The following is a 57,671-nucleotide window of genomic DNA, read 5'->3' as shown; positions in this document are numbered from 1 at the left end:
TAGTGTTAAGTCTTTTAACATTAATATTAAATAATTTTTATTTTCTGATTTAATTAAATTAAATACTATTTCAATTGGAGTCATTTTATTATTTTTATTTAATACAACATATTCTAAATCTTTAACTTTCTTATCTGTTAAAAGTTTTTTTATAGCACTTTCAAAAGAGGCTTTTATATCTATTTGAGTATCTTTGTGAAAGACTTCAAGATAATGCGTTTCATTGAAGTTTGTATTGTTTAAATTTAATAGTTTCTTTGCTTTTTCATTGATTTCAACTATTTTATTTGTATCAATATCAATAACTAAAATACTTACTTGTAGCTTTTCAAATAACTGTTTATAAAAAGTTATATTATTTATAGTTTCCATCAATAATCCCATTATTTATGATTTTATAAGCATTAATAATAATCATATCTATTTTAGTATAAAGCTTTGGTAAATATTTGTATTATTTTAACTAATAACTTTTAAATAAATATTTTTTAGGTAAAATACAAAAAAATTTTCAAAGAGATATAATGACTAAAAATGAATATGATTTAAATATTGAAAAACTTATAAAATGGGCTTATGCTTATTATGTAGAAGATAATCCAATCGCAACAGATGAAGAATATGATAAGTTATCAAGACTTTGTCTAGCTTTTGAACAAGAAAACCCTAAATTATCCCATCCAAATTCACCAAATAAAAGAGTTGGAGGTATGGTTTTAGAAGGTTTTGAAAAAGCAAAACATTTGACAAGAATGTGGTCACAAGAAGACGTATTTAACACAAAAGAGTTAGAAGACTGGATAAATAGAGCAAAAAAAGTAAATACGAATTTAGAGTTTTATTGTGAGCCAAAATTTGATGGGGCTAGTTTAAACCTTATTTATGAAAATGGATTTTTAAAACAAGCTATTACAAGAGGTGATGGAAGTATTGGAGAAGATGTTACTAATAATGTTAAAACAATTCACTCTATTCCACTTCAAATAGAAGAAAAATCACTTCTTGAAGTAAGAGGTGAGATTGTAATTAAAAAAGCAGACTTTGAAAAAATAAATGAATTAAGACTTAAAAATCAAGAAGCCCCTTTTGCTAATCCAAGAAACGCTGCTTCTGGAAGCTTAAGACAATTAGACCCAAGTATTACTGCCCAAAGAAAACTATTTTTTAATGTATGGGGTGTTGGAGAGAACTCTTTAGGTTTTACTAAAAGTAGTGAACTTATGAATTATATTTATTCTCTTGGTTTTGTAAAACCTCCTTTACAAACTATAACTTCTACGGTTGAAGGGATAGAAGAGATTTATCATGAAATAATTAAACAAAGAGATAGTATTGAAATGATGCTTGATGGAATGGTTGTAAAAATAAATGATATAGAAACACAACAAGAGCTTGGATATACAGTAAAATTCCCTAGATGGTCTTGTGCTTATAAATTTCCAGCTGTTGAAAAAACTACAAAAATAAAAGATATTATTCAGCAAGTAGGAAGAACAGGAGTTATAACACCTGTAGCAGTTGTAAAACCAACTCATATTGATGGTAGTATGGTTGAAAGGGCTAGTTTACATAACTATGATGAAATACAAAGACTTGATTTAAGAATTAATGATGAAGTTATTATTATCAAAAGTGGTGATATTATCCCAAAAATCACTAAAGTATTTCATGATAGAAGAGATGGAACACAAGAAGAGATAAAAAGACCTACAAACTGTCCTAAATGTAATAGTGAACTTTTAGATGAAGGTACGCTAATTAAGTGTCAAAACTTAGATTGTCCTAGTATAGTTACAAACTCAATTATTTATTTTGCTTCAAAAAATTGTATGAATATTGATGGCCTAGGAATCAAAATAGTTGAGCAACTTGTAAGGGAAAAGAAAATATATGATATTTTAGATTTATACTCATTAAAGTATGAAAATTTAGCTGATTTAGAAGGATTTAAAGAGAAAAAAATCAACAATCTTTTAAATTCAATTAAAAACACTAAGGGGGTAGCACTTCATAGAGTTATCAATGCTTTAGGTATTGAACATATAGGAGAAGTTGCTTCTAAACAAATTTGTTTAGAATTTGGATTAAATGTAGTAAATATTGATGTTGATTCTTTAATTGCACTTGATGGTATTGGTGAGCAAATGGCAAAATCTTTTGTAGAGTTTATGCATATAAATAAAGAATTGGTTTTAAAACTTCTTGATATTATAGAACCAAAGGTAGAAGAGAAAGTAGAAATTGCTGAAAATCACTTCAAAGGAAAAACTGTAGTTCTTACAGGAACAATGAGTAGATCAAGAGGAGTTATCAAAAAAGAATTAGAAGCTTTAGGTGCAAAAGTGAGTTCTTCTGTATCTAAAAAAACTGATTATTTAATCTATGGTGAAGATGCAGGAAGTAAATACGATAAAGCTATTGATTTAAAAGTAGCAACTATCACAGAAGAACAAATGCAAGAAATGATTTAATGATTCTTCTTTAATAATTACTTAAATTGTGTTACATAAATTCACACTTCAAGTGATTAGATATAAGAAAATTTAAAGTTTCAATAGCAAAATGTTACTTTTTTCTATAGTTTTAAAAACTATAGAAAGAATTAACGAAATTGCTATGTTTATACTACGCTTTTGTTTTATAATAAATCAAAATTTAACAATAATAAATTATACAATGAGGTTACAATATGAGTGATGAAGTAAAAAGAGAAAAATCATTAACAATGACAATGTTAATGACTCCTGATAAAGCAAACTTTTCAGGGAAAAATGTACATGGTGGTGAGATTTTAAAAATGTTAGACCATGTAGCTTATGCTTGTGCAGCAAGATATACAGGAATGTATGCTGTAACATTATCGGTTGATATGGTTTTATTTAAAAATCCAATTAAAATAGGTTCTCTAGTTACTTTCCATGCATCAGTAAACTATACAGGTAGAACTTCTATGGAAATAGGAATTAAAGTTATTTCAGAAGATATTAAAGATCATACAATCAAAAACACAAATGTATGTTACTTTACAATGATTTCAGTTGATGAAAATGGTAAACCAACACCAGTACCAAAATTAGATTTACAAACAGAAGATGATAAAAGAAGATATAATGACGCTATAAAAAGAAGAGAAATTAGAATGGACTCAAGACACGCAAAATAAATATTTATTTTCTGTAAATAAAAAAGGGGATAGATTTAAAATCTATCCCCTTTTTTTATCTAATAACATATAATTTAAAATCAAAAAAGACTATTTTTTAGCCTCTTTTGATTCAATATATTCTTCATAAGTTCCTTTAAAATCTACAATTGATCCATCTTCTTGAATTTCAATAATTCTATTTGCATAAGCATCTAATAACTCTCTATCGTGAGATACACAAATTACAGAACCAGGATACTCAAGTAAACCCTCTCCTAATGCAATAATAGCTTCTAGGTCTAAGTGGTTTGTAGGTTCATCTAAAACCATAAAGTTTGGTTGCTCTAACATAATTTTAGATAACCACATTCTATGTTTTTCTCCCCCTGAACAAGACTCAACTTTTTTCTCTTGTTCTTGACCATTAAATAGCATTCTACCTAAACAGTTTCTAATTTCATTAATATCAGCATCTCTATCAAATGATCTTAACCAATCATATAATGTAATATCACCAGAAATTAAATCTGTTGCATTTTGTGGGAAATAACCATTTTGAATAGTAGCTCCCCAGTGAATTTCTCCACTATTAGCTTCAATATTTTTAACAATAATTTCACATAATGTAGTTTTACCAATACCATTTGGTCCAATAAGAGCAATTTTGTCACCCTTCTCTACAGTAAATGATACATTATTTAATACTGTATGTCCATCATAAGACTTACAAATATCTTTAACACTTAATAACTCTTTACCAACTTCTCTTTTTTGTTTGAAGATAATTGATGGATCTCTTCTTGAAGAAATTTCAATAGCTCCCATATCTAACTTATCTAATTGTTTTTGTCTTGAAGTTGCTTGTTTTGCTTTAGAAGCATTTGCAGAGAATCTAGCGATGAATTTTTCTAATTCTTCTTTCTCTTTTTGTTTTTTATTCATATCTGTTTGAGCTTGTTTTGCTAAAACTGTAGAAGCAATATACCAATCATCGTAATTCCCAGTAAATTCTCTAATCTTTTTAAAATCAACATCTAAGATGTGAGTACAAACTGCATTTAAGAAGTGTCTATCGTGAGATATAACTACCATTGTACCATCATGGTGTTGTAACTGATTCTCTAACCAACCAATTGTTTCAATATCAAGGTTATTTGTAGGCTCATCAAGGAATAAAACATCAGGTTTTGGGTATAAAACTTGTGCTAATAAAACTTTAAATTTATCTCCCCCAGTTAAAGTACTCATTAAATCATTGTGTTGTGATGCAGGGAAACCTAAATCTTCTAAAATTTTTGTAATTTTTACATCATATTCATAAGTTGGATCTTCTTCAACACATACAATTTCTAATTCTGCTAGTCTATTGTTTACTTCATCTGTAAACTCAGGACTCATATATAACTCTTCTTTTTCTTTAATTGCGTTATATAATCTTTTATTTCCTAATAAAACTGTGTCAAATAATGAATACTCTTCATAAGCAAATTGGTTTTGTTCTAAAGTTCCAACTTTTTTACCATTTTGAACTTGTACTTCACCTTCTGTTGCATCTTCAATACCAGATAAAATTTTTAGAAAAGTAGTTTTACCAGCACCATTTGCACCAATAAGTCCATATCTTTTCCCCGTATCTAACTTAAGATTAATATCTTGAAAAAGTACTCTTGGTCCGAATGCTTTTTTTAAATTTACTATTTGTACCATATAAAATTAACTCCAAATCTTTAATATGTGGCGATTATATCTAATTAAAGCTGATGTATAATTTATACCACTTTATCTTTGCTATAAAATAAAAAATAATTTTTATTTTCATCATTAGTTTATTATAAAACTTTTGTTACAATGGTAATAATAACAAAATAAAAGAGCTAATTTATGAAAAATGTTTCTATCAAACTTAAACTAATAATTTTAATTAGTTTATCTCTGTTAATTTTAACTTCAACCCTAGGTATTATTTCAATCAAACAAATGAAAGACACACTAATTGAATCAAAATATGTTCAATTAACTGCTACGCGAGATTCTAAAATTAAACAACTTGAAGACGTATTTTCTTTGTACAAAAAACAAATATATCTTCTTGCTAATACTAGCTATACAAAAAGTATTACTAATAATTTTATTAGTATTCATGAAAAAATTGGTATAGATGAACATAGTAAGCTTTCAGTAAATAATGAGGAAGTATATAAACTTCTTCCTAGATGGGATAGTTTTTTTAAGAATTATACTGATACATACCCTTTTGATGACATTTATGTAATATCAGCTGATTTAGGACATGTACTATATACATTTGAAAAGAAAAATGATTATGGAACTAATTTAGAAAATGGTCAATACAGAAACTCTCCTTTAGCAAAAATATGGAACAAAGTTAAAAAATATAAAAGAGTCGTTTTTTATGATATGGAGAAATACGAACCAAATAATAATAAACCTACTATGTTTATAGCTGCTCCTGTATATATAAATAAAGTATTTAAATCTGTATTAGTATTTAAAATTGATACAAATAGTATTCAAAATATTATGAAATATAGAAGTGGATATGAACAATCCCATGAAGATTATTTAGTTGGTTCAGATTATTTAATGAGAAGTGATAGTTTTTTATCTCCTAAAACACACTCACTAGAAAACTCTTTTAGATTTCCTCAAAGTGGTAAAATAGATATAGAAGTTTCAAAAAAAGCTTTAAGAGGTGAAAGTGGAACAGAAATAGCTATAGATTATTTAGATAATGAAGTATTATCCTCTTATACTTATTTTGATATAGATGATGAGCTTAGATGGGCTGTTATTTCAGAAGTTAAACTATCTGATATTTTAAAAAAACCAAATGAATTAAGAAATACAGTAATTATTATTTCAATAATTTCAGTTTTAGTTGTTTTAACTTTACTTTACTTTGTAATTCAAAAGTATATTATAAGTTCATTAGATGAATTCCAAAATGGACTTTTAAACTTTTTTAAATTTTTAAATAGAGAATCATCAGAAGTAACACTGTTAAAAAGAGATTCAAATGATGAAATTGGAATTATGAGTGAAGCAGTAAATAAAGGTATAGAAAGAACAAAATTAAATATTGAAAAAAATGATATTGAAGTTTGGATAAAAGATGGTGTAACTCAATTAAATCAAATTCTTATGAACTTAAAATCAGTTAATGAAGTAAGTGATGAATCAATTAAATTTATAAGTAAATATATAAATGCAGGTGTTGGTGTATTTTATTTCTATGAAGAAGACAAAAATAAGCTTCAACAATATGCAAGTTATGCTCATGTTGTAAGAGATGAACTTTCAACCTCTTTTGCTTTAAAAGAAGGTGTAGTAGGTCAAGTAGCATTCCAAAAAGAGCCAATACTACTTAAAAATATTAAAAAAGATACAAATTTAATTACAACAGGTACCATAACACAAGCTTCTTATAATACATATACATTTCCTTTAATTTATAACAATGAATTATTTGGAGTTATTGAACTAGGCTCTTTTAATGAATTTAATAAACAAACTTTACAATTTCTTGAAAATATCACGAAAGCAATTTGTATTTCACTTTCAACATCTATTCAGGCTAATAAGGTTCAAAAATTATTAGAGAACACTAGAATAGCAAATGATAGACTTGAAAAACAACAATTAGAACTTCAAGAAGCAAATGCTCAAATGGAAGAACAACAAGTTCAACTTGAAGAAGCAAACGCAAATATGGAAGAACAGCAACAGCAACTTGAAGAAGCAAATGCAAATATGGAAGAGCAACAACAACAGCTTAAGATATCTGAACAAAATCTTAAACTTCAAAATCAGCAACTTGAAGAAACAAAAAAAGAGATTGAAAAAAAAGCTGATGAATTATCAAAGTCAGGAAAGTATAAATCTGAATTTTTAGCAAATATGAGCCATGAATTAAGAACACCACTTAATTCAATAATTCTTCTATCATCACTTTTACAAAAAAATAGTAAAAAAACTTTAACAAATGATGATATAAAAAAAGCAAAAACAATTTTTGAATCAGGAAATGAACTATTAAGACTTATTAATGATATTTTAGATTTATCAAAAGTAGAATCTGGAAAAATGGAAGTTATTGTAGATAACTTTTCAAGTAAAGATTTATTAAGTCATTTAAAAGATACTTTTGATTTCACGGCAAAAGATAAAGGTTTAGATTTTAATATAGTAGATGAATATCAAAGTAGCATACAAAATGATAAAGATCGAATACTTCAAATCTTAAGAAATTTAATTTCAAATGCCTTCAAATTTACAAGTGAAGGTTCAATTACTGTAAAAATACAAGAACCTGAAGATAAATCAAAAGACTTTAAAATAAGTGTAATAGATACAGGAATTGGTATTGCTAAAAATAAACAAGAAGATATTTTTAAAGCCTTTACACAAGCAGATGGTGGTACAAGTAGACAATACGGAGGTACAGGGCTTGGATTATCTATTTCAAGAGAATTAGCAAAACTATTAGGTGGGAAAATATCTCTTAGCTCAAAAGAAGGTAAAGGAAGTACGTTTAGTATTGAATTACCAAACTTAACATCTTCAAATGCAAATATTAATTTTGAAAGTGAAATAAAAGTTGAGTCTACGACTAAAACAAAAGCACTTAAATCTTCTTCTACATCAACAAAAATAGCAAATGATGATAGAGATATTATGACTGAAAAAGATTTTGCATATTTAATCATTGATGATGATATGGCATTTGCAGATATAGTTTATGATGAGATTAAAAAAGATAATAATTTTGCTTTAGTTGCTTATGATGGAACAAGTGGATTAGAACTTGTTAAAAAATATAATATTAAAGGTGTATTACTTGATTTAACACTTCCAGATATAGATGGGATTGATGTACTTAAAGAATTAAAATCTAAACCAGAAACGAAAAATATTCCAGTACATATAATCTCATCTAAAGATAAAAATAAAGAAACTTTAGAATTAGGAGCTATTGGTTATTTACAAAAACCTGTTTATGATGGAGATATTAATAATATTATTTCATCAATTGATTCTTTTCAAGAGAAAAAAATAAAAGACTTACTTATAGTAGAAGATGATAAAGTTCAAAGAGAAGCTTTGATAGAGCTTGTTGGAGAAGGTGTAAATATTAAAGGAGTTAAAACAGCTGCTGCTGCAATAGAAGAAGTAAAAAAAGAGCTTTATGATACAGTTGTTGTTGATTTAGGATTAATTGATGGAAGTGGTTATGAAGTTTGTGAATATATTAAAAATGCTCACCCTAATCTACCTATTATTATATATACAGGAAAAGATATTTCAAAAGAAGATAAGCTAAAACTTCAAGAATATAGCAATAGCATTATAATAAAAACTGCAAACTCAAATGAGAGAATATTAAATGAAATAAATCTATTTTTACATAGAAAAGAAGAGCCAGAAGAAAAAAATGATGAAATTTTTGATGCTATTAACTTAAAAGATACAAATATTTTAATTGTAGATGATGATATTAAAAATATTTTTGTTTTAGATGCAGCATTAAAAGAGTTTGATGCTAATACTTTTACAGCTTTTAATGGTCAAGAAGCTTTAGACTTTTTACATGAAAATCATAATATTGATTTGATTTTAATGGACATCATGATGCCAATAATGGATGGTTATGAAGCAATGGAAAAAATTAGAGAAGATGAAACTTTAAAACATATTCCAATTATAGCAGTAACAGCAAAAGCGATGAAAGAAGATAGAGAAAAGTGTATTAATCTTGGAGCTGATGATTATATGTCAAAACCTATTGATTTAAATGTTTTAGGGAATTTAATAAAAGTTTGGAGTACGAAAAAACATAAATGAATATAATAGCACATGAGCAAGATGATATTTTAAAAATAATTGTACAAAAAATTGAAAAAAAAGATTTAAAAGAGTTAGAAAACTATATAAAAAAAGATTATATCAAAATAGAAATTAGCTTTTTAAATATTCAGATTATTCCAAAAAATTTAGTACTTTTATTAAAAGAAAATATTCATAAGATTGATATTTTTACAAATGAATTAACTTTAAAAACATATTTAATAAATCTTGGATTTACTTTGACCTTTAAAGATAATTATAACAATAAACCAAAAAAATTAAATCTTCAATATATTGCTATTGGTGGAAGTGCTGGAAGTTTATCAAAGTTTATTGAAATAATAAAAAATCTTCCAAAATCTGAAGTTTCTATATTTATTATTATGCATCAAAAAGCTGATAATAAAAGCATTTTAAGTAATATTTTACAAAAATATACAAGTAATTATAAAGTAGTTGAAGCAAAATCAGATATGAGAATTGAAGGAAATACAATTTATACAGCCCCTGCTGGAAAACATCTAATTGTTACAGGAAACTTTATTTTCTTAACTGATGAAGTAAAAAGAAATTTCTCAAGGCCTTCTATTAGTACTACTTTTGAAGCTTTATCAAATGAATATAAAAATAGTTTTTTAGCTATCTTAGTTTGTGGATATGGTGCAGATGGAACAGATAGTTTAAAACTTTTAAATCAAAATGGTTCAACTATTTTAATAGAAGACCCTAATGAATGTGAAGCAAAAGCAATGCTAGAAAATGCTATTTCAACAAAACTTTATGATGAAGTATTATCACTAGATGAAATAATAAAATATATTAAATTTAATTTGGATGATGATTTTTTTGAAAAAAAAGATATAGAAAGTTTCTTGGAAAAAATATATATAAAGTATGGTTATGATTATACAGGATATAATTATAATCATATAAAAAGAAGAATACATCTTTTTTATTCAAATTTAAAACCTAAAAACTTTAAAGAGTTTGAAAAAATAGTTTTAAATAATAAAAGTATTTTTAAAGATTTATTTTTAAATATTTCTGTTAATATTACAACTTTCTATAGAAACCCTGAAGTTTTTAAAATACTTAGGAATGAAATTTTACCAAAACTAGATAGTTATTTAGATATTAAAATTTGGTGTGCTGGCTGTAGTAGTGGAGAAGAGCCCTACTCTATTGCTATATTTTTAAAAGAGTTAGGATTATTAGATAGAAGTTTAATTTATGCAACAGATTTAAATGAAATAATATTAGAAAATGCAAAAAATGGCTTATTTTCTAAAGAGAACTATAATAGTTTTTTAAAAAATTACTATAAAGCAGGTGGAAATCAAAGTTTTAGTAAATATTTCAATGATTATAGTAACTTTGTAGAGATTAAAGAAGAGATTAAAGATAAAATACTATTTTTTAAACATAATTTAGTATTAGATTCAAAATTAAATGAATTTCAATTAATTTTTTGTCGTAATGTGATTATTTATTTTGATACCAAACTAAAAAATAAAATATTTGATTTATTTAAAGAATCTTTAGATTCTTATGGTTTTTTAGTTTTGGGAGAGAGTGAATCTTTAAATAATAATGATAAATACATAACAATAGATGAAAAATATAAGATATATAAGAGGAAAATATGAAAGAAGAAATAACAGTATTAGTAGTAGATGATGTAGAAGCAAATAGAGTATCTTTACAATACTTAATTGATGAATATTTAAAAAATATTAATTTGCTTTTAGCTCCAAGTGGAGAAGATGCTTTAAAAATCACGTATAAAACGAACGTTGATATTATAATACTAGATATCCAAATGCCAGGTTTAGATGGTTTTGATACAGCTAAATATCTTAAATCTAATCCAAAAACGCAAAATATTCCTATTATATTTCTAACTGCTGCTTTTAAAGAAGAAGAGTTCAAGCAAAAAGGCTTTGAAATAGGTGCTATTGATTATTTAACTAAACCTATCGATAATCATCAATTTGTAAATAAGTTAAAATTATATTTAGAAATTATAATCAAAAATAAACAACTTCAAGCAGTAAATGATAATTTATATCAAGCTTTACAAAAAGAAATTGAATTAAATGAAAAAATTGAAAAACAACAATTAGAATTAGTTGAACAAAGTAAAATGGCTGCTTTAGGTGAAATGATTGGAAATATAGCTCATCAATGGAGACAACCTTTATCAGTGATTTCTACGTGTGCTTCTGGCATGCATTTAAATCTTGATTTAAAAATTCTTAAAGAAGAGGATTTCAAAAAAAATATCAATATGATAATAAAAACAACACAAGATTTATCAAATACTATTGAAACTTTTAGAGATTATACAAATAAAGAAAAACTTATGAATTTTAATTTATCAAATACTATAAAAAAATGTATTGATTCAGAAGACTATATCCTAGCAAAAAATAATATTTCTGTAATATGTGATTTAGATGATAATATTGTTATAGAAAATTTACCTAATAGTTTATTTCAAGCTATAGTAAATATTATTAGAAATGCAAATGAAGCTTTATTAAAAACAGATAAGCAAAAGTATATTTTTATTGAGACAAAAGAAATTGAAAATCAAAGAGTTCAAATTTGTATTAAAGATAATGCAGGTGGAATTAAAACAGAATTTATAAATAAAATTTTTGAGCCATATTTCACAACAAAACATAAAGCTCATGGAATTGGATTAGGATTAAATGTTGTATATAAAATTATTAATGACTCAATGGGTGGAAAAATAAGAGTAAAAAATACTAGATTTAAATATCTTGAAAATGAGTATGAAGGAGCTATGTTTACAATAAATTTACCTAAATCATTTTAATTATTTAATTTGACATCTTTGTAATACTATTTAATATTATAATATAAATAAAACAAAGAGGTTTAATGCACAAAATAAATTATAAAAGAACATATTTAATAATATACTTTTTAACTGTAATTGTTTTAATATTCGCTGTTACATATATTTTTGAAATAAAAGACAAAATGAATGTTAATAAAATATCTTCTGATAAATTTGAAGAAAAGTTTAAAAGTCATGAAACATCTATTTATAATTTTTTTGAAACCTACAAAGATACCTTAAATGCTTTAGCAAGAAATAAAACTCTTCAAGATTATATAAACTATTCTAAAAGTAAAAAAGAAGTACAAGAGCTTTTTTTAACATTAAATGATTCTTTAAAATATAGCTTTCAATTAAGATATATAAACAAAAATGGTTTAGAAAAAATAAAAGTTGATAAAGATATTAATTCAAGCCTAAAAGCTACTTCAAAAATTATAACTGATGATCTTTTACAAGATAAGTCTAAAAGAAAATATGTTCAAAAATTTCTGAATATACAAAATAATGATATAGTTATGTCAGATATAAATTTACAAAAAGAGTTTGGGAAAATTATAGAGCCTAAAATACCTACAATAAGACTAGCAACATCTGTTTATACTAAAGATGGCAAAAAAAGTGGTTTTATAGTATTAAATATCCAATTAAGTAGTTTTTTTCAAAACCTACAAAAAAGTACACTATACAATGTCTACTTAGTTGATAACAAAAATCGATTTATTACACATCCAAATAAAAAGTATGGAATCACAAGTGATAATTTTGATACGTATTTATTAAAAAATGAAATTGGAGAAAAACAAGCTAAATTGGCTTTGTCAAAAACAACGATAAATAATAAAGATTTTTTTATTAAAGATTTAAATAGTACTATTTTAGACCAAAAAGTAAGAATTTTATTTACACCTAAATTTAAAAATCTACAAATAGAACAAGAAGAGAGTCAATTATCAATCTATGTCATATTACTTATAGCAGCAGTTTTATTTTTACCTGTAATATTTTATTTTGCAAGTATTCCTGATTTACTTAGAGGGAAAATTAGAAAACAATCCATAACAGATAGTTTAACATCTCTTCCAAATAAAGAAAAACTATTTCAAGACTTATCTTCAAATAAAAGAGTTCAAAAAAGAATAGTTATTCTTTTACATATTGATAGTTACAATAGAATTCATGATGCTTATGGATATAAAGTAGCAGAAGAGTTAATCAAAGAGTGTTCTTTGTTTTTAAGTAAATTTAAATATAAAAACTCATTTTATAAACTATATAGAATTTCAAAAAATTGCTTTGCTTTTACTTATGATTTTAAAAGAAAAGAAGATTTACTTAGTATTTTAGATCATTTACATTATTCAATAGAAAATCAATCCTTTAAAGTATTGAATAATAATTTTGAGGTTTTAACAAATGCAACAATATCAATAAGTAATATAGAAGCTCCTAATAATACAATAGAAGATTTAAAAGAAGCAGAAGTTGCATTAAGTGATGCTTTAACAAGAAAAATAGATATAAATATTTTTAATAATGAAAACAAAAAGAATATTGAAATTAATAAGAAAAATATCTTAACAGTAAATCAAATTAAAAAAGCAATTGAAACAGATAATGTTATAATCCAGTTTCAAGCTATTTATAACAATCGAAAAGATTGTATTGATAAATATGAGACATTAATAAGACTAAAAGTTGATAATAAACTACTTTATCCAAGTGAATTTTTAGATATAGCAAAAGAAATAAAAAAGTATAAAAAACTTACAATGATAGTTATAGATAAGGCTTTTGAGTATTTCAAGGATAAAAAAGATGTAAGTTTTTCAATCAATTTAAGTATAGAAGATATTTCCTGTCAAGATATAAGAAAACACTTGTTTAAACAAATGCAAAAATATAATATTAATGATAGATTAGTCTTAGAAATTGTAGAAACAGAAACTATAAATAATTATGAAAACTTTTTATTTTTTATAAAAAAAGCAAAAGCTCATGGTTGTAAAATTGCTATTGATGACTTTGGAAGTGGTTATTCAAATTATGAATATATTGTAAAATTAAGTGATTATATTGATTTTTTAAAAATTGATGGTTCTTTAATTATTGGCTTAGACGAGAATCCAAAAAGACAATTATTAGTAGGAACTTTAAAGTTTTTATGTGATAGTTTAAATATCCAGACAATAGCAGAGTATGTGGAAAGCCAAGAGCTATTTGATTATGTAAAATCAATGGGAATTCACTATTCACAAGGCTATTATATTGGCAAAGCAGAAGATGGAATTAAAGTAGCATAATACTTATAATTCCACTTCAAATGCCATTTTTAAGACATCACTCTCAGTTAAATCTTCTTTGCTTCTTGGTTTAGGGTTTTTGATTTGAAGAACTTTATGTTTTATTTCATCTAAATGGTACTTTTCAAGATTTTTAATTAAAGTATCATTTATCATCTCTTTTTTTAAACTATTTGATTCAATAAGTCTTGAAATAGCATTTCTTAAATTTACTTTTGTTTTTTCGTATACTCTTTCTTCTTCTGTTAATGTTACGTAAACTTTATCTAAATATTCTGCAATACCCTCTCCTGGATACTTATATGTTGTAACCGAATTATAAACATATTTTTGTGCTTTTACATTTGGGATAAAAACACCTGTAAAAATAGAGCCTTGAACATTATTTATTCCATCTAAATCTCTTAATGGATTATGAGAACAAATATAATCCTCTTTTACCAAAGATGGTGAAAACTTTAAAGAATCAATATTATTTTTCAAAATAATAAAACTTCCACTAACTTGTTTTGGCCCACCTTTTAAAGATGAAAGTTCATTTTTAAAAGCTAAAAAGTCACCATGAACTATTTTAGGACAACCCTCAAGTGAAATTAGTTCATTATTACTTATATCAAAGTCCCCTTCTACTTCGTTAAAACTAAGTGGAAGTTTTGAAAGATTAGCTAGTTTGTCAGATAGTTTTACACTTCCTTTTACATTTACAGAGTTATTTGGCAATATTTCAAAGTTTTTAATATCATGCTTACTTAACCATCGACTAATATCTTCTTTATTACATAAAGCCACTATAGGTTTATATACATGAGAAACAACATCTTTACCTTTATATTTCCAAATCTTTTCTTCTTCATTGTAACTATTAGCAAGTTTATTTAATCTAATATCAGTTTGTACATCCCATCCAATAGTATCAGCAATACCATCAAGGCTTTTTAGAAGGTTGCCATTACAAATATAATCTTGAACAACAGTAATAGGCCCTCCATTTAACTCTTTTATATAATTGTGTGAACAATCAAAATACGCATCTATATATTTAGGCCCACCTTTTAAAGACTCTATTTTATTGTATTCACATCTAAAATAGCCTTTTATTGTTCTTGGGCTTCCTTTTATAGAAGTCAATTGATTGTTTGAGCAATTAAAAAAACCTATTACTTCTTTAGGACAGTAAGAAAGAGATGTTAACTTATTGTGAGAACAATCAAAATCTCCAACTCTTATAGGAGCTCCTAATAGAGAATCTAATTCATTCTTTGAACAATTAAAATCTTTTCCAACTTTTTCTGGGCAACCTTCTAAACTCTCTAAAGAGTTGTTACTTATATCAAAATAGCCATTTACTAATTTAAATTTTACAGGAAGTGTTTTCTCTTTTATTTTTTCATTTAAATTCACACTACCATGAACAGTAATATATAAATCTTCTGAAATAGTATAATTCTCAATTGAGTGTTCTTCTAACCAGCTCTCAACTGCAGATAAACTTGTCATTTTCAACCTTTTATTATATATATTAAATTTTAGTTTTTATTTGCTTTAGTTTTTATTAGATTGCCTATTTTTAGGCATAAAGATGAGTTATTTAATCAAAAAGAGCTTTTTACTCTTTTTGAAATGATTATTGTTTTTTTTCTGGTCTATAAACTTTAATATTATTTAAGTTTTCTGAATCTCTTAAAAATTGTGCATGTAATTGGCTTAAGATACCTTTATCACAATAAAAAAGATACTCTTTATCTTGAGGAAGTTTTCTAAACTCAGATTTTAGTTTATAAAATGGTATTTTTAGTGTTTGGACACTTGTACTTATACAATCATCACCTTGTCTTATATCAATCACCGTATAATCACCTGTAGATAAATCAGTAACAACATCAATTTGTCCTATTTCATTTACATCATCTGCTATTTCATCTACATTTACAACTACAGCGTCTTGCACTGCTTTATCTAGTACTTCATAATTAAAAGCCTTAGCTTCTTTTTCCATTCTATCAAAAGAGCCATGTGTAACTGGACTTTTTGAAATAACACCACAATACTCAGGCATTGTTTCAGCAAATCTTTTTGTACCAATTTTAGTTGCTATTTCTATAATTTCTGGTTTATTCATTGTAGATAAAGGTCTTAAAATTAATTTATTTGAAACTTTATCAATTAAAGCTAAATTTCTTAAGGTTTGACTTGAAACCTGTGCTACACTCTCACCTGTCAATAAAGCATCTATTTTCATTTCATCAGCTATTTTTTCAGCTGCCATAACCATAAGTCTTTTTAATGTAACTCCCATATATGGTTCACTTGTAGATTTAAAAATCTCCGTTACAACATCGTCAAAAGGTACAGAAGTAAAACTTACTCTATGAGAAGAACCAAACTTATTCCATAAATAATAAGCAACCTGTTTAACACCTATTTCATGTGCAATTCCACCAAGATTAAAGAAGATAAAGTGTGTTTTAATTCCTCTTTTCATAGTAAGATATGAGGCAACTGTTGAATCAAAACCACCAGACATCAATGATAAAATAGAGTTTTGAGTTCCTATAGGGAAACCTGATAAACCTCTATACTTCTTAGTAACTATATTTAATTGATTATGTACAAGCTCAATGTTAATTGTAACTTCTGCATTCTTTAAATCAACACCTTTAGTTTCATTATGTGCTAACATATATCCACCAACAGTTTGTTCAATATCTGTCGATTTAAAATCGTGCGTACCACTTCTTTTTGCTCTAACTACAAAAGTTTTATTTTGAATTTCATGGGAAGTAAGTTTGTTTACTTTTTCTTTTATTTCATCTAAAGTTTTTACATTTTCAAACTGTAATACTTCCAGTATTAGCTCTATACCTGGTGTATCTTTTAGTTTCTCTCTTACTTGTTGTATTAAACTATTATCACAAGTGATTTCCATCTTATCAGAAAATTTTTTTACTGTGATTTTTTCATCTATATTATGTAGTACTGTTTGTAAATTATTATAAAGCTGTCCAACCATTTGTCTTTTAGCTTTTGATCCTTTTACCATAATTTCAGGAAAGAATTTTACAACAAATTTTTGTGTCTTATCTTGCGACATTTCCATTATTTAAATACCTTATGTTTTATATAAACGCAATTATAACATAAGAGTTTTAAGTTTACTGTAGAGTTAAAAAGAATAAATAAGGTAGATATAGTATTTAAAAACTATCTACCTTATTAAAGTTTTTGTATTAAACTATTTTTTCAATAAATACTTTAAATACTAAGTCTTTTCCTGCTAAAGGATGATTATAATCAACTGTTACTTCCTCTTTTGTAACATCAGTTACAGTTGCTTTAAATATAGAACCATCTTGTGCTTCACCTTCTAAAACCATTCCTATTTGTAAATCAATTCCCTCAAACTCTCTAACTGGAACTTTTTCATTTAAAGTTTCATCATAAGGTCCATACGCCTTATCACTTAGAACTGTTACTGTTCTTGTTTCACCTTCATTTATATCTGTAATTAATTCTTCAAAACCAGGTAATAATTGTCCAGAACCAAAGGCAAATGTCATTGGCTTTTCACCCATATTGCTTTCGATAATTCTATCATCAACTTTTAATTCAAATGTCATAGTTACTAATTGATCTTTTTTGATAGCCATTTGTATTCCTTATTTAAAATGCATAACTATATCAAAAAAAAATTTATTGTAAATAAAACAAATAAAAATAATCTGATACTATTTAAATATATAATAGTATTAAAAATTATACATAAAAATTATAAATAATATTTGCTTTTAGTAATTTTTATAAGTATGTATAACTAATAGTATGTTATCAATTTTACAAATGTCATATAAGAATAAAAATTTTTCTTTTTAAGCAAAGCAATTTAATAACAACTGATATATAAATATTTTTAACCTATATAAATATTATACACAGAGTTTTTTACTAGTAGTTCTTTCATTATATATTAAGGTATATAGCGGTAGTATTTTCTAAACGTTATATACTTGAATATATAAGGAAAGATATGAATATATCATCAAACCTAACCCTAGAACTATTTAATCAGCCTTTTTTATTAGAAAAAAGAATAGAGCTACTTCTAGCAATAAAAGAACACGGTTCTATCTCAAAAGCTGCAAAAGCTGTACCAATGAGCTATAAAGCTGCATGGGATGCAATAGATAGTATGAATAACCTATCTTCGACAGCTTTAGTATCAAAAGAAACAGGTGGAAAAGGTGGAGGTGGTACTGCTCTTACTTCTTATGGAGAAAGTATTATCAACACTTATTTATTTTTAAAAGAAGAACAATCAAGATTTATGAATAAATTAAATGAGTTAACAAATATTGATACAGGAACATTTAAAACAATAGGAAGACTTGCTATGCAAATAAGTGCTAGAAATCAAATAATTGGAAAAGTAGATAAAATCGTCTCAAATGAAGTAAATGCAAATATCATCATCGTTCCTAAAAGTGGACATGAACTCTTTGCTAATATTGCATACGAAGCACTTGTGTCTTTGAATATAAAAAAAGGTGATGAAGTTACAGCAATATTTAACTCAAACAATATATTGCTTTCTACCAGTGAAGATATAGTAATTAGTGCAAGAAATAGAATAAAAGGTACTATTAAGTCAATTACTAAGAATTCTACAAATAGTGAAGTTACTATTGATATAAGTGAAAATGAAACTATAACTTCTATTATTACAACAGGTGCTGTTAAAAACTTAAATCTTGAAGTTGGAAAAACAGTATATGCATATATAAAATCAAATGATATTATGGTAGGAAAATAAAATGAAAAAAATACTTACAACAATGGCACTATTATCTTGCGTAAGTTATGCGCAAACTTTAAATATTGCAGTTGCGGCAAATGTATCTTATGCAATTAATGATTTAAAAAAAGCCTTTAATAAAAAGCAAAGTGATACAAAAATAAATATTACATTAGGAAGTAGTGGTAAACTAACTGCTCAAATAAAAAATAAAGCACCCTATGATATTTTTATGTCTGCAAATATGAAATATCCACAAAATTTATATGAAAATGGCCTTACAATAAATAAACCAATAGTTTATGCTAAAGGCTCTTTGGCCTTATTTAGTAAAGAAAAACAAAACTTTGAAAAAGGCTTAGATATTCTAAAAAATAAAAACATAAAAATCATAGCTATAGCAAACCCAAAAACAGCACCTTATGGAGAAGCTGCATTTGAGGCACTAAATAATGCCAAAATACTAGATAATGTAAAAAACAAATTTGTATATGGGGAATCAATTTCTCAAACACTATCATATACTTTTACAGCAGCAAATATAGGACTTATTGCGAAATCAATGCTTTATAGCCCTAAAATGTCAAACTATAAACAGGGTATAAACTATACAGATATTGATACTAAACTTTATACTCCTATCAAACAAGGTGTAGTTATTTTAAAAAGAGCAAAAGAAAAAAATGAAGCAAAAGCCTTTTATGATTTTCTTCAATCAAAAGAAGCAAAAACTATTTTAGAAAAATATGGATATATAGTAAAATAAGGTATTGTATATGATAAAAGCAACTATAAAAAATATACAAAGTCAAAAAAGTATACATATTGTAGAATTTGACTTTAATGGTGTAACTTTAAAAATGATGAGTTTAGAACTTAGTAATAGGATAAAAATAGGAACAAAAGTATCTTTAAGTATAAAATCAACTCAAATTACAATAGCAAAAAATATTACAGGAATGTTAAGTTGTAGCAACAAAATTCATGCAAAAATAAACCATGTAGATAATGGGGAACTATTAAGTTGTATTTTACTTGATATAAATGGTGTTTTACTAGAATCAATCATTACAGCTAGTGCTTCAAAACAAATGGTTTTACAAAAAGATGATGAGGTTCATGTTTTTATTAAAGCTAGTGAGATATCAATATTGGAGATATTAGATGTTTGAATTATTATCAAATTTAAATTTAACTCCTTTTTTTATCTCTTTTAAATTAGCTTTTATTACAACTGCTATTTTGTTTATAATCGCTCTGCCCTTATCTTGGTGGCTTAGTCAAACAAAATCCAAAATAAAACCTCTTATTGAAGCATTTAGTGCTTTACCTATAGTTTTACCTCCTTCTGTTATTGGATTTTATTTGTTATGGGCTTTATCTTCAAACTCTTTTATCGGTCAGTTCTTTGAAGAAATTTTTGGAATACAATTGGTTTTTAATTTTACAGGTTTAGTAATAGCTAGTTGTTTTTATAGCCTACCTTTTATGGTTCAGCCTTTACAAAGTGGCTTTGAAAACCTTAATAAAAACATGATTGAAGCTAGTTATATAAGTGGAAAAAGCAAATTAAAAACACTTATAAAAGTAGCTTTGCCAAATATAAAACCCTCACTTCTTACTGCACTAATAGTAACTTTTGCTCATACAGTAGGAGAATTTGGAGTTGTTTTAATGATAGGTGGAAGTATTCCAGGTGAGACAAAAGTTGCATCTGTAGCAATATATGAATTTGTTGAAATACTAGATTATAATATGGCTCATATATATAGTGCTATTATGTTAGTACTAAGCTTTTTAGTACTTTTAGGGGTTTATATATTTAATAGTAAACAAAAAAAGAGTTTTATATGATAAAAATAAAAATAAAAAAAGAGCTTTTAGGACAAATAGGAAAAATAAACCTTGATATTGATGTTCAGATACAAAAAGGTGATTTTATTGCTCTTACAGGTAAAAGCGGGAGTGGGAAAACTACCCTTCTTAGAGTTTTAGCAGGTTTAGAAAGTGCAAAAGGAAATATTTGTGTAGATGATAAAACTTGGCTTGATGATAAAAGTGCTTTAAGTATCCAAAAAAGAAATATAGGTTTTGTATTTCAAGATTATGCACTCTTTGAGAATATGACTGTTTTAGAAAATCTTTTATATGTAAAAAAAGACAAAAACTTAGCATTAAAACTTTTAAAGATGACAGATTTACAAAAACTAGAAAATAGACATCCCAAAAGTTTGAGTGGTGGACAAAAACAAAGAGTTAGTATTTGTAGAGCGATGATGAATAAACCAACTCTTTTATTACTTGATGAACCATTATCAGCATTAGACCCCAAGATGAGGGATAAACTACAAACTGAAATCTTAGCTTTACATAATGAGTTTAAAACTACAACTATTATGGTTAGTCATGATCCACGAGAAATTTATAAACTATCAAATAGAGTTATTGTTTTAGAAGATGGAAAAATTACAAATGATGGTTTAGCAAAAGATATACTTTTAAAAACTCAAGGTTCACAAAAGTTTTCTTTTGAAGGAGAAATTCTTGATATTATAAAAGTAGATGTTGTGCATATAGCTATTGTAAGTATAGGACAACAGTTAGTTGAAGTAGTTTTAAGCAATATAGAAGCCAAAGACTTAAAGATTGGTTCACGTATAAATGTTGGGACTAAAGCATTTGCTCCTATAATTAAATAGTTAAAGATTAAGAAAGAGTACTTATTTTATAACCTAGACCATAAATGTTCTCTACTTTTAAGCTAGGTACTTTTTTTCTTAATCTTGAGATTATATTTTTTAAATTTGAAATATCTGGTTGTTTATCTTCATCATCTTTCCATAAAAAAAACATTATTTCTTCATTTGAAGAAGTTTTTTCTGGTGTTTTTAAAAGTAACTCAAAAAATAAATACTCTTTTTTTGTAAGTTTAACAGCTTGATTTTCTAAAAAAAGTTGTTTTTTGTTTTTATCCCAAATCAAAGTTTCTGCTAGATGTATAATATTTTTGGGAATACTTTGTTCTTCATTATCTTTTGAATTCATATAAATATCTTTTGATACTTTATATATTATTTCTGTAAAATTTTCAAACTGAATAGGTTTTAATATAAATTGAGATATGCCAATATTCACTAAATCCATTAAATATTCAGATTCATTATGTGCAGATAAAACTATTAAAGGTTGTTTATGATTTTCATTATAAATTAGTTTTGTCAATTCTATACCATCCATATTTGGCATTTCAATATCTGTAATAACTAAATCAAAATATTTATTATTTTGTTTATAAAAATCTATATATTTTTCAAAACCTTCCTTACCATCTTTTGCTGTAATAATTTTCTTTTGAAATATATCTTCTAAAAGCTCTTTTGTTGATTTTCTAATAGAGTCATCATCTTCAACAAATAACACATTGATATTTTCTGTATATTTTTCTAAAAAAATATAATCAATCATAAAGATTTCCTTATCATAATGAAATAATAGATGTATTATAATAATATTTACATTAAAAGGATTTATATATGGGAAAAACTAGCTCTATTTCTTTAGAACTAAAACATATTTTAGATAATACAATTGAAGGAATACTAATAATAGAAAATGGGTTTATAAAAAATGTAAATAAATCTTTAGTAAAAATACTAAACTATGAAAATGAAGATGAACTTATTGGCAATTTAGCAACAGGAATACTAATTCCAACTTCAAACAAGAAATATTTAAAATATAATAGTAGAACTTTCCAAGAAATTGCCCTTTTATCTAAAACAGGCACAATTATTCCTGCTATCATAAAAATAAGAACTATCATTCTACATGAAAAAGAATGTAAAATGGTATCTGTTTTAGATATGAGTGAAATTAAAAAAAAAGAAGAAATGTTAATAGAACAATCAAGATTAGCTGCGATGGGTGAAATGATATCTGTTATTGCACATCAATGGAGACAGCCTTTAAATGCAGTAGCAAGTATAACTACAAGATTAAAAATGAAAGTAAAAATGAATAAGCTTGATAAAGAGTTTGTAGAGAAAAAAGCCGATGAAATAAGTGATTATTTACAGTATATGTCTAAGACAATTGATGACTTTAGAGACTATTTCAAACCTCAAAAAGCACAAAGTTTAGTTACAAGTCAAGAATTAATTCATGATACAATGAGAATTTTAAGAACATCTTTTGAAAATCAAAATATATCTATAGTTATTGAAAATAAAAAATGTGTTCCTTTGTATTTACATAAAAATGAGATGATACAAGTCATAATTAATATATTAAATAATTCAAAAGATGCTTTTATTCATAGAGAAATAGAAAATGCAACTATCAATATATCTTTTGATGAAAAAGAAAATTATCAAGCAATTTTGATTAAAGATAATGCAGGTGGAATAAAAAATGATATTATATCAAAAATATTTACACCTTATTTCACTACGAAAAAAAGTAAAAATGGTACAGGATTAGGATTATATATTTGTAAAAGTATTCTTGAAAAACATTCAAATGGTAAAATTGATGTAGAAAATACTGAAGATGGTGTATTATTTAAAATAATATTTTTTAAATAATACACACAATTTATAATGTATTTATAATATATCCTCTATTTGAAGAGTTCTTTATAAAAGATTCATTTGTTTTTTCTCTTATATGTTTTACAATATTTCTTAAAGTATATTTAGAAAAGTTTTTATTTTTCCAAACAATTTTTTCTATGCTTTCATAAGTAACTAACTCATCTTTTCTTTCAATAAGTAGTTTAATTAAACTTTTTTCTGTTCTTGTAAGCTTTACAATCTTTTTATCATAAAAAAGCTCATCTCTTGAAATATCAAAATAAAAACCTTTATCAAATTCAAGTCTTTGATTTTGGGTTTGGTAGTTTAAAAATAAACTTATATTTAAAGTTAACTGCTTCTCATCTATTGGTTCATAAAATACTGAATATACATTTGAACCTTTGTAAATAATCTGATTTTCATCAAATTCACTCTCTAGTAAAATTGTAGGAATATTTAATCTATAAGAAAATTTTGATTCAAATAACTTTATAAAATCTTTTATTCGTTTACTTCTATTATCAAATACAATCAAATCAAAAGTTGAAATTTGTTCACAGAAAAATTCAAAATCTTCAACCTCATAAAATGACATTTTATATAAATTATCTTTATTATAAAATGTCATATCTTTCATAAATTTACTATTACTATTTATTATTAATACTGATTTAAGTCTTATGTTTGTAGTTGCATTTATAAAAATATTACTCATTTAAACACCTTTTTATAGTACTTTACATCAAATTAAAGTAATGATGCTTACTAACATATCATTTAGTTATTAAATAAAATCTTAAATCTAGTAATTTAATGATAATTAGTCTATAAATTCTACAATATCTTCTAATTTTTCCCTTTGTTGAGTAGATTGTTCATTTATTCTATAACCAAAAGGTAAAACCATTGATGTTTGATATTTACTTGTATCTAATTCTAAAATTTTGTCAAGTTTATCTTTTTCAAACCCTTCTATAGGACAAGAATCAATACCAATACTAGCTGCAGCTGTCATCATATTACCTGCTGCTATATAAGTTTGTCGTGCTGTCCAATTATATATATTTTCATCAGATGACAATGTTTGTTTCAAATGATCTGAATAAAGATTTAAATAAAAGTTCAGTTTTTCTTCTGGCATTTCTCTTCTTCCAAATTTCCTTTTTGGAATTCCTGACTCAGGTTTAACACCCTCAATTGCTGCTAAAATAATCACTAAATGAGAACAAGATGTAATTTGTACTTGATCCCAACAAGCAGGTCTAATTTTTGCTTTAAAATCTTCATTTGTGATAACTAAAAACTTCCAAGGCTCCATACCAAAAGAAGAAGGAGATTTACGAGCGACTTCTAATATAAAATTGATTTCATCATTTGAAATTTTTTTTGTTTCATCAAATACCTTACAAGCATGTCTAAAATCCATTGCTTCCATAAAAGTTTTTTCCATCTTTAAATCCTTATATATCTAGTTTTTTTAATTTGTCTATATTTAAACTTTCAAGTTTATCTTCTAAAGCATTTACAAATGAGATAAAATGTTCTTTTTTCTCATGATTTGATAAAGCCTCTTGATTTGCCCATGTTTCAACAAAAGTAAATGAGTACTTATCTTCTGTATCCTGGTGTAAATCATATTGAATACAACCATCATCAAACTTGTGTGTATTTGAATGAAGTTTAACCAACTCTTGATAAACTTCATCTAAAAACTCTTCTTTTACTTTTAACTTAGCAACTATTATAACTTGACTCATAACATTAAGCCTTAAAGTTATTTTCTAAAATATTTGTAAACTTAGATAACTCTGCATCTAAATCTAAATCACCCTTGAAAATATCATGCACTGCATAACTCTCTAGTGGAGTCATTCCACAAAATTGGAAGATCTTATGAACAGCAACATGAGCTTCATCTAAAGATAAACCATCAAAGAAACCTTTTTCATTATCAAATTCAGAAACTGGACAGTTATAAGTTAAAGATAACATATACTTACCATTTAATAATCCACCACTTCCATAAGTTTTTGAAGCATCTTCTCTACTTCTTCCATCACTTGAGTAATGAACTCCTTGAGTTAAAACTTCATCAAAATATTTTTTTGCAATCCAAGGCATACTCATCCAATATACTGGATATTGAAAAATCACATAATCTGCCCAAACTAACTTTTCTGCCTCTTCTTTTATATCATAACCCTTTTCAATATGAGTAGTCTTTACAGTAAAACCTTTTTCTTCTAAAAGTTTTGTAGCTGTATTGATATAAGTAGCAGTAAGCTCCCCTTTTGCAACTACATCATAATGTTGGTGTCCATTTATAATCAAAACATTTTTCATTGAAAATCCTTGTTTAATTTTGAAAATTATATACCTTATAAACTTAATTTTAACTTACTTTACTTTAGGTAAGTAATAGAATTAAATATAATTTATGATATAATAACAATTAGAAAGGATTTATTTTATGTATATAGTAAATGATAAAGAATATAAGTGCTCAGTTGCAGTAACTTTAGATATTTTTAATGATAGATGGAAACTATCTATTATATGGCACTTATTAGAAGAAAATAAAAGATTTAAAGATTTACACGAAAGTATCCCTGAGATTACTCAGAAAACTTTAACTGTAAAATTAAAAGAATTAGAAGAAAAAAATATAATAAATAGAGAAGTATTTCCAGAAGTTCCTCCAAAGGTTGTTTATTCTTTAACTCCTGCAGGGAAAAGATTAAGACCCGTACTAAAAGAGATGTATGAATGGGGGATTTCTTATGCTAAAGAGCATGGTGAAATCACAGATGATGGTGCCTGTTGTGAAGTAGCTGTATCAAAAAAAATTGGCTTTAAAAAATAATGGGTAACTTTGCATTAATTGCAATTGCTATTCTTGCTGGTTATATCTTACAAAAATTTAAGATATTTCCAGAAGAAACCTCAAATATATTAAATAAATATATTATTTATATTCCCCTTCCAGCAATAATATTACTTCAAGTTCCAAAACTTACATTTTCATTTGATGTATTAATACCTACAATCATTGCATGGTTAGTTATGGGAATATCCGTAATTATTGTTTTGTTATTTTCAAAAGTTTTATCTTGGTCAAAAGAAGTTACGGGAAGTTTACTTTTAGTAGCAATTTTAACAAATAGTTCAATAATGGGTATTCCTATTATTGAGTTATATTTAGGTTCTCAAGCTTTACCTTATGTTCTGATATATGATCAATTAGGTACATTTTTAGCCTTAGCTGCTTATGGTACTTTTGTTACAGCATATTATAGTTCAAGTGGGAATATTCATCCAAAAGTAATAGTTATAAAAATAATAACTTTTCCATCATTTATAGCTTTGATGTTTGCACTTTTGCTACTTGGGCAAGAGTTTCATCCTCTAATTACTGAAGTTTTAACTAAATTTGCTAATACTTTAGTTCCTGTTGCACTTGTTGCAGTTGGTTTACAACTTCAATTTAAATTACCAAAAAATGATTTACAACCACTTAGTATTGCTTTACTTATAAAACTAATTTTAGCACCACTTATAGCCTATGCTATTTGTCTTTTATTTAATTGGTATAATCTTGCAGGTATCACTTCAATTTTTGAAGCAGGAATGGCTCCAATGATTACAGCAGGAGCAATAGCTTCAATGGCAGGATTAGCTCCAAGATTAAGTACAGCCATAGTTGGATATGGAATTATTTTTTCATTTTTAACAACATATATTATAAGTATACTTATATAATTAAATATAAGTTTTACTTAAATATAAAAATTTATATATTTTTTCTTATTGTTTTTATAAATACTAAACATAAACATTGTATGATTTGATAAATTTTTTAATTAGGATAAAATATATGATAAAAACTGCTAGAAATTTATTATTAGCGTTAGCATTGACAACAGGACTTAACGCAGCAACAGAGCTTAATAAAGATGAAATCAAAAAAATAGAAAACTTAGAACTTTTTAAAGGTGTAAATATAAAAGTTAAAAAAGCTTATGATACACAAAGCCTATATCTATTAAGAGTTGAAGTTAGAGGTAAGATAGATGAAATTTATTTAACTAAAGATAAAAAGTATTTAATTGCTGGTGATGTATTAAATACAACAGATGGATCAAAGCTTACTGTTCCAGCTGACTTATCAAGTGCAAAAGGAAACCAAGCCTTTACTTATGGGACAGGAAAAGATGAATATTACTTATTTACAGATCCTGAGTGTCCATATTGTAAAAAGTTTGAATCATATTTAGAGCAAGTAAAAGATAAAGTTAAGATAAATGTGTTTTATTTTCCTTTAGATTTTCATGCAAATGCAAAAGATATCTCACTTTATATTATGAGTCAAAAAACACAAGCTGAAAAAATCAAAGCTATGGTAAATACTACAAAAGATACACCTGCTTTTAAAAATAGAAAAATTGATCCAAAAAAATTAAGACAATTAGAAGCAAATCTTGATAAACAAATAAAAATTGGACAAGAACTTGGAGTTCAAGGAACACCAGCTGTTTTTGATAAAGATGGTAATAAAGTAAATTGGGTACAAATGCTTCAATCTTATGGAGTACAAGTAAAATAACTAGTAGGTTTTCTACTAGTTATAATTTTTCAAAATACTTTCTCTTACTATGCTTAAATTATTTGAACAATTAGGTATTATATAGTTTACCCTTACTTCAATAACTCTTTGTATATCATAAGAATCAAACAAATCCATATATTTTGAAAGTTCTTTTTTATTATCTATTATTTCTGCAGTTCCTGATATTTTAACTCTTATATCATTTAAAAAATCTATACATAATAATCCAACATTTGGATTACTCAAAATATCTCCTGCACCATGAAATATTCCATTTCCAATATAATCAGGGAAAATAAGCGTTTTTTCATCAAGTACTTTTATTAAATATTTAGACTTTTTACCTTTAAAATTTACATTTGTATTCCCATTTTTATTTGACGTTGCAAAAAAGAAATACTCTAAAGCTTCCAAATAATTAGCTAAAGACTTGTCTATTTCATCATTTACTATGGTATCAAAATAGTATTCAAACATATTTTTTGTATTATGTTTTTCTCTTAATTCATTATGTTCTTTTGTAAAAATATTCATCTTTTCCTACCAATACTGTGGATAATTTCTGTTTTTGTATAAATTTATATAAAATAATGCTGTTAAAACTAAAATTATAGAGCCAAATAAAGTAGGAAATATTAAATAGTCCCAATTTGCTGCAAGTAAAAAAACAATTAATGGATTAGAACCAGCTGGAGGATGAACTGTTTTTGTCAATATCATTGCTGAAATTGCAGTAGCTAAAGCTAAAGCCATACTCCACCACTCTTGTGATACAAAATGAAAGAAAAATAATCCTACAAATGTTGCAAGTATATGTCCAAAAACTACATTTCTTGGTTGAGAAAATGGACTTTTCTCATAAGCAAAAATAAGTACACAAGAGGCTCCAAAAGAACCTAATACTAATAAATTATTAAAACTTTCTGTCATATATCCTATAATACTTATAGCAACAAAACCACCAATAAATGCAAATAAAACCTCTTTTATATGTACTCTATTAGGAAGAGCAACTCCTTGTCCTTTAAATTTTTTCAAATAATTCATAATTTTCCTTTACAACCAAACGATTGTTTGATTAAATAGATTAAAAAAAATCATCAAACTAGATTGATAATTTTTTCTCCAACGCTTAAATAATCTTTTTTACTATTGTAAAGATTCATAAGCATAATAGCTCCTTGTGTTAAAGAAACACACTCCCTTGATAATCTTCTTGCTTCATCATTTGTATATTTATTTTTAAATATGTTAAATAAAGCATTTTCCCATGCTAAAAAATACTCTTTAATAAGTATTTTAAACTCTTTATTTTCATAAGAAACTTCTAAAGCAAGATTGCCTAATAAACAACCACCTTCACTATTTAAGAAATAATCATCAACTTTTTTTACAAACAGTTTGATTTTTTCTTTACTATTTAAAGTATCATCATAAGCAATTTGATAAACGTTTTTATCAAAATACTCATGTATATACTTTAATGACTCCAAACCTATTTCATCTTTACTTTTAAAATGATGATAAAGACTTCCTTTTATAAGACCACATTCTTCTGCAATATTTGCTATTGAAGTATTTGAATAACCTCTTTTTTTAAAAAGTATAATAGCTTTTTGTAAAATCTCTTCTCTTGATGTTTTTTTTATTGCCATATTTTTCCCAAACGATTGTTTGGTAAAATTATAATATCTTTTTTTAAAGATGTCAAGAAAGATATTTTTATATTATCTTTAACTGGGTTTTAACTTTATTCGCGTTAAAGTAAGTCTATCTTTAAATTAAGGATTCTTATAATGAAAATAGCAATATTTTGTGGTTCAAGTATTGGAGATAATGAAGTTTATTCTAATGCTGCAAAACAACTTAGTAAATATTTAGCACTTAATAACATTGATATAGTATATGGTGGTGGAAATGTTGGTCTTATGGGAGTAATAGCTTCAACTGCAATGCAAAATGGTGGAAAAGTATATGGAGTTATACCTGAGGATTTACAAGGTAAAGAGCTTGGGCATACAGGAATAACTGAATTAAAAATAGTAAAAAATATGCATGAAAGAAAAGCTACTATGGCTAATATGGCTGATGCTTTTGTAGCACTTCCTGGTGGAATTGGTACTTTTGAAGAAATATTTGAAGTTTGGACATGGGCACAGCTTGGATATCACAATAAACCTTGTGCTTTTTATAATACAAATAGATTTTATGACAATTTATTTTCTATGATTGATAATATGTGTCAAGAAGGTTTTATGAAAAAAGAATACTCAGAAATGCTAATAAAAACTTCAGAGCCAAAAGAGCTACTTGAAAAAATCAATACATACAATCCTCCCAAAGTAAAGTGGAAAAACTAAATTAAAAAATAAGTACTTTTAAAGTACTTATTTTTATAATAAAGCATTTACTTGACGTATTTCTTCATCTTCTAGTTTAAAATTCAATATATCCAAATCTTCTTCTACATGCTTTTTTGATGTTGTTCCATTTAAAGGTGTAATTCCAATGTGTTTTAAAAATCTATAAAAAATTTGAGGAACTGTTTTGTTATATTTTATAGCAAGAGATTGAACTTCTATACTACTTAAAAGATGTGGATTTGCTGTAAGTGACCAAAAGCTTTGATATGTAATATCTTTTTGTCTACAAAATTCTCTTATTTGTTTATCATAGTCACTATCTTTATAAAATCTATTTTGAACAACTTTTGGTTTTACCTCCAAAATATTATATAAGTAAATAAGTAAATTTAAATCATAACAATTACTAATCCCTATTTGCCCTACCTGACCACATTGTACAAACTCTTCCATTGTTTTAAAAACTTTTATTAAATCTTCAATTGGCCCAAATGGAGAGTGAACAAGATATGAATCAATAAAATCTGTCTTTAAATTCTCTTTTGATTTCATAAATGATTTTTCTAATTGAGTTAATATATCATCAGAAGCTAAATAAGGCATATTATTCTCATCTTGACCATTTATTGGAGTAAACTTTGTTTGAATAAAAATATCTTCTCTTTTTATACCCTTTTTATAAGCATTTTCTAAACCAACGCCTACTAAATCTTCTCTATAATGTTTTGGTTGGCATGCTGTATCAACAGCTTTAAAACCACAAACAAGAGCTTGTTCAACTAGTTTTGAAGTTTCTTCTTTTTTCCATGCTGTTCCATATATCATAAGTAAGCCTTTTTATTTTATTTCATTGCTTTTTTTTAATAATATAATAGTAGCAAAAATTGATAGCAAAATGCCAAAAAAAGTATATATATTTATTTTTTGATTTTCTATGAAATACATCAAAAAAGCAACAATAGCAGGATTTAAATATACATAAGCCATAAGTTTATTTGGGCCTAAAATAACTGTTACTTTTTGATATAAAAAAACAGTGATAAGTGTAGCTCCTATACTTAAATATATCATATACCAAAAGTTCTCACCTTGAAGTTTTTGCCACTGTAAAGGAATATCTAATAATACCAAAGCTAAACTCATCCAAATAATACCACCAAATAAAGTCATTAAAGTTATACTTAACACTTCGTCATTTTTTTCATAAAAAAACTTCACGCTTATTGAGTATAATACCATAGATAAAACTCCAAATAAAAAAATCAAATCTCCATGATTAAAACTAAGTTCTATTAATCTTTGAATATTACCTTCAAAAATAACTACAGTTGTACCAATCATTCCTAATAAATATATAAAAAGTTTTAAAATATTTAGTTTGTCCTTAAAAATAAAGTTTGCCAATATAGCAGTAACTAAGGGTACTAAAGTAAAAAGAGTAGCTGTATTTAAAGCTGTTGTATCTTCTAAAGCTCTAAAAAGTAAAATAAAATATAAACTATAAAAGAAACTTATTTTAAGTCCTTTTATAAAACTTGTTTTGATTTTTATTCTATATTTTTTTATAATTAAAATAATTGGTAATAAACTTATAAAAGCTAAAACAAATCTCCCTAAAGTTAATGAAATGGGATTTATTATTCCTGATAATTTACCTGATATTATAAAAGATAAAGCTACTAAAACTGTTGCTATAAATACTAATATATGTGCTTGTATATTTTGATTCATACAAATCCTTTTTTATTTATAGTTTATAAAAAGATCATTCTTTTGTCATTTACATAGATTGATTTTTTGGCTACTATTTCAGAATGAATGAAGAAAAAATATTAGAAAAATTAAATGCAACATTAAACTCATATTCTACTATTTCAAATGAAACTTGGAGTGAGTTAAAAAAAATTTGCACAATAAGAAATATCAAAAAAGGTGACTATGCCTTTGATTTATATGATAATGTAAATGAAATATCTTTTGTTTATAAAGGCTTATTTAGGACTTTTAGTATAAATGAACACGGTGAAGAGTATACAAAAAACTTTTTTTGGGAAACAAGATTTTATGGTCCTATGGTTGCACTTCTTACAAATAGTGAAGTTGATTCTTGTGTACAAGCCTTAGAAGATTCAATTGTAGTTGATATAAAACATGATAAATATAGAGAGCTTCTAAAAAAAGCTGATGATTTAAAGATGTATCATATTTTATATTTAGAAAAACACTGGATATTACAAAAAGATCATAATACTTATGCTTTAGTTTTAGAAGATGCAAAACTTAGATATGAGAGATTCTTAGAAGAGTTTAAACATATTTTACCTAGACTCTCACAATATCATATTGCTACATATCTTGGAATATCAGCAACTCATCTAAGTAGAATAAGAAAGTCCTTAAAAGATTAAGATTTATAGGAAAATTATGCTAAAAAATTCTATTATGAAAGAGATAACTTTTCAAAATCATAAATTAACATTTAAATTTATTCATAAGAAACATACTTTTTCTAAACATATTCATGATGATAAATATATGATAGGAATTTGTTTAGAAGGGAAAAACTATTTTAATATGGATAGTCAAGATTTTGAAGTAACAAAAGGAATGTTATGTCTTATTCCTCCAAATACTGTTCACTCTTGTAAAACTATAAATATTGATGAAAAATGGCAATTTCTTACTTGTTTTATACCTAAAGATTTTTTTGAAGAGATTGCTAAAAGTATATGTAATAAAAGCAATTTTACTTTTAAAGAATATTTCATAAAAGATGATGATTTAGCTAGTTACTTAGAAAAAATCATAAGAGATACTTTGACTTATGAAAAAGTTTTTGACAATGAAATCATAGACTTTATCACCATATTTTGTGAAAAATATATGACATATAAAGAAAAAATCAAAACAATAGAAAATGAAAAATTTGAAGATTTGTTTAAATTTTTTAAAGAAGAAAAATATGATTTAAAAGAGTTAAGCTTTTATGATATGGCAAAAGTTATGAATATGAATCCATACTATTTTCATAGAGTTTTTTCAAAGTCTATAGGTTTAACTCCTCAAACTTTTATAAATTTTTTACGAGTTTCCAAAGCAACAAAACTTCTAACAAACTATGAAAGTTTATCCCAACTAGCACTTGAATGTGGTTTTTATGATCAAGCTCATTTTACTAAAGAGTTCAAAAAATACCATGGTATAACTCCTACAAAATATAAAAATATCTAAAAGATGTTCAAAATATTACAATACAAAAATTTGTAAAACCAGTAATATTCTTTAAAAACAAAAGGAATTTTATGTTTAAGAATATTTTATTTATTTTTATCCCCATTTTTATTTATCTGATTTTATTTAATTTTATTGAAGAACAAAAAGACTTAATCTTACTTAGTTTGATTATTACGACTATTGTATATTGGGCTACAAACCTTGTACCTTTATATTTTAGTTCTTTGATTTTTTTGTTTACAGCATTTGCTTTTTCATTAGCTAGTAAAGATATTATTTTTTCAGGTTTTTCATCAGGAGCATTTTGGTTGGTATTTGCAGGTATGCTAATAGCAACTGCTATAAAAAACACAAGTTTAACTCAAAGGTTCACAAATTTATTTTCAAATATCGAAAATCTTACTTATGTAAAACTTTTGATTTATATATCTATTTTTGCTGTTTTATTTAGTTTTGTTATGCCATCAAGTGTAGTTAGAATTGTTTTAGTTGTACCTTTAGCTATTGCTTTAGCTTCTAGTTTAGGCTTTGAAAAAGAGGATAAAGGCTACACAGGAATTATGCTAACTTTTATTTTAAGTACATCTTTACCTGCTTTTACTATTTTACCTGCAAATGTACCAAATATGATACTTGCAGGTCTTACAAAAGAAATATATAACTATGAACTACTCTTTTCTTACTATTTTGTAGCAAACTTTTTAGTACTTGGATTTATAAAAAATATAATTATTGTATCTTTAGTTTACTATTTCTTTAAAGATGAAATAAAAAATAAACTAAAAAAAGAAGAGACACAAGCCTTTTCAAAAGATGAAAAAGTAGTTTTAGCTACTATTTTTACAATGCTTGCATTTTGGATGACTGACTTTATACATCAAGTCTCACCAAGTATTATAGCTATTGTAGGTGTTTTATTTTTAGCCTACCCTACTATAAATATCATAAAAGCCAAAGATTTTAATACTATCAATTTCTCTTCTTTGATATATGTAGTTGCTATTATTAGTTTAGGTTCAATCGTAGCTAGCAATAACTTTTTAGAAAATAGTTTTGCTTCTTTTGTAAATAAATATGAAGCATTTGATTTAGAAATTTTAAACTATATATCTCTTACATCTTTTATGTCAGTTAGTGGTATAGTCATCACACAACCAACAATACCAGCGATATTTACTCCTATTGCCCAACAGTTAAGCCAAATAAGTGGTTTTAGTTTAAGTGAAATCTTTATGATGCAAATAGCAGCTTTTTCAAATGTATTTTTTCCATTTCAGGCTCCACCATTAGCAGTGGGACTTGCATTGTCTCAAATCAAACAAAGAGATATGTTAAAAATAATACTTCTACTTGCATTTATAACAATAGTATTTTTATATCCATTAGAATATTTTTGGTTAAGTTTTTTAAGATAAAATTTATTTTTAATTGGAGTTATTATGAATATAATAGATTTTGAAAATATTAACGTAGGTTATAACGAAAAGATAGTACTTAAAGATGTGACATTAAAAATAAAAGAAAATGAACATTGGGCAATACTTGGTGCAAATGGTTCTGGAAAATCAACTTTGATGAAAATAATACAATCAGAACTTCATCCAAGAAGAACAAATAAATTTAAAAAAGAGATTTTAGGAAAAAGTAACTATTCTATTTTTGAGCTCAAAAAAGAGCTGGGAATTATAACTAATGATTTACATAATTTTTTCTCAACATCAGGTTCATACTTAAATGCTTATGAAGTAACACTTAGTGGATACTATAGTTCAATTGGGATTTTTTCTCATCAAGACTTTACAGATGAACAACACAAAAAAGCCCAAGAAGTAATGAGCTTCTTACAAATTGAACATTTAAAAGAAAAAAAAGTATCTACTATGTCTACAGGAGAACTTAGAAAATGTATAGTTGCTAGAGCTTTAATACATGAACCCAAAGCATTTATTTTAGATGAACCTACTGTTGGATTGGATATAAAAGCTCAAATAAATTTCATAGCGATGTTAAAAAAGTTATCTAAAAACTGCTCTATTATTTTAGTAACTCATCACTTAGAAGAAATTTTTGAAGAGATTGACAATATCGCACTTATACATGAAAACACTATCTATAAAAGTGGTAAGAAAAAAGAAATACTAACAAGTCAAAACTTATCAGAAATCTTTGATACTAAACTTCATATCAAAGAAAAAAAAGGACGCTATTTCGTAGAAGAAATAGGCTAAGACTTTTTTACATATTTTGGAGTTATTTTAATAGCTCCAACTTTTGGTATTTTACAATCGATATTATGATTATCAGCACTATCAACTAATCTAATATTTTTGATTTTTGTACCAACTTTTACTACAGAAGAACTACCTTTGATTTTTAAATCTTTTATAACTGTTACATCATCCCCTGCTCTTAGTATTGCACCATTTGCATCTTTTACAGTAAACTCTTTTTCTTCTAAATCCTCTTTTGTAAACTCATGTGTACACTCAGGGCAGATGATTAAACTTCCATCTTCATAAGTATATTCACAATTACATTTTGGACAATTTGGTAAATCTAGCATTTATTTCCTTTTATTCTTCACCCATTTCAATAGCAATTCTTAGAAAACCTGTAAAAACAGCATTGTCAAATTTCACTGATGGATGAACGTTTTTTTTCATATCATCTAAATGTTTTGAATACTTTTCATAAAATTCAAAACTAGGTTTTGGTTTGTAAACAATATCTTTTAAATCAAAATATTTTATGATATTTTTTGTAGTTGTTGGCTTTATAAAATATTCGCTTTGTCTTTTTAAATAATAAGGTACTACACTTATTATAGTCCATTTAGCAAGTCTATATTCAGCTAAAAACTCAACTAATCCCTCAAAACCTTCTTTTTTATTTCCATATAAAAGTTCATAAATTTCAATACTTAACATATCTTTTTCATAAGAGTTTAAAGTAGCTAATGCATCTTTTAGTTTAAGTTTATCAAACAGCGATACCATAACTGATTTTTGAATAACTTTATAAAAGTTTTCAACTATTAAATTTGGATTTGAAAAATTCTCTTTTTTCAAAGCTTCTTTTGCAAACTCTTCAAGCTTTTCAGGCTTAAACTTTTTCATAGTTGGAAAAAAGTACTCATCCTTAAAGCCTTTTGGATATTGTTCTAAAAACTCAGCTTCTATATCTTTTAGTCTTTCTAAATAGTGCATATCAACTCTTCTTTTAAGTTATCTATTTTACAGAAATATAAATCTCTATTTGCTCATCTTCTTCATATTTTTCAAAGTCAAAGTTGTATGTTCTTTCATATTCGCACTCATCTGAACTAAAATAGTTCCAAACATCATGCCAAGCATCTATTACTACATCTGGTAACTCGCCTTTTTTTGTAAATACTAAATATTTATCTTTTTCAATTGTGATTGCATTTTTAGGTTTAGTAACTTCTACTCCTACAGTATAATCATAATCAGAGTTTACATCACTTTCATATTTGTTATAAAGTCCATACATAGCGAAGCTTTTTGCTTTGTTGAATGTCTTTGATTCGATATTATCATCAACATATTTTTGCCATAAATCTGGTATTTTTGCTATTTCTTCATTTAGTTCTGTTTCGTTGTTTGTTCTTGTAGTAATACCTGCTACATAGAATTTTTCTAAGTATTTTACTTTCATATTTCTCTTTTATTTTTTATTTATGTAATAGTAGCAAAAGAATATAAAAAGAATTTGATATTTTATAGGTATTGTTCTCTAAATTTTAAAGGTGTGATTTTATAATATTTTTTAAATTGAATAATAAACCAAGATACACTTGAATAACCAACTTCAACTGAAATTTCACTAATTGATTTTTCACTATTTTTAAGTAGATAAACAGCTTTAGCTAATCTATTTTTATCTAACCATTCTTTTGGATTTTGATTAAAAACTCTATTCATTTCTTTTCTTAAAGCTTTGCTATTTAATCTTGTTAGTTTACACATATCTTCAATATTGAAAATTATATCCATATTGGATTCTAATATATATTTTACTCTTGATGTTTTTCTTGATAATATATCATTTAAAAAAGTGTCAAAATTAAACTTTTTGTTTATAAATAAATATAAAAAAAGTTCGTCAAGTTTTAGGTTTATTAATTTTTCTTGATTATTAAAATTATTTGTAAAATAAAGATTTATACTATCTATGCATAAGTTTGTGTAATCATCTTTTTTTATATTTAAAATTTTTGTTTCAATATTATTATTAATTTTAAGATGATATTTATTTATAAAATCAAAAATATAATTATCATCAAAAAAAACTTGTATTGATTCAAAATCATAATTATGACCCTCTATTTCACTCATAAAATAGTTTCCTTGAGATAAAAATAAAATATCATTTGAATTAATTTTTATATCTTTTTTTTGTAAATGTAATAACTTCCCGCCTTTAATTAATAAAATCATTAAATGCATATTGTTTCTTAATAACATTTTTTCATTTTTATAAATTAAAGACTTTGCTAGTATTATGTTTTTATTTTCAATGATTTTATATTTATCTCTATTTTCAAATATAAAATTTGGTAAAACTATATCATTCATATTTCTCTTTTAAGTTCTATTTTAAATTATACAAACTATTATCACCCCAAGTGCCTATAAAAAAACTGTCTTTATTACTAGTAAGCCCTACAGGACTTTTCAAACTCTTTTCAATCATACGAACACTATTATCTTTTAAAGAGATTTTATAGATTCCATATCCACCATAATCTGCTGCATAAACATAACCTTTTTTATATACTAGTCCTATAGCTGGAGAATTCAATTTATCTGTAAGTAACGTTAACTTTTTAAGCTTTTTATCATACTTATAAATAAATCCACTTATATCACTTACAATAAATTCATTTTGTGAAATTTGTATTGCAGCAACAGGAGTAGTTAAACCATCTGAAATTAATACTTTAATTTTTTTATTGGGAGAAACGCTTAGTATTTCCCCTGTATTTTTACTAGCAACCAATAAATTTCCATCAAAATCAAAATATATCCCTGCAATAATAGATAATCCAGATAAAAATACCTCTAACTTTTTATTTTTATTTACTCTATAAATTTCACCTTTACTATAACTAGCTATATAAATTCTATCATGTTTATCTATAGCAAGTCCAGAAGGAGAAGGTACATTTGATATAAATTCATCTATTTTTTTATCTTTAAAACTTAATATCTCTCCACTACTCCAATTACTTATATATAAAACTCCCTTACTGTCAAAAGCCATACCAATAGGAGAGGATAATGAAGAAGATAATTTAGTAAGATTATTTGATAAGCCTATATTTACAAGTAATAAGAGAGTAATAATTATTTTATTCATTACTAAATACCTCTTCTGCTGCAAAAAGCCCGTTTAAAGCACAAGGAAAACCACCATAAACACTCATTTGTATGATAATTTCTATAATTTCTTCTTTAGTTAAGCCTACATTTAAACCTGCTTGAATATGCACTTTTAATTGAGGTTTTGCATTTCCCATAACTGTAAGTGCTGAAATTGTAGCTATTTCTCTTGATTTTAAATCAAGTTTATTTCTTGTATAAATATCACCAAAAGGAAACTCTATAAGAAGATCAGCAAAATCAGGAGCTATATTTTTAAGTGACTCAATTACTTTTTCACCTGCTTTGCCATCTACTTCTTTTAATTTATTCCAACCATCTTCATATCTTTTTGATTTCATATATACTCCTTTTTATAATTATTTTAAGATATTCTAATAAAATAAAAATAGCTGTAGTATAAGAAAACTTTTAAATTATATAAGTTTTCTTCCTTATATAAAGATATATGTATTTTTAAAATATTTTTAACTAAATTGTTAAATACATCGCCCAAAAGGCGATGTATTATCTTTTATAGTATGAGATTAGTGAAGCTTTTGCTATTGCGTGGTTGTTTAAGTAGTAACCTACAATTGCAGGGTTTGTGTTTTTATCTAAGCCAAGTTTATCTGTATCTAAAGCATATACTGTAAAGATATATCTATGAGCTTTATCTCCTTTTGGAGGACAAGCACCACCGAAACCACCTTTTCCATAGTTTGTAACACTTTGAACTATATCTTTATGCTCTTTTGAACCAAAATCTTTTTCTAAACTCATAGTATCTTTAGGTATATCAAAAACTACCCAGTGCCACCAACCAGAACCAGTTGGAGCATCTGGATCATAAACAGTTATGGCAAAAGACTTTGTACCTTTTGGTGCATTTTCCCATGAAAGATGTGGAGATGTGTTTTTACCTGTACATCCAAAACCATTAAACTCTTGAGTTTTTGTAAGTTGTCCTTTTAAAGTATCACTTTTTAAAGTAAAATTATCAGCAAACAGTGAAATAAAACTAAATGCTAGTAATAATAATATTTTTTTCATATTCATCCTTTTTGTAAGATAGTGTTATTATAAACTAAAATATTATAAAAAAATACTAGAAAAAAACTAATTTTTGTTGTTTTTTATTTGTTTTGGAGTTAAGTTATACTCTTTTTTAAAAACTTGTATAAACCAAGATAAGTTATCAAAGCCACACTCTTTACAAACTTCACTTACATTTTTATCACTATTTTCTAAAAGTATCTTTGCTTTTTGCAGTCTTTTTTTTGTTTGCCATTTTTTAGGTGTTGTTTTATAAACTTCTTTAAATTTCTGTCTAAAAGATATATCACTCATTTTTAAAAGATAAGATAGGTCTAAAATACTATCTATATAAGAAAAGTTGTTTTCTATAAAAGATTTAAAATAGTTGTCTTTATAGATTGAGTATAAAAAGCTTTTAAATTCATTTGAGTACTTACTGTTTAAGATATTTAAAAAAGCCTCTTCTAGTTTTAGTTTTATGATTTGTTTATTTGTTGTTTTTAAAGTCTTTACATAGTTACAAGTAGAGTTCATAACGATACTAAGCTCTTGTGTCTTTTCAAAACTTAATATGTCCGTTTCTTTTAGGTTTTCATCTTTAAAAGATATATTATATTTTGAGATAAAATCTAAAAGTGTAGAGTCTTCATAAAAAAACAACATAGCTTCATAATACTCATCTAAAACTTCACTCATCACATAAGTTCCACTTTTTAGAAATAAAAACTGATTCTCATCCACATACATATCTTTATCATTTAAGTGAAGGATTTTTGTACCTTTTATTACAAGTATCAAGACATTTGATTCTAGTAAAACTTCGTTTTTATGCTGTGGCTCTTTTTGAATATAGTTCAAATATGAGAAGCTTTGAGTTTCAGGTATCTTTAGTTTCAATCTTTTTCCTTTTAATTACTCATGTCTTTTATCATAGAATAGTTAATAAGAGTTTGATTTTCTCTTTTTATATGATTTTCTTTTACTTCTTTAAAACCAAACTTCTCAAAAAAAGATTTTGCTGTAATACTTGCATCAACTCTCAATAGTTTAATACCATGATTATCTGCATTTTTAAATATCTGTTCTATCATAAACCTCCCTATTTTTAGACCTTGATGCTCATGATGAACATAAAAACAATCAATATAATCATCTTCACAAATATAAAAACCTACAATTTCATCTTCAAGCATACACAAATAAGTATTTGAAGTTTTAAGCCTATTTTTCCATGCTTTTAAATCTATACTTTTATTTGCCCAAGCATTTAATTGCTCTTTTGTATAGTCTTTTTTATTTATATTGTGTACAGTATTTGTAAAGAGATTTACTACTTCTTTTAAGTATTTTTCTTCATAAGATTTCATATCAAAAGATATATCTAAAATACCATTTTTCATTTTATTTAGGCTTTTGAACTAAAACCTAAGATATAACCATTTATGTCTTTTATATAAAATTCTTTTTGCCCATACCAAGTTTCATAAACAGGTTTTAATATTTCTACATTTTCTTTTACTTTTTCATATAAAGACTCTACATCATCAACTTCTATATATAAAGTTATTGAGGCTGAGATGTCATTAAAGAAATTACCAATATCTTCTTTCATACTATTTTTTTCTTGTAACATCAAAGAAACATCACCTTTTTTTATAAGTGCCCAAATATACTCTTTCTCTTCTTTAACTACAGGATTAAAATCTTCTTGTAAAGAATCAACCAACATCTCAATTTCAAAACCAAAGTTATTTTGATAATAAGCAACACTTTCTTTTATATCTTTTACCGCTAAATTTGGACTTAATGACTTCATAATACTTCCTTTTCAATGATTAAATATGATAATATTTCAGTCATGATTATATCATGAAAATCTCTTTTTTCAATACTTTTTTGAGAACATAAATTTGGCTTTTCATTTGTACCTTTTAATATTATTTCACCTTTTTTTGTACATAAGGAAAAAGAACTAAAAACATTTGCATTTTTTATATTTTTGTATAAAAAACCATCTTTAAAATGACTATTATCTAATACCTTTTGATCTGATAAGTTTACAAATAAAAAATTTGACATAGCATATTTCAAGCTATTTTTATCAAACATTTTTGAGTATTCCATATCAAATAAAACTACTTTTTTACTTGGCAGTGACACTTCTATATTTTCTATGAAATTCATATCAAAACTCTTTAAATTTATACCATTTTCTTTATACCAAGTACAATCTAAACTTTGAGTATTTAAACACTGATTTTTATATGATTCAATATTTAACTTAGCAGATGAAAACAAAGCTAAACTAGTAGCCCCAAGTAAAAAACCTACAGAATTGATGTTTTCATAATCAATACTATCTTTAAATTTTTCAGTCTCTTTTAGCTTTTCAAAAGATATAAACATATCATTTGCCCTAAACCAAGGCTCATAAAAAGCTGTTTTTTTATCAAGTTTACTTCTTGTAAGCAAAACTATAAAACCTTTTTGGGCTAAAACCTTCGCTAACCAATCTATCTGATTAGAAGCACTTCTAAGACCCCCATGAGATAAAAAAATCAAAGGATACTTACCCTTTTTTAAAGCCCCATCTAAAGCAAGGCTTTGAGACACAAAAAGCTTGTGTTTACCTAAAACAAACTCTTCTTTATCAAGACTTGGATAAAAAACCATAGTTTTTATATCATAGTTTCTATGCTTTGAATAAACATCAAAAGTAGTAAATCCAACTTTGTTATTGGCTACTAAAGCTGTAGATATAAAAAAGAAAAGAAGTAGTGTTTTTTGTATGGCTTTTATTGATTTCAATTATATTTCCTAACTTGTTTTATATTTATTATCCTACTTAATTATTTTTATCTCTTAGCTTTTCTATTTCTTCTAATACTTCATTAACACTACTCTCTAACTCAGAACCCATCTTTTTATATTCATTTGGATATTCATCTTCCATAAGTTTCATAAGTGCGAACCATATTGGTTTTATTTTTTCTTTTAAATTATATTCTTTTAATTCTAAAAACTCTTTTGCCTTGTAATATTGTTTTTTAGAAAATAGTGAAACAAAATAATCACTGATTAGATAATTTAACATAATTTGTTCTTCATAATTATTTAAATATTTATCAAGAGAATCTATAAATAATCTATAACTATAATCAAAATTATTTGTTGAAAATAATAAATTTGCAGAAGTAAATGAGATTACTAATGGAGTATAATTCATTTTATAATTCATAAACTTCTTAATATATTTAATTGTATTATCATAATCACCTATTAAGGAATAAGTATTAGATAAAGCAAAAAGTATAATATCACTTGACTTATTTGAACTTTTGAGAAGTTTTATTGCTTTATTATAATCTTTTTGTGAAAAACACATATCTATTTCTTGAATAAGTACTTTATCACTTTTTGAAAGTTCTCTTTTTAAACTAGAATTTATACTTCCAAGATACTCTTGTGTTGCACATTTTAATTCATTTTCTGTTTCAACTTCAATTTCAGCATACGATAATGCTTCACACATATGAAAAGCATAAGATTCTTTAATTTTTCCCTCTTTTAATCTAGTCATAAAATCTATTGCTTTATTTTCCAGTTCATCTTTAGTACACCACGAATTCAAAAATGCAATTAACCACTCAACTCTTTGTCTATCTTTTTTTCTACCAAATCTCATAAGATACCAAATATTAAAAAACCTTTCTTTAATTTTATATATCTTATTTTTTCCAACAGAATCAGATTCAATAATTTCGTATTTTTCAAGTTTTTTTAGTTGAGCTGAAATTGCTTTACTTTCCATCCTAGTTTTTTTTGCTATCTCTTTTGTGTACATACCATCCCAATTTATAGCAATTGTGTGTACTATTTCTTGTAACTGATCTGGTAAATCATCCATTCTATGTTTATATAAAGGTGTTACTTCATCAAGAATTTTAAGTAAATCATCAAAAGCTGTTCCCTCTTCATCTAAAAATATATCAAATAACATGACTAAAGTTCTTGGAACTCCACCTGTTAATTGTCTTATAACTTCTAATCTCTCTGGTGTATTTTCTATAACTTCTTTTATTTTTTTCTTTTCTTCTGTATTTGCATAAGATAATAAAAACTTTTTACTCTCTTCTGAACTAAAACCTTTTAGTTTAACTATTTTGAAAAACTCATAAAAAGGTTTACTATAATCATAATGTTGTTCAAGCATTTTAGTTGAACCACCAATTATTCTAAAAGATGAAGAAGTTAAAAGTATCTCTCTAAATCGTCTTTGCTCTTTTTGGGAAAACTTGCCTATTAATTCATCTATATTATCTACAAGAATTAATAGTTTTTTATTTTGTTTTTTAATATGTTTTTCAAAATATGAAAAAGCTTTTAGTTCATAATCATCATCTTCAAAAAACTCTTCCATATCGTCTAAAATATTTGGGAAGATATCTTCATGTATAGATTGTAGATAGTCAGCTACTTCCTCCCATAACCTCGATAAAGATCTAATTTGATATTGTTCTTCTGCAAATTTTACGGGAATTAAAAATTTAGATAAGTTTTTATCTTTTTTTGTTTCTATAAAAATCTTTCTTAAAAGCGTAGTTTTACCCTGACCTCTTTGCCCAACTATGATAAAATGTTGATTTGCCACCTCATAATCAGAAGCTTTAATATCTTTGAATATCTCTTCAAATACTTTTTCTCTAACTACAAATCTCTTTAAAAATTCATCTTCAGGCATTTCATCTGGAGTATATTTATATCTTGAACTATTAGTTTGCAACATTTTTGTACCACCACATTTTTAATATAGGAGAATTAAATCTATATTCTTTTGGATTATCATTATTATTAATGTATCCATCATGAATAAGCGAATGAATAATTTCTTTTACTTCATCATCATCTAAATCATACCTTACACCAATATTAATAATATCTAACGATTCCATTGTATTATTTTCTGATATATGATTTAATATCTCTTTTGTAAATTTAAATTCATTTATACCTAATGCTTCTTTTAACTTACTTCTCCAATGCTCAAAATGATTTCTATGATTTAATGCATTATTAATAGCTTTATCAAGTATTTCAACTGTTACTTCATAAATATTATTTTCGATTGTTATTGTTTTAATTTCTTGAATGATTAGTTGTATATAAAAAGGTATATACCATTCAACTCTTTTTAGAAACTCATTTATTACTGTATCATCTAAATTCAATTCAAGATTTGATGCTAACACACTAATAAATTGCTTACTCTCAATAAAACTAAGAGGATTAACTTTTATACTATTTAGGTCATTTATATGTTTCATTCCATTTAACTTTGAAACTACACTTTCTAATCCAATAGAACCTGCATAAATAAATGATACTTTACTTGATATTTTTTGATTTTGTCTTAGTTCTCTATGTCTTTTTATAAATTTTATAGCACTTGATGTATCTTCATATTTAATTATATTTTCTACAGTTTGAGCAAATTCATCAATCATAATAATTAGCTTTTTACTAGTATCTAAATCTTTAATCATTTTTTCAAATGCTTCAGAATAATCTAAAGTTTCGCCATCACCAAAAGTAACTCCTGATGCTGATATTTTATCAATTCTTATATTTTTTATTTTTTCAAAAAATGTATTTGAATATGATTTTAATTTATTTACAAAATCTTCTTCTTGTAAAGCATTGAATAATTTTTGCCAAAATTCATTTTCATTATCTGCTGATTCAGTGTCAATATACATAACGATATAATCATCTTTTGGATTATCAAGCAAATTAAACATAATTGATGTCTTACCAACTCTTCTTGGAGCAGCTAGTAATATATGACTACCACTATCTAATTTATTCCAAATAATTGATATTTCACTATTTCTATCCCAGAAATCATTTCCTCTTACTGCTTGACCAACACAATTTTTCATGAATTTTCCTTTGACAACTTTTTTGTTGTTATTATAACTGACAATTTTTTTGTTGTCAATATTTTTAACAACTTTTTTGTTGTTAAAAAATTTCAACTATAAAAAAAGGTAAGAACTTGAATTCTTACCTTCTAGCAATTTCAAGTGAAAAGATTAAAACTTTTTAATCAAGTCCACATAAACAGCAGCTAAGTCTTCTACTTCTTTTACTGTTGTTCTCTCACCTACACTATGAATAGTGTCGTTGATTACTCCAAACTCTATGGCTTCTATTCCAAAGCTTCCGAAGTATCTAGCGTCACTTGTACCACCTGCTGTTGAGTGTTTTGTAGTAACTCCTGTGATTTCTTTGATTGAGTTTTCCATAGCTTTTACTACTTTTGATTCTTTGTTTGTTACAAATGGAAAAGAACCTTGTGTGCTCACAAAGTCATACTCTAAACCTTTTAGATTTTCATGGATGAACTCTTCTACTGATTCTCTTGTAGTGTTTGTTGAGTTTCTTACATTGAACATAAGTTTTAACTCATTTGGTGTTACATTTGTAACTTCCATACCACCTCTTATATCAGTGATTACCATCTTTGAAGGAGCGAAGTATTCATCACCATCATCTAAGTTATGTCCTGCTATTTTTGGTAAAACATGAGCGAAGTTATGTACTGGATTTATACACTTTTCTGGATATGCTGCATGGCCTTGCTTTCCTTTGATAGTGATATATCCGTTGATACTTCCTCTTCTTCCTACTTTTATAGCATCTCCAAATACATCTTCACATGTAGGCTCTGCTACAACTGCGTATTGAGGTATAAAGTTTATCTCTTTTAAATGCTCAAGCATTTTGATAGTTCCATAAGTTCCTTCACCCTCTTCATCAGAAGTCATAAGAATACTTAGTGTCCCATCAAAGTTTTCAGCATGTTTACAAGCATATAAAAACGCTGCATCACCACTTTTCATATCTTGTGTCCCACGTGCTGTAATAACACCATCGATAATATCAGCAGCAAAAGGATCAACTTCCCAACCCTCACCAGGAGGTACTACATCAATATGTCCTGCAAAACATAAGTGTTGTGGATTGTCGTTGAATTTTTTATAATAAAATCTATTTTTTACACCTTCCATATCAACACTTATACATTCCCATGTATCACCTAAATACTCTTCTATAAAATCAAACGCCCCATCATCATCAGGAGTAACTGACTTAAATCTTAATAATTTTTGAAATAGTTCTATAACTGTCATTTAATTCCTTTTATATATAATGGGATTGTAGCGAAATTGTGATTTATTTTGCTATAATAATTAAAATTCTAAAAAAATTATGAATACCAAAAGGCAATGATTATGAGTAGATTTGATAAAATATTTTATACTATCGTAATATCTTTAAGCGTATATGTGACCATAGGTTTTAAACTTATTCCTTATATCCTAGAAGATCAGTTAATAAAAAATCTTGATAAAAACCTAACCCTAAAATCCCATATAAAAAAAGTAGATTTCAACCCCTTTACTTTTAATACGAAAATCCATGATTTTCGGCTTGGTGAATATGAAAAACCAACTATTTCTTTTGAAGAATTTGCATTAGATTTTGGAGTTTTACAGTCTTTATTTGAATTACATATAAATATTGAAAATGTATCACTAAAAAGTGCATTTGTTGATGTGATACAGCAAAAAGATGGAACAATCAATCTTACAAAACTTTTAAAACCATCAAAAGATGAACCAATAAAAAAAGAACCCACAAAAGAAGAAAATAATTTAGCCTTTTTAGTTTCAAAACTATCTTTAATTGATACAAAAATAAACTATACTAGACTAAAAGAAAACGATCCTTTCTTTTTATCAATTGATGATATAAATTATACTTTATATGATTTAGGTAGTTTTGGAAACCCTTTATCATCAAATAGCTTTGCTTTAAATATAAATAAAAACTCTAAACTACTAATTCAAGGTGCTTTTAGACTTCAACCTTTTACTATGTATGGAAAAGCTACACTAGAAAACTTAGAGTTACAAAAGCTTTTAGATTATGAAAAAGAGATGCTAAACTTTACTTTAGATAAAAAAGCAAAATTAGATCTAATAGCAAACTTTGACATTACTACAAAAGACGAATTTAACTTAAAAGTTTTTACAGATAAACTAAACTTATCAAATCTAAATCTAAAAAGCAATGATACAAAACAAGATATATTCAAACTAAAAGAGTTTGATGTAAAAAAAGTGAGTTTAGATTTAAAAGAAGAGGATATAAAAGTATCTCAAGTAAGTCTTTCAAAACCTTTTATAAATCTTATTCAAAATAAAGATGGCTTAAATGTAGCAAAACTTATAAATACTCCAAAAGAAACTAAAAAAGAAGAAAAAACTTCAAACAATTGGAAAGTAAATATAGATAATGTACAGCTATCAAATGGTACTTTAGATTTTAAAGATAACATAAATAATATGGAAGTTAAAAATCCAAATTTTAGCATCAATTCAAATAACATAGATATTAAAGGTTCTGATATTTCATTGGCTAGTTTAAGTCTAAAAAACCCTAACTTATCTTTTGAAGATAAAAAGAACTCTATGGAAGTAAATACAGATGATTTAGACATAAATCTAAATACATTAAGACTAGCAAATAATATAACTTCATTAAATAGCCTAGATATAAAGAAAAAAGCTTTGATTTTTAAAGACAAAAAGAACTCTTTACAAGTAAATACAAATAATACTTCTCTTAAAATAAAAGGAATAAAACTCAAAGACTTAAAAACATCTATAAATACTCTTGAGTCAAATATAAATAAAATTTTTATATCACAAGCAAAAGAAAAACAAACAATAGATGTAAATAATCTTAACTTAGATATAAATACGATCAATCTCAATGGCTCAAATATTGATATCAAAAAAGCATCTATTTCAAAGCCATCTATTCAACTTGAAAATAAAAAAAATCATAGTTTAATAAATGCACAAAATATCACTTTAAATTTAGATGATATAAGTAAAGATGCAAAATCAATAGTAGTGAAGAAGTTAAATCTAAAAGAACCTACTTTAAATATATATAATACAAAAGAAAAAACTAAAATAAATACTTCAAATATTGATATTTTTGTAAAAGATATTAAAAGCTATACAAATGGCTTAATAAGTGTAGCAAGTACGAGTATTATAAATCCAAAAGTATCAATCTCTCTTCCAAAAAAAGAAGCTTCAAAAAAGAAAAAGCAAATAGCTGATAAAAAGAAAAAAGACAACTCAAAAAGTACGGCTAAATTAAATATTGGGCCTGTAAAAATAGAAAATGCTTCATTAGCATTTGAAGATAAAAACCTACCTATTGCGTTTAAAACGGTTGTTTCAAAATTAAATGGTCAAATATCAGAACTTGATACTACAAAAGCTAGTAAGACAAAACTGAAAGTAAACGGTGTAGTAGATAAATATGGAACAACAAAAATCACAGGTGTTGTAAATCCAAATGATATGAAAATTCTTACTGATGTAAATATGATATTTAAAAATATTTCTATGAAAAACTTTACTCCTTATACATCAAAGTTTATAGGAAAAGAATTAGATAGTGGAAAGCTAGATTTAAATCTAAATTACAATATTCAAAAGTCAGATCTAGAAGCACAAAATTCAATAGTAATTACAAAAATCGAATTAGGAAAAGACGTAAAAAGTGATGATGCTGTATCCTTACCTCTTGGTTTAGCAATTGCACTACTTGAAGATTCGAAGGGAGTGATTGATTTAAATATTCCAGTATCAGGGAATGTTGATGATCCAAAATTTGAAATAGGTTCAGTATTATGGAAAGCGTTTACAAATCTAATTACAAAAGCTATCACTGCACCTTTTTCATTGTTAGGAGCGATGTTTGGATTTGATGCAGATGAGATAAAAAGTATAAACTTTGAGTTTGGGAAAAGTGAAATAACACCAATACAAAAAGAAACACTTGATAAGATTACAAAAATATTAAATAAAAGACCAAATTTAGCCTTAAAACTTGTACCTTCTTATGATAAAACAAAAGATATGTTTGCACTTAAAAAAGCTATTTTTAATAAAAAAATAAAAGAAGAAATACCAAATGATCAAATAAGAAACTATGAAGAAAAGTATTTAAATATTATGATGGATATGTACAAAAAATATGATAAGAAACTAAGCTCTAAAAAAACATATATGAAAAATGATAAATTAGATATAAAGAGCTATACAAACTACTTAGAAAATCAACTTATTCAAAAACAAAACATCACAAAAAAAGACTTAGAACTTATGGCAAAAAATAGAGTTTTAAATATCAAAGAGTATTTAGTAAAAACAAATAACATCAAACCTTCTCAAGTTATCATAAGTAATAAAGTAAATATACAATCTCAAAGCAAAAAAACTTCTAGCATAGATTTAGAAATCTCTCAATTAAAATAATAATATAACTAAAACTTATAAATATGTCATTTGACATATTTATAATAATCTGTTATTATTCTATTTTTTAATACATTAATTATAAGGATTAGTTATGAAAAATAGTTTAGTTATTATTATGATACTCTTATTAGGTTTTCTATTTTATGGTGTTTTTACTCAAATAAATAAAACATCATCGAAGAATCTAAAAAGAGTTCCTTGTCAAAATACAACAACAACTTTTGAAAAGATAAATACAGAAGCAGATATTTTAAAAGCTATTCAACTCTTAGAGAGTAACTCTACTAAAATTGATGGATATATTGATTACTCAAAATTTATGAAAAGTAACATAAAAGATAAAGTTTCAAATGAAGATATAAAACAAAGAATATCAAAAATAGTAACTACATATAAAATAAATGATTTAAAAACAAATGACACTCTAAATATAAAATTTTATATCTATGAAAATGACAGAGAAGATAAAAGAAAAAAAGGTGATAGCTGTAAAGTTTATGCTGGATATATTGTCTTAGAATTCTCTTTAAATAACCAACAAGTATATAAAATTCAAACTGACTATATGAAAGAAGATACAAGTGATTTAGATGAAAGAATTAATTGTGCTATAAAATCATTAGTTTTATTAAAATAAAGGAAAAAAATGACACAAAAAATATTTAAAAATAAATATCATATATTTGAAATAGTTTATAAGAAAGAAGAACTTAAATTCAATACTGTAGATGAAGTCATAAATGAGTTGAAAACGATGATTGACAATCATCCTATAATCTCTTATATTGCTATATTTGATCAATATGCACATACAAGCTCTTTAAAAGAAGGTGAGATAAATCCTCATATAAAAGCAGCTAAAAATATAGTTTTTTGTTTTGGGAAAGAACTCCCAACACCAGAGGTTTTAGCAGTAAGACCTAGAAGTATAGCAGTTTGTGAACTAGAAGATTCATTTATAGTAAATTTTTTAGAAGCACCAAATGATGCAGCAAATAAAACTATGGAAGAATTTATAAAAAATCTTAAGAAATAAGAACTAGTTTACTAGTTCTTATCTTCATTACTATCTACATGTATTGCTACCCAAAAACTATAAGGTAAAGCAGCAATAATAGCACTTATAAAAAGTAATCCAAAAATTACATCAAAAACTATATTATTAAACATCAAATACTTCCTTTAAATTATGAAAGAAGTATAGTTAAAAATGGTACTAAAAAAGTACCACTTTTTTAAAGTTTAATAACTTTAGCTCCAAAACCACCTTGACTTGGATGAGCGTCTGTATAAGCTTTTACTTTTGGATGAGAATCTAAAAACTTCTTAACTGCATAAGATAGTTTTCCAGTACCTATGCCATGATAAACTAAAACTTCATCAAAACCTGCTATTAGTGCATCGGATAAGAACTTATCAAGATTATCAACAGCTTCATCTGATCTTTGACCATGTAAATCAAGTTTTACATGACCACTATCTGGTTTTTGTACATTTACTGTAGCTTTTTTAGGTGGTGTTTTTATTTTTGGTGGGTTTCCACTTCTTTGTAAATCTTCAAGTTTTACTTGCACTTTCATACCCATATCATTTTCAATAAAAGCTTTTTTACCTTTTATAGAAATTAGTGTACCTTTTGTATTTCTATATTTTACCCTATCCCCTACTTTAAGCTCAACAGGATCAACTACTTTTTTTGTTTCAATTTCGCTTGCTTTTTTATGAGATATATTTAAGTGCTGATGTCCTTCTTTTACTAATTTAGCTTTTATAGCTTTTTTTGCCTCATCTCTTGCATCTTTATACTCTTTGTGAAGTTTTGACTTTTCAGAATAAATTTGATCATCTAAAGTCTCTTTTTGTTCCTTTAAATTTCTTGATAATCTTTGCATATTTTCTATTTCATCATCAAGTTTAGCAATTTTTAGTTTGTATTCCCTCTCCAAATCACTACTTCTTTGTATTAATTCATTTAGTCTATCTTTATCTTCACCATAAACTTCTTTTGCTTTTTTGATTACATTTTGAGGAATTCCATATCTACTTGCTGTTTCAAAAGCATAAGACTTACCAATAGTTCCTTGTAAAAAATCATAAGTTGGTTTTTGATTTTCTTCATCATATAATGCAGCTATTAATTCTACATCGTCATTTGAAGCCATAAGTGCAGCCAATCTTTTATGGTGAGTTGTAATAATTACTTTAATATCTCTTTTCATTAAATCTTCAATTATTACTTTAAATAAACTTGCAGCTTCATCTGAATCAGTTCCTAACTCAATCTCATCTACCCCAACTATTGCATTTTTAGCACTAAATAATTTTGAAAACTCTACCATTCTTCCTGCAAAAGTAGAAATATCATTTTTAACACTTTGGGGATCATCTAACACAGCATTTATGTTTTTAAAACTTCCGATAACTGTCTCTTTTGAAGCTTTGTAAGGAAGCAAATATTTTGATAAAAAAACTGCTGATAAAATAGATTTTAACATCATTGTTTTACCACCTGCATTTACCCCAGTAATCATAACAACTGATTTAGTAAAGTCAATACTAATAGGCTTAGGATCATGTAATGCAGGGTGAGAAAACTTCACTAATTTATTCTCTTTTTTCTTTGATGGTAAAATAAAATTTTTATCATCTATCTTCGCAAAAAATATTCTTGCTTGATAATGATCAAATCTATCAAACTCTTTATTTATAAATTTTAAAAACATCAAGTTTTTCTCAAAAGTAGAACTTATATCTTTACATACTTTAAGAAGAATTTCTTCTTTTTTATTAACTAAATCATTTTGTGCTTGTTTAAGAGAACTTACACTATGAGGTAAAACATAGAAAAAACCTGAGTTTGATCTATCTAAAACAGAAGCTTTTAATACATGGTTAAAACCACCTCTTACAAGTAAACACTCTTCGCCATTTACATAATGAACTTGTGAATCTACAAGATAAGTTCTTAGATTACTGTTGTTTATTGATTTATAAAGGCTTTGTTTAATTTGCTCTTTGTTTTTTTTGATAGCTTCATTTACTCTATCAAAATCATCATTTACACCATGTTTTAAATTTGATTTTTCATCAAAATAATCACAAACAGAATTTATTTCTGATGGTATGATAATCTTATCTATCCACTCTTGAAGTTTTCCTTCAAAGTTAAATCTTTTTAAATAGTTAAAATACTTAATAATTTTAATGAATTCATAAATTTCATAAACTTTTAAAATACCTTGTTTTTGTAAATGTACAAGTTGATTGTCTAAATTTTCAACTTTTTTTGGTTCATTAATATCATATCTTGAAAGTTCATTTATAAGTTTAAAGTGAAGGTTTATATCCCCTTCTAAGATGATTGATTTTTCTCTAGCTAAAAGTTTAGAGAAAGATTCTATATAGTCTGTTAAATCTAATTTTTTTAATATATTTTGCATGGGCGCATTATAGCCAAAAGGCTATAATACTTTTATTATAAATAATACTGCCAGTAAACTAAAGCTATTGTAGTAATACAAATAATACCAAAGATATTAAATACAATACCAAATTTAGCCATGTCTTTTACTTTTACAGCTCCACTACTCATAGCAATAGCATTTGGCGGAGTAGCAATTGGAAGCATGAAAGCATAAGAAGCACAAATAGTAGCAACAAATAAAATTAATGTACTATCAATATTAGCAACCTGACTTAATGAGTAAATAATAGGTAATGCAATAGAAATTAATGCTGTATTAGAAGTAACCTCTGTCGTAAAAGTAATAAGTGAAGCTACTAATATGATTAAGAATACAACTGGTAAATTAGTAAGTTGTAATAAATAATTTGCTATTTCATTTGCTAATCCTGTTGAAGAAAAAGCAGCAGCAATAGAAAAACCTGCACCAAATAAGAATATAATCTCATAAGGAATCTTTTTTGTATCATCCCAAGTTAAAAATCCTATTTTAGGTAAGAACATTAGTAAACCATAACCAAGTAATATACCTTTCTCATTTATTCCCAGTCCAGAATAGTATGGTTCAATTTTTGAGTTAACTAATAAAAGAACAACTAATGAACCTAAAATATATAAAAGTCTTCTTTGCTCAGAATTTAAATGTTCTCTATCTTCTAAATGAGTATCGAACTTTAAGTTATTTACACCTAGTGATAAAACAAAAGGAATAATTAAAAGCATAACAAAAGCAAGTGGTGCTGTTAAAAAAATCCATTTAACAAATGGTATAGCCTCTATTGCCTGCTGTTCCATAAATCCTAAAAGAATTAAATTAGGTGGCGTACCAATTGGTGTTACAATACCACCAATACTTGCACCATAAGCAATAGCAAGTACTAATCTCATTTTTAGTCTTAAATCATTTGTTAAGAACATAGCAATAGGAATAAGTAAAAGTGCTGTTGTTGTATTTGAAATAAGAGAACTTAAAAATGCTGAAGTTATTGATAGTGAAAATAAAATTCCTCTTGGAGTATTAGGGAAAAGTGTCAATAACTTATTTGAAACATATTTATGTAAATTGGTCTTTTGAGTAGCAATAGCTATCATAAAACCACCTAAAAATAGAAAAATAATAGATTTAGAGTAATTTACAGAAGTTGCATTTGTACTCATAATATCAAATGTAGGAAATAGTAATATTGGTAAAAGTGATACTACACCTAAAGGTAATGCCTCATTTGTCCATAATGCAACAAGAAATGCAATAATCGCAAGAAGTGTTGCATGTTGCGTATTAAACGCATAACTAGCTACAAAAAATGTAGCTAGTGCTAATACTAATGCTATAGCTATTTTTTTCAATTGAATCCTTTCTTTTTTAACTACTATATACATTGTAATTAGAATAGTCTAAATATCAAAAGAAAGTGTATAAAAATTGTATATACTACAAGAATTATTTACCTATAGTAACATAAAAAAATCTTATAACATATTTTCTACATAATAAGTACATCTTATGTACATTTTATATATAATTTACTTCTTCTTTGGTCTAAAAGGTTTAATCACATCTTCATTACATTCTAAAAACGGCCCTTCCATTAAATCAATACAATATGGAATTGCAGGGAAAACAGCGTCTAAACACTCTCTTATTGATTTTGGTTTTCCAGGTAAATTTACTATTAATGAACTTCCTCTTAATCCTGCTGTTTGTCTTGATAAAATTGCTGTTGGTACAAACTTTAATGATTCAGCTCTCATAAGCTCACCAAAACCTGGCATCATTCTATCACATACAGCTTCTGTAGCTTCTGGTGTTACATCTCTAGCTGCTGGACCTGTTCCACCAGTAGTAACAACTAAACAACAACCTTCATTATCAACTAAATCTTTCATTGTATCTTCAATAGTTTTTTGATCATCTTCAATACATCTATAAACACTCTCCCAAGGAGAAGTTAAATAATCATTCATAGTCTCTTCAATAGCTTTACCACTAATATCTTCATATATACCTTTACTAGCTCTATCAGAAGCTGTGATAATTCCTATTTTTGCTATTTGTTTTTCACTCATAAAATATGTCCTTTTTCTTTTATATAATAAACTGTTGCATAATTTTTAAAAAAATCATTTGCTTTTTGTGAATCAATAATTTTATCTTTTTCTCCAAGATAAACTTCAATTTGAACTCCTTTATCAAGGAGTTCTTGAAGTTTTTCTTCACTCCATTGATACATTAAAAGCTCTTCAAGTTCTTCATAAGTACCTAATTTAAAATATTTAGAAGTATCTTTTTTTTCGGGATATGCAATGTTTTCTAAAAAATTATCACAATAAGCTTGGGCATCTTTTTTAAAAAACATCAATTGCATTCTCTTAAACTTTTTATCTTGTGTTTGGAAAAATGCAGGTGAGAAAAGTTGAAGTTTATCTACCCTTTGAGAACTATGTAATACTTCTTCAAAAGCTTTTATAGCTCCGTAAGAAAAGCCTGAAACAGTAAAATCATTATTAATTAAATATTCACTAAATAATTCTTGTTCATTTTCTAAACAAAAACCTGAAAAATAACTTTTAGATATCTTCAATATTTATAACCTCTTTATCTAACATAACATTTTTTAATCTTTCAATATCAGCAGCATTATGAGATAAATCTGCTCTTAATTCATTTTTGATATTTGTGATTAACTCTTCTATAGAACTACTCATTTTATATTTTTCTACTATATCTTTTGCAGTAGCATAAGCACTATCTAAATCTTTATGGTTTATAGCATATTTTTCTTTTTTGATTACTTCAACACCTATAATACCTGCTAAATCTCTTTTTATATTTTCACATAATTCATGGTATGAAGGATATGTTGAATCAAGCTTTTCTACATATTCATCAAATAAAGCAACTTTTGATTTTGAAATAAAAGCTTTTGAAGCTTGATAAATAGATAAAATCTCTTTTTGTTTATCATCAAGTATTTTTATTTGTTTTTTCCCAAATTCAAGTTTATTTTTAGCAACCTCGATATCATCCATATCTAAAACTTTTGAATCTTTTTTTATCATACATAATAAAGCTTCATTAATAAGTGTTGCTAAAGATGCCGAACTAAATCCAGAAGTGTCATTTGCTAATTTTTCTATATTTACTTCATGATTTTTTTCTTTTAAATATAGTTCTAAAATTCTCTTTCTATCTTCTATGTTTGGGAGTCCAACATGAACACGTCTATCAAATCTACCTGCTCTTAAAAGTGCATCATCTAAAACTTCAATTTTATTAGTTGCTGCTATTACAATAACTCCACTATCTCCCTCAAATCCATCCATCTGAGTTAAAAGTTCATTTAATGTAGCTTCTCTTTCGTCATTTGACTTTCCACTTCTTGCTTTTCCTACTGCATCTATTTCATCAATAAATACAATTGCTGGTGCACTTTGTTTTGCTTTTGCAAAAAGTTCTCTTACCTTTTTTGCACCCATTCCCACATATATTTGTACAAATGAAGCTCCACTTTGATAAAAGAAAGGAACATCAGCCTCTCCAGCAACAGCTCTAGCTATTAAAGTCTTACCAACACCTGGAGGCCCAACTAATAAAACACCTTTTGGAAGCTTAATACCATGTTTTAAATATT

The 57,671-nt window shown here is 25.8% G+C and carries 58 protein-coding genes (2 of these 58 only partly in view); 23 read left to right on the top strand and 35 right to left on the bottom strand.

Going from position 1 to position 57,671, the window contains the following annotated elements; genetic code table 11:
- Positions 1 to 372, bottom strand: the 5' portion of a protein-coding gene (locus tag ACH5BK_RS01250; protein WP_404303969.1) for a PAS domain S-box protein. 1,119 nt of this gene lie to the left of the window's left edge; the window shows 372 of its 1,491 coding nt (coding positions 1-372); the start codon lies at positions 370 to 372; the stop codon falls past the left edge of the window.
- Positions 373 to 524: 152 nt separating this feature from the next.
- Between ACH5BK_RS01250 and ligA the strand changes: the two genes are divergently transcribed.
- Positions 525 to 2,471, top strand: a complete 1,947-nt coding sequence (ligA, locus tag ACH5BK_RS01245) for an NAD-dependent DNA ligase LigA (protein WP_404303967.1) — start codon at positions 525 to 527, stop codon at positions 2,469 to 2,471.
- Between the two features lie 218 nt (positions 2,472 to 2,689).
- Positions 2,690 to 3,163, top strand: coding sequence for an acyl-CoA thioesterase (locus tag ACH5BK_RS01240; RefSeq protein ID WP_404303965.1), 474 nt, complete (start codon positions 2,690 to 2,692; stop codon positions 3,161 to 3,163).
- Between the two features lie 90 nt (positions 3,164 to 3,253).
- On the opposite strand, the gene ACH5BK_RS01235 is transcribed toward ACH5BK_RS01240, so the two are convergent.
- Positions 3,254 to 4,852 (bottom strand): ABC-F family ATP-binding cassette domain-containing protein, encoded by a 1,599-nt coding sequence (locus ACH5BK_RS01235; protein WP_404303963.1) that lies wholly within the window; start codon positions 4,850 to 4,852, stop codon positions 3,254 to 3,256.
- A gap of 174 nt (positions 4,853 to 5,026) precedes the next feature.
- Between ACH5BK_RS01235 and ACH5BK_RS01230 the strand changes: the two genes are divergently transcribed.
- The 4 genes from ACH5BK_RS01230 (at position 5,027) to ACH5BK_RS01215 (ending at position 14,182) form a co-directional block, all read left to right on the top strand.
- Positions 5,027 to 9,007, top strand: a complete 3,981-nt coding sequence (locus tag ACH5BK_RS01230; protein WP_404303962.1) for a response regulator — start codon at positions 5,027 to 5,029, stop codon at positions 9,005 to 9,007.
- On the top strand, positions 9,004 to 10,656 hold the full coding sequence (locus ACH5BK_RS01225; protein ID WP_404303961.1) for a CheR family methyltransferase: 1,653 nt from the start codon (positions 9,004 to 9,006) through the stop codon (positions 10,654 to 10,656). Before ACH5BK_RS01230 ends, ACH5BK_RS01225 begins: the two co-directional genes overlap by 4 nt.
- Complete coding sequence (locus tag ACH5BK_RS01220; protein ID WP_404303959.1) at positions 10,653 to 11,852, top strand: response regulator; 1,200 nt, start codon at positions 10,653 to 10,655, stop codon at positions 11,850 to 11,852. Before ACH5BK_RS01225 ends, ACH5BK_RS01220 begins: the two co-directional genes overlap by 4 nt.
- A gap of 65 nt (positions 11,853 to 11,917) precedes the next feature.
- A complete protein-coding gene (locus ACH5BK_RS01215) occupies positions 11,918 to 14,182 on the top strand; it encodes an EAL domain-containing protein (RefSeq protein ID WP_404303957.1) in 2,265 nt (754 codons plus the stop codon).
- 3 nt (positions 14,183 to 14,185) lie between these two features.
- Here ACH5BK_RS01215 and ACH5BK_RS01210 read toward each other — a convergent pair whose 3' ends face one another.
- The 3 genes from ACH5BK_RS01210 to ACH5BK_RS01200 form a co-directional block, all read right to left on the bottom strand.
- Complete coding sequence (locus tag ACH5BK_RS01210; RefSeq protein ID WP_404303955.1) at positions 14,186 to 15,679, bottom strand: hypothetical protein; 1,494 nt, start codon at positions 15,677 to 15,679, stop codon at positions 14,186 to 14,188.
- 127 nt (positions 15,680 to 15,806) lie between these two features.
- On the bottom strand, positions 15,807 to 17,279 hold the full coding sequence (gene thiI / locus ACH5BK_RS01205; RefSeq protein ID WP_404303954.1) for a tRNA uracil 4-sulfurtransferase ThiI: 1,473 nt from the start codon (positions 17,277 to 17,279) through the stop codon (positions 15,807 to 15,809).
- Between the two features lie 130 nt (positions 17,280 to 17,409).
- The gene (locus ACH5BK_RS01200) at positions 17,410 to 17,829 is read right to left on the bottom strand and encodes a peptidylprolyl isomerase (protein ID WP_404303952.1); all 420 of its coding nucleotides are present in this window, start codon (positions 17,827 to 17,829) and stop codon (positions 17,410 to 17,412) included.
- Positions 17,830 to 18,206: 377 nt separating this feature from the next.
- Here ACH5BK_RS01200 and ACH5BK_RS01195 point away from each other — a divergent pair, with 377 nt between their 5' ends.
- Genes ACH5BK_RS01195 through ACH5BK_RS01175 form a run of 5 tightly spaced genes read left to right on the top strand, consistent with a single transcriptional unit; the run spans position 18,207 to position 21,670 of the window.
- Positions 18,207 to 18,989: a TOBE domain-containing protein gene (locus tag ACH5BK_RS01195; protein WP_404303951.1), complete on the top strand. Its 783-nt coding sequence runs from the start codon at positions 18,207 to 18,209 to the stop codon at positions 18,987 to 18,989.
- 1 nt (position 18,990) lies between these two features.
- Positions 18,991 to 19,737, top strand: coding sequence for a molybdate ABC transporter substrate-binding protein (gene modA / locus ACH5BK_RS01190; protein ID WP_404303950.1), 747 nt, complete (start codon positions 18,991 to 18,993; stop codon positions 19,735 to 19,737).
- Positions 19,738 to 19,747: 10 nt separating this feature from the next.
- Positions 19,748 to 20,143 (top strand): TOBE domain-containing protein, encoded by a 396-nt coding sequence (locus ACH5BK_RS01185; RefSeq protein WP_404303949.1) that lies wholly within the window; start codon positions 19,748 to 19,750, stop codon positions 20,141 to 20,143.
- A complete protein-coding gene (gene modB / locus ACH5BK_RS01180) occupies positions 20,136 to 20,825 on the top strand; it encodes a molybdate ABC transporter permease subunit (protein ID WP_404303948.1) in 690 nt (229 codons plus the stop codon). Before ACH5BK_RS01185 ends, modB begins: the two co-directional genes overlap by 8 nt.
- Positions 20,822 to 21,670, top strand: a complete 849-nt coding sequence (locus tag ACH5BK_RS01175) for an ABC transporter ATP-binding protein (RefSeq protein WP_404303947.1) — start codon at positions 20,822 to 20,824, stop codon at positions 21,668 to 21,670. Before modB ends, ACH5BK_RS01175 begins: the two co-directional genes overlap by 4 nt.
- A 7-nt stretch (positions 21,671 to 21,677) precedes the next feature.
- Here ACH5BK_RS01175 and ACH5BK_RS01170 read toward each other — a convergent pair whose 3' ends face one another.
- Entirely contained in the window at positions 21,678 to 22,436 is a 759-nt protein-coding gene (locus ACH5BK_RS01170; RefSeq protein ID WP_404303946.1) for a response regulator transcription factor, read from the bottom strand.
- 68 nt (positions 22,437 to 22,504) lie between these two features.
- Between ACH5BK_RS01170 and ACH5BK_RS01165 the strand changes: the two genes are divergently transcribed.
- Positions 22,505 to 23,554 carry an ATP-binding protein gene (locus ACH5BK_RS01165; RefSeq protein WP_404303945.1) on the top strand — a complete coding sequence of 350 codons (1,050 nt, stop codon included), beginning with the start codon at positions 22,505 to 22,507 and terminating at the stop codon, positions 23,552 to 23,554.
- Positions 23,555 to 23,564: 10 nt separating this feature from the next.
- On the opposite strand, the gene ACH5BK_RS01160 is transcribed toward ACH5BK_RS01165, so the two are convergent.
- The 4 genes from ACH5BK_RS01160 to ACH5BK_RS01145 form a co-directional block, all read right to left on the bottom strand.
- Complete coding sequence (locus tag ACH5BK_RS01160; RefSeq protein ID WP_404303944.1) at positions 23,565 to 24,260, bottom strand: transcriptional regulator; 696 nt, start codon at positions 24,258 to 24,260, stop codon at positions 23,565 to 23,567.
- Between the two features lie 105 nt (positions 24,261 to 24,365).
- Positions 24,366 to 24,995 carry an NAD(P)H-dependent oxidoreductase gene (locus tag ACH5BK_RS01155; protein ID WP_404303943.1) on the bottom strand — a complete coding sequence of 210 codons (630 nt, stop codon included), beginning with the start codon at positions 24,993 to 24,995 and terminating at the stop codon, positions 24,366 to 24,368.
- Between the two features lie 10 nt (positions 24,996 to 25,005).
- The gene (locus ACH5BK_RS01150; RefSeq protein ID WP_404303941.1) at positions 25,006 to 25,302 is read right to left on the bottom strand and encodes a putative quinol monooxygenase; all 297 of its coding nucleotides are present in this window, start codon (positions 25,300 to 25,302) and stop codon (positions 25,006 to 25,008) included.
- Positions 25,303 to 25,306: 4 nt separating this feature from the next.
- On the bottom strand, positions 25,307 to 25,888 hold the full coding sequence (locus tag ACH5BK_RS01145) for an NAD(P)H-dependent oxidoreductase (protein WP_404303940.1): 582 nt from the start codon (positions 25,886 to 25,888) through the stop codon (positions 25,307 to 25,309).
- 127 nt (positions 25,889 to 26,015) lie between these two features.
- Here ACH5BK_RS01145 and ACH5BK_RS01140 point away from each other — a divergent pair, with 127 nt between their 5' ends.
- The 3 genes from ACH5BK_RS01140 to ACH5BK_RS01130 all read left to right on the top strand — a co-directional run bounded on the left by ACH5BK_RS01140 (position 26,016) and on the right by ACH5BK_RS01130 (position 28,148).
- Positions 26,016 to 26,408: a winged helix-turn-helix transcriptional regulator gene (locus ACH5BK_RS01140; RefSeq protein ID WP_404303938.1), complete on the top strand. Its 393-nt coding sequence runs from the start codon at positions 26,016 to 26,018 to the stop codon at positions 26,406 to 26,408.
- The gene (locus ACH5BK_RS01135; RefSeq protein WP_404303936.1) at positions 26,408 to 27,304 is read left to right on the top strand and encodes an AEC family transporter; all 897 of its coding nucleotides are present in this window, start codon (positions 26,408 to 26,410) and stop codon (positions 27,302 to 27,304) included. The genes ACH5BK_RS01140 and ACH5BK_RS01135 overlap by 1 nt, the downstream gene beginning before the upstream one ends.
- 115 nt (positions 27,305 to 27,419) lie before the next feature.
- Positions 27,420 to 28,148, top strand: coding sequence for a DsbC family protein (locus ACH5BK_RS01130; protein WP_404303934.1), 729 nt, complete (start codon positions 27,420 to 27,422; stop codon positions 28,146 to 28,148).
- A gap of 15 nt (positions 28,149 to 28,163) precedes the next feature.
- On the opposite strand, the gene ACH5BK_RS01125 is transcribed toward ACH5BK_RS01130, so the two are convergent.
- Genes ACH5BK_RS01125 through ACH5BK_RS01115 form a run of 3 tightly spaced genes read right to left on the bottom strand, consistent with a single transcriptional unit; the run spans position 28,164 to position 29,806 of the window.
- Positions 28,164 to 28,685 (bottom strand): pyridoxamine 5'-phosphate oxidase family protein, encoded by a 522-nt coding sequence (locus ACH5BK_RS01125; RefSeq protein WP_404303933.1) that lies wholly within the window; start codon positions 28,683 to 28,685, stop codon positions 28,164 to 28,166.
- A 6-nt stretch (positions 28,686 to 28,691) separates the two neighbouring features.
- On the bottom strand, positions 28,692 to 29,198 hold the full coding sequence (locus ACH5BK_RS01120) for an HPP family protein (RefSeq protein ID WP_404303932.1): 507 nt from the start codon (positions 29,196 to 29,198) through the stop codon (positions 28,692 to 28,694).
- A gap of 53 nt (positions 29,199 to 29,251) precedes the next feature.
- A complete protein-coding gene (locus ACH5BK_RS01115) occupies positions 29,252 to 29,806 on the bottom strand; it encodes a TetR/AcrR family transcriptional regulator (protein WP_404303930.1) in 555 nt (184 codons plus the stop codon).
- A gap of 141 nt (positions 29,807 to 29,947) precedes the next feature.
- On the opposite strand from ACH5BK_RS01115, the gene ACH5BK_RS01110 reads away from it, so the two are divergent.
- Entirely contained in the window at positions 29,948 to 30,511 is a 564-nt protein-coding gene (locus tag ACH5BK_RS01110) for a TIGR00730 family Rossman fold protein (protein WP_404303929.1), read from the top strand.
- Between the two features lie 33 nt (positions 30,512 to 30,544).
- Here the strand turns inward: ACH5BK_RS01110 and ACH5BK_RS01105 are convergent, their stop codons facing one another.
- The gene (locus ACH5BK_RS01105) at positions 30,545 to 31,339 is read right to left on the bottom strand and encodes an aldo/keto reductase family protein (RefSeq protein WP_404303928.1); all 795 of its coding nucleotides are present in this window, start codon (positions 31,337 to 31,339) and stop codon (positions 30,545 to 30,547) included.
- Positions 31,340 to 31,351: 12 nt separating this feature from the next.
- A complete protein-coding gene (locus ACH5BK_RS01100) occupies positions 31,352 to 32,245 on the bottom strand; it encodes a DMT family transporter (RefSeq protein ID WP_404303927.1) in 894 nt (297 codons plus the stop codon).
- A gap of 83 nt (positions 32,246 to 32,328) precedes the next feature.
- On the opposite strand from ACH5BK_RS01100, the gene ACH5BK_RS01095 reads away from it, so the two are divergent.
- The 4 genes from ACH5BK_RS01095 to ACH5BK_RS01080 all read left to right on the top strand — a co-directional run bounded on the left by ACH5BK_RS01095 (position 32,329) and on the right by ACH5BK_RS01080 (position 35,976).
- Positions 32,329 to 32,922 (top strand): Crp/Fnr family transcriptional regulator, encoded by a 594-nt coding sequence (locus ACH5BK_RS01095; protein ID WP_404303926.1) that lies wholly within the window; start codon positions 32,329 to 32,331, stop codon positions 32,920 to 32,922.
- A 16-nt stretch (positions 32,923 to 32,938) separates the two neighbouring features.
- Positions 32,939 to 33,745: an AraC family transcriptional regulator gene (locus tag ACH5BK_RS01090; protein ID WP_404303925.1), complete on the top strand. Its 807-nt coding sequence runs from the start codon at positions 32,939 to 32,941 to the stop codon at positions 33,743 to 33,745.
- Positions 33,746 to 33,816: 71 nt separating this feature from the next.
- On the top strand, positions 33,817 to 35,163 hold the full coding sequence (locus ACH5BK_RS01085; protein ID WP_404303924.1) for an SLC13 family permease: 1,347 nt from the start codon (positions 33,817 to 33,819) through the stop codon (positions 35,161 to 35,163).
- Between the two features lie 24 nt (positions 35,164 to 35,187).
- The gene (locus ACH5BK_RS01080) at positions 35,188 to 35,976 is read left to right on the top strand and encodes an ABC transporter ATP-binding protein (RefSeq protein ID WP_404303922.1); all 789 of its coding nucleotides are present in this window, start codon (positions 35,188 to 35,190) and stop codon (positions 35,974 to 35,976) included.
- On the opposite strand, the gene ACH5BK_RS01075 is transcribed toward ACH5BK_RS01080, so the two are convergent.
- The 14 genes from ACH5BK_RS01075 to dapE all read right to left on the bottom strand — a co-directional run bounded on the left by ACH5BK_RS01075 (position 35,973) and on the right by dapE (position 47,360).
- Positions 35,973 to 36,311, bottom strand: a complete 339-nt coding sequence (locus ACH5BK_RS01075; protein ID WP_404303921.1) for a zinc ribbon domain-containing protein YjdM — start codon at positions 36,309 to 36,311, stop codon at positions 35,973 to 35,975. The genes ACH5BK_RS01080 and ACH5BK_RS01075 overlap by 4 nt on opposite strands.
- A gap of 10 nt (positions 36,312 to 36,321) precedes the next feature.
- Entirely contained in the window at positions 36,322 to 36,954 is a 633-nt protein-coding gene (locus ACH5BK_RS01070) for a hypothetical protein (RefSeq protein WP_404303919.1), read from the bottom strand.
- Positions 36,955 to 36,976: 22 nt separating this feature from the next.
- Entirely contained in the window at positions 36,977 to 37,423 is a 447-nt protein-coding gene (locus ACH5BK_RS01065; RefSeq protein WP_404303918.1) for a GyrI-like domain-containing protein, read from the bottom strand.
- A 62-nt stretch (positions 37,424 to 37,485) separates the two neighbouring features.
- Positions 37,486 to 38,343: a helix-turn-helix domain-containing protein gene (locus ACH5BK_RS01060; RefSeq protein ID WP_404303917.1), complete on the bottom strand. Its 858-nt coding sequence runs from the start codon at positions 38,341 to 38,343 to the stop codon at positions 37,486 to 37,488.
- Between the two features lie 16 nt (positions 38,344 to 38,359).
- Entirely contained in the window at positions 38,360 to 39,127 is a 768-nt protein-coding gene (locus tag ACH5BK_RS01055; protein ID WP_404303915.1) for a hypothetical protein, read from the bottom strand.
- Positions 39,120 to 39,491 (bottom strand): carboxymuconolactone decarboxylase family protein, encoded by a 372-nt coding sequence (locus ACH5BK_RS01050; RefSeq protein WP_404303914.1) that lies wholly within the window; start codon positions 39,489 to 39,491, stop codon positions 39,120 to 39,122. The genes ACH5BK_RS01055 and ACH5BK_RS01050 overlap by 8 nt, the downstream gene beginning before the upstream one ends.
- A 166-nt stretch (positions 39,492 to 39,657) precedes the next feature.
- The gene (locus tag ACH5BK_RS01045) at positions 39,658 to 40,182 is read right to left on the bottom strand and encodes a YbhB/YbcL family Raf kinase inhibitor-like protein (RefSeq protein ID WP_404303913.1); all 525 of its coding nucleotides are present in this window, start codon (positions 40,180 to 40,182) and stop codon (positions 39,658 to 39,660) included.
- A gap of 66 nt (positions 40,183 to 40,248) precedes the next feature.
- The gene (locus ACH5BK_RS01040) at positions 40,249 to 41,064 is read right to left on the bottom strand and encodes a helix-turn-helix transcriptional regulator (protein ID WP_404303911.1); all 816 of its coding nucleotides are present in this window, start codon (positions 41,062 to 41,064) and stop codon (positions 40,249 to 40,251) included.
- Positions 41,065 to 41,075: 11 nt separating this feature from the next.
- Complete coding sequence (locus tag ACH5BK_RS01035) at positions 41,076 to 41,567, bottom strand: GNAT family N-acetyltransferase (protein ID WP_404303910.1); 492 nt, start codon at positions 41,565 to 41,567, stop codon at positions 41,076 to 41,078.
- A gap of 5 nt (positions 41,568 to 41,572) precedes the next feature.
- Entirely contained in the window at positions 41,573 to 41,983 is a 411-nt protein-coding gene (locus ACH5BK_RS01030) for a VOC family protein (RefSeq protein WP_404303909.1), read from the bottom strand.
- Entirely contained in the window at positions 41,980 to 42,975 is a 996-nt protein-coding gene (locus ACH5BK_RS01025; protein WP_404303908.1) for a hypothetical protein, read from the bottom strand. The genes ACH5BK_RS01030 and ACH5BK_RS01025 overlap by 4 nt, the downstream gene beginning before the upstream one ends.
- Before the next feature lie 37 nt (positions 42,976 to 43,012).
- Positions 43,013 to 44,953 carry an NACHT domain-containing protein gene (locus ACH5BK_RS01020; protein ID WP_404303907.1) on the bottom strand — a complete coding sequence of 647 codons (1,941 nt, stop codon included), beginning with the start codon at positions 44,951 to 44,953 and terminating at the stop codon, positions 43,013 to 43,015.
- Positions 44,940 to 46,106 (bottom strand): AAA family ATPase, encoded by a 1,167-nt coding sequence (locus ACH5BK_RS01015; protein WP_404303905.1) that lies wholly within the window; start codon positions 46,104 to 46,106, stop codon positions 44,940 to 44,942. The genes ACH5BK_RS01020 and ACH5BK_RS01015 overlap by 14 nt, the downstream gene beginning before the upstream one ends.
- A gap of 153 nt (positions 46,107 to 46,259) precedes the next feature.
- Complete coding sequence (dapE, locus tag ACH5BK_RS01010) at positions 46,260 to 47,360, bottom strand: succinyl-diaminopimelate desuccinylase (RefSeq protein WP_404303904.1); 1,101 nt, start codon at positions 47,358 to 47,360, stop codon at positions 46,260 to 46,262.
- Positions 47,361 to 47,462: 102 nt separating this feature from the next.
- On the opposite strand from dapE, the gene ACH5BK_RS01005 reads away from it, so the two are divergent.
- The 3 genes from ACH5BK_RS01005 (at position 47,463) to ACH5BK_RS00995 (ending at position 51,612) form a co-directional block, all read left to right on the top strand.
- Positions 47,463 to 50,573, top strand: coding sequence for a DUF748 domain-containing protein (locus ACH5BK_RS01005; RefSeq protein ID WP_404303902.1), 3,111 nt, complete (start codon positions 47,463 to 47,465; stop codon positions 50,571 to 50,573).
- A 94-nt stretch (positions 50,574 to 50,667) separates the two neighbouring features.
- Positions 50,668 to 51,213 (top strand): hypothetical protein, encoded by a 546-nt coding sequence (locus ACH5BK_RS01000; RefSeq protein WP_404303900.1) that lies wholly within the window; start codon positions 50,668 to 50,670, stop codon positions 51,211 to 51,213.
- Between the two features lie 9 nt (positions 51,214 to 51,222).
- Positions 51,223 to 51,612, top strand: coding sequence for a DUF6858 family protein (locus tag ACH5BK_RS00995; RefSeq protein ID WP_404303898.1), 390 nt, complete (start codon positions 51,223 to 51,225; stop codon positions 51,610 to 51,612).
- A gap of 11 nt (positions 51,613 to 51,623) precedes the next feature.
- On the opposite strand, the gene ACH5BK_RS00990 is transcribed toward ACH5BK_RS00995, so the two are convergent.
- From ACH5BK_RS00990 to ACH5BK_RS00965, 6 genes are all read right to left on the bottom strand, one after another.
- A complete protein-coding gene (locus ACH5BK_RS00990) occupies positions 51,624 to 51,746 on the bottom strand; it encodes a hypothetical protein (RefSeq protein WP_404303896.1) in 123 nt (40 codons plus the stop codon).
- Positions 51,747 to 51,811: 65 nt separating this feature from the next.
- Complete coding sequence (locus ACH5BK_RS00985) at positions 51,812 to 54,016, bottom strand: endonuclease MutS2 (RefSeq protein ID WP_404303895.1); 2,205 nt, start codon at positions 54,014 to 54,016, stop codon at positions 51,812 to 51,814.
- A gap of 35 nt (positions 54,017 to 54,051) precedes the next feature.
- Positions 54,052 to 55,386 carry an SLC13 family permease gene (locus ACH5BK_RS00980; protein ID WP_404303893.1) on the bottom strand — a complete coding sequence of 445 codons (1,335 nt, stop codon included), beginning with the start codon at positions 55,384 to 55,386 and terminating at the stop codon, positions 54,052 to 54,054.
- Between the two features lie 177 nt (positions 55,387 to 55,563).
- Positions 55,564 to 56,106: a molybdopterin adenylyltransferase gene (gene mog, locus ACH5BK_RS00975; RefSeq protein WP_404303891.1), complete on the bottom strand. Its 543-nt coding sequence runs from the start codon at positions 56,104 to 56,106 to the stop codon at positions 55,564 to 55,566.
- Positions 56,103 to 56,621, bottom strand: a complete 519-nt coding sequence (gene bioV, locus ACH5BK_RS00970; protein ID WP_404303889.1) for a pimelyl-ACP methyl ester esterase BioV — start codon at positions 56,619 to 56,621, stop codon at positions 56,103 to 56,105. Before bioV ends, mog begins: the two co-directional genes overlap by 4 nt.
- Positions 56,608 to 57,671, bottom strand: the 3' portion of a protein-coding gene (locus ACH5BK_RS00965; RefSeq protein WP_404303887.1) for an AAA family ATPase. The gene runs 424 nt beyond the window's last position; the window shows 1,064 of its 1,488 coding nt (coding positions 425-1,488); the start codon falls outside the window, past its right edge — the gene reads right to left on this strand; the stop codon is at positions 56,608 to 56,610. Before ACH5BK_RS00965 ends, bioV begins: the two co-directional genes overlap by 14 nt.

The sequence above is a fragment of the Arcobacter sp. YIC-80 genome, from assembly GCF_044841725.1.
Lineage (GTDB): Bacteria > Campylobacterota > Campylobacteria > Campylobacterales > Arcobacteraceae > Arcobacter_B.
This window is presented reverse-complemented; position numbering and strand designations above follow the sequence as displayed.

Coding starts and splice junctions, on each gene's coding strand:
- mog (WP_404303891.1), bottom strand. CDS start 56,106: ATGAGTGAAAAACAAATAGCAAAAATAGGAATTATCACAGCTTCTGAT.
- ACH5BK_RS01195 (WP_404303951.1), top strand. CDS start 18,207: ATGAATATATCATCAAACCTAACCCTAGAACTATTTAATCAGCCTTTT.
- ACH5BK_RS01200 (WP_404303952.1), bottom strand. CDS start 17,829: ATGGCTATCAAAAAAGATCAATTAGTAACTATGACATTTGAATTAAAA.
- ACH5BK_RS01120 (WP_404303932.1), bottom strand. CDS start 29,198: ATGAATTATTTGAAAAAATTTAAAGGACAAGGAGTTGCTCTTCCTAAT.
- ACH5BK_RS01075 (WP_404303921.1), bottom strand. CDS start 36,311: ATGCTAGATTTACCAAATTGTCCAAAATGTAATTGTGAATATACTTAT.
- ACH5BK_RS01125 (WP_404303933.1), bottom strand. CDS start 28,685: ATGAATATTTTTACAAAAGAACATAATGAATTAAGAGAAAAACATAAT.
- ACH5BK_RS01230 (WP_404303962.1), top strand. CDS start 5,027: ATGAAAAATGTTTCTATCAAACTTAAACTAATAATTTTAATTAGTTTA.
- ACH5BK_RS01005 (WP_404303902.1), top strand. CDS start 47,463: ATGAGTAGATTTGATAAAATATTTTATACTATCGTAATATCTTTAAGC.
- ACH5BK_RS01225 (WP_404303961.1), top strand. CDS start 9,004: ATGAATATAATAGCACATGAGCAAGATGATATTTTAAAAATAATTGTA.
- ACH5BK_RS01145 (WP_404303940.1), bottom strand. CDS start 25,888: ATGAAAAATGTTTTGATTATAAATGGACACCAACATTATGATGTAGTT.
- ACH5BK_RS01240 (WP_404303965.1), top strand. CDS start 2,690: ATGAGTGATGAAGTAAAAAGAGAAAAATCATTAACAATGACAATGTTA.
- ACH5BK_RS00995 (WP_404303898.1), top strand. CDS start 51,223: ATGACACAAAAAATATTTAAAAATAAATATCATATATTTGAAATAGTT.
- ACH5BK_RS01030 (WP_404303909.1), bottom strand. CDS start 41,983: ATGAAGTCATTAAGTCCAAATTTAGCGGTAAAAGATATAAAAGAAAGT.
- ACH5BK_RS01110 (WP_404303929.1), top strand. CDS start 29,948: ATGAAAATAGCAATATTTTGTGGTTCAAGTATTGGAGATAATGAAGTT.
- thiI (WP_404303954.1), bottom strand. CDS start 17,279: ATGGAAATGTCGCAAGATAAGACACAAAAATTTGTTGTAAAATTCTTT.
- ACH5BK_RS01065 (WP_404303918.1), bottom strand. CDS start 37,423: ATGAAAGTAAAATACTTAGAAAAATTCTATGTAGCAGGTATTACTACA.
- ACH5BK_RS01095 (WP_404303926.1), top strand. CDS start 32,329: ATGAATGAAGAAAAAATATTAGAAAAATTAAATGCAACATTAAACTCA.
- modB (WP_404303948.1), top strand. CDS start 20,136: ATGTTTGAATTATTATCAAATTTAAATTTAACTCCTTTTTTTATCTCT.
- ACH5BK_RS01160 (WP_404303944.1), bottom strand. CDS start 24,260: ATGAGTAATATTTTTATAAATGCAACTACAAACATAAGACTTAAATCA.
- ligA (WP_404303967.1), top strand. CDS start 525: ATGACTAAAAATGAATATGATTTAAATATTGAAAAACTTATAAAATGG.
- dapE (WP_404303904.1), bottom strand. CDS start 47,360: ATGACAGTTATAGAACTATTTCAAAAATTATTAAGATTTAAGTCAGTT.
- ACH5BK_RS01015 (WP_404303905.1), bottom strand. CDS start 46,106: ATGAAAAATTGTGTTGGTCAAGCAGTAAGAGGAAATGATTTCTGGGAT.
- ACH5BK_RS01150 (WP_404303941.1), bottom strand. CDS start 25,302: ATGAGTCAAGTTATAATAGTTGCTAAGTTAAAAGTAAAAGAAGAGTTT.
- ACH5BK_RS01130 (WP_404303934.1), top strand. CDS start 27,420: ATGATAAAAACTGCTAGAAATTTATTATTAGCGTTAGCATTGACAACA.
- ACH5BK_RS01170 (WP_404303946.1), bottom strand. CDS start 22,436: ATGATTGATTATATTTTTTTAGAAAAATATACAGAAAATATCAATGTG.
- ACH5BK_RS01045 (WP_404303913.1), bottom strand. CDS start 40,182: ATGAAAAAAATATTATTATTACTAGCATTTAGTTTTATTTCACTGTTT.
- ACH5BK_RS01085 (WP_404303924.1), top strand. CDS start 33,817: ATGTTTAAGAATATTTTATTTATTTTTATCCCCATTTTTATTTATCTG.
- ACH5BK_RS01235 (WP_404303963.1), bottom strand. CDS start 4,852: ATGGTACAAATAGTAAATTTAAAAAAAGCATTCGGACCAAGAGTACTT.
- ACH5BK_RS01100 (WP_404303927.1), bottom strand. CDS start 32,245: ATGAATCAAAATATACAAGCACATATATTAGTATTTATAGCAACAGTT.
- ACH5BK_RS01020 (WP_404303907.1), bottom strand. CDS start 44,953: ATGTTGCAAACTAATAGTTCAAGATATAAATATACTCCAGATGAAATG.
- ACH5BK_RS01215 (WP_404303957.1), top strand. CDS start 11,918: ATGCACAAAATAAATTATAAAAGAACATATTTAATAATATACTTTTTA.
- ACH5BK_RS01060 (WP_404303917.1), bottom strand. CDS start 38,343: ATGAATGATATAGTTTTACCAAATTTTATATTTGAAAATAGAGATAAA.
- ACH5BK_RS01220 (WP_404303959.1), top strand. CDS start 10,653: ATGAAAGAAGAAATAACAGTATTAGTAGTAGATGATGTAGAAGCAAAT.
- modA (WP_404303950.1), top strand. CDS start 18,991: ATGAAAAAAATACTTACAACAATGGCACTATTATCTTGCGTAAGTTAT.
- ACH5BK_RS01185 (WP_404303949.1), top strand. CDS start 19,748: ATGATAAAAGCAACTATAAAAAATATACAAAGTCAAAAAAGTATACAT.
- ACH5BK_RS01210 (WP_404303955.1), bottom strand. CDS start 15,679: ATGACAAGTTTATCTGCAGTTGAGAGCTGGTTAGAAGAACACTCAATT.
- ACH5BK_RS01050 (WP_404303914.1), bottom strand. CDS start 39,491: ATGAAATCAAAAAGATATGAAGATGGTTGGAATAAATTAAAAGAAGTA.
- ACH5BK_RS01165 (WP_404303945.1), top strand. CDS start 22,505: ATGGGAAAAACTAGCTCTATTTCTTTAGAACTAAAACATATTTTAGAT.
- ACH5BK_RS01080 (WP_404303922.1), top strand. CDS start 35,188: ATGAATATAATAGATTTTGAAAATATTAACGTAGGTTATAACGAAAAG.
- ACH5BK_RS00990 (WP_404303896.1), bottom strand. CDS start 51,746: ATGTTTAATAATATAGTTTTTGATGTAATTTTTGGATTACTTTTTATA.
- ACH5BK_RS01135 (WP_404303936.1), top strand. CDS start 26,408: ATGGGTAACTTTGCATTAATTGCAATTGCTATTCTTGCTGGTTATATC.
- ACH5BK_RS01105 (WP_404303928.1), bottom strand. CDS start 31,339: ATGATATATGGAACAGCATGGAAAAAAGAAGAAACTTCAAAACTAGTT.
- ACH5BK_RS01055 (WP_404303915.1), bottom strand. CDS start 39,127: ATGAATAAAATAATTATTACTCTCTTATTACTTGTAAATATAGGCTTA.
- ACH5BK_RS01175 (WP_404303947.1), top strand. CDS start 20,822: ATGATAAAAATAAAAATAAAAAAAGAGCTTTTAGGACAAATAGGAAAA.
- ACH5BK_RS01070 (WP_404303919.1), bottom strand. CDS start 36,954: ATGCACTATTTAGAAAGACTAAAAGATATAGAAGCTGAGTTTTTAGAA.
- ACH5BK_RS01115 (WP_404303930.1), bottom strand. CDS start 29,806: ATGGCAATAAAAAAAACATCAAGAGAAGAGATTTTACAAAAAGCTATT.
- ACH5BK_RS01090 (WP_404303925.1), top strand. CDS start 32,939: ATGCTAAAAAATTCTATTATGAAAGAGATAACTTTTCAAAATCATAAA.
- ACH5BK_RS01035 (WP_404303910.1), bottom strand. CDS start 41,567: ATGAAAAATGGTATTTTAGATATATCTTTTGATATGAAATCTTATGAA.
- ACH5BK_RS01000 (WP_404303900.1), top strand. CDS start 50,668: ATGAAAAATAGTTTAGTTATTATTATGATACTCTTATTAGGTTTTCTA.
- ACH5BK_RS01140 (WP_404303938.1), top strand. CDS start 26,016: ATGTATATAGTAAATGATAAAGAATATAAGTGCTCAGTTGCAGTAACT.
- ACH5BK_RS01155 (WP_404303943.1), bottom strand. CDS start 24,995: ATGGAAAAAACTTTTATGGAAGCAATGGATTTTAGACATGCTTGTAAG.
- ACH5BK_RS00985 (WP_404303895.1), bottom strand. CDS start 54,016: ATGCAAAATATATTAAAAAAATTAGATTTAACAGACTATATAGAATCT.